Annotated in this window: 65 protein-coding genes (1 of these 65 running past the window's edge); 50 read left to right on the top strand and 15 right to left on the bottom strand. The window is 34.3% G+C overall.

The genetic code is table 11. The features are described 5' to 3' along the window. The 3 genes from RTW14_RS02755 to RTW14_RS02765 form a co-directional block, all read left to right on the top strand. Positions 1-536: spore coat associated protein CotJA (locus tag RTW14_RS02755; RefSeq protein ID WP_312648073.1), on the top strand; the 536-nt coding region annotated here is incomplete at its 5' end. Beyond that, the gene (locus RTW14_RS02760) at positions 533-781 is read left to right on the top strand and encodes a spore coat protein CotJB (protein WP_312648075.1); all 249 of its coding nucleotides are present in this window, start codon (positions 533-535) and stop codon (positions 779-781) included. The genes RTW14_RS02755 and RTW14_RS02760, both read left to right, overlap by 4 nt. 2 nt (positions 782-783) lie before the next feature. Next, complete coding sequence (locus RTW14_RS02765; RefSeq protein WP_331654379.1) at positions 784-1,047, top strand: manganese catalase family protein; 264 nt, start codon at positions 784-786, stop codon at positions 1,045-1,047. Between the two features lie 109 nt (positions 1,048-1,156). Here RTW14_RS02765 and RTW14_RS02770 read toward each other — a convergent pair whose 3' ends face one another. Together RTW14_RS02770 and RTW14_RS02775 are read right to left on the bottom strand one after the other, a co-directional pair. Further along, positions 1,157-1,336 (bottom strand): hypothetical protein, encoded by a 180-nt coding sequence (locus RTW14_RS02770; RefSeq protein ID WP_312648077.1) that lies wholly within the window; start codon positions 1,334-1,336, stop codon positions 1,157-1,159. Between the two features lie 627 nt (positions 1,337-1,963). Then, positions 1,964-2,488: a hypothetical protein gene (locus RTW14_RS02775; protein ID WP_312648079.1), complete on the bottom strand. Its 525-nt coding sequence runs from the start codon at positions 2,486-2,488 to the stop codon at positions 1,964-1,966. Positions 2,489-2,665: 177 nt separating this feature from the next. Here RTW14_RS02775 and RTW14_RS02780 point away from each other — a divergent pair, with 177 nt between their 5' ends. The 15 genes from RTW14_RS02780 to RTW14_RS02850 all read left to right on the top strand — a co-directional run bounded on the left by RTW14_RS02780 (position 2,666) and on the right by RTW14_RS02850 (position 16,577). Next, entirely contained in the window at positions 2,666-3,643 is a 978-nt protein-coding gene (locus RTW14_RS02780) for a YecA family protein (protein WP_312648080.1), read from the top strand. 192 nt (positions 3,644-3,835) lie between these two features. Beyond that, complete coding sequence (locus RTW14_RS02785) at positions 3,836-4,648, top strand: hypothetical protein (RefSeq protein WP_312648081.1); 813 nt, start codon at positions 3,836-3,838, stop codon at positions 4,646-4,648. 88 nt (positions 4,649-4,736) lie between these two features. Then, entirely contained in the window at positions 4,737-5,549 is an 813-nt protein-coding gene (locus RTW14_RS02790; protein ID WP_312648083.1) for an abortive infection system antitoxin AbiGi family protein, read from the top strand. A 3-nt stretch (positions 5,550-5,552) separates the two neighbouring features. Continuing rightward, entirely contained in the window at positions 5,553-6,779 is a 1,227-nt protein-coding gene (locus tag RTW14_RS02795; RefSeq protein ID WP_312648084.1) for an abortive infection system toxin AbiGii family protein, read from the top strand. Positions 6,780-6,932: 153 nt separating this feature from the next. Further along, positions 6,933-8,042 carry an HNH endonuclease gene (locus tag RTW14_RS02800; RefSeq protein WP_312648086.1) on the top strand — a complete coding sequence of 370 codons (1,110 nt, stop codon included), beginning with the start codon at positions 6,933-6,935 and terminating at the stop codon, positions 8,040-8,042. Positions 8,043-8,200: 158 nt separating this feature from the next. Next, positions 8,201-8,374 (top strand): hypothetical protein, encoded by a 174-nt coding sequence (locus RTW14_RS02805; protein WP_312648089.1) that lies wholly within the window; start codon positions 8,201-8,203, stop codon positions 8,372-8,374. Then, the gene (locus RTW14_RS02810) at positions 8,358-9,986 is read left to right on the top strand and encodes a recombinase family protein (protein ID WP_312648091.1); all 1,629 of its coding nucleotides are present in this window, start codon (positions 8,358-8,360) and stop codon (positions 9,984-9,986) included. Before RTW14_RS02805 ends, RTW14_RS02810 begins: the two co-directional genes overlap by 17 nt. Before the next feature lie 12 nt (positions 9,987-9,998). Beyond that, on the top strand, positions 9,999-10,472 hold the full coding sequence (locus tag RTW14_RS02815; RefSeq protein ID WP_331654380.1) for a manganese catalase family protein: 474 nt from the start codon (positions 9,999-10,001) through the stop codon (positions 10,470-10,472). Between the two features lie 278 nt (positions 10,473-10,750). Next, the gene (locus tag RTW14_RS02820) at positions 10,751-11,566 is read left to right on the top strand and encodes a putative ABC transporter permease (protein ID WP_312648093.1); all 816 of its coding nucleotides are present in this window, start codon (positions 10,751-10,753) and stop codon (positions 11,564-11,566) included. A 15-nt stretch (positions 11,567-11,581) separates the two neighbouring features. Next, a complete protein-coding gene (locus RTW14_RS02825; RefSeq protein WP_312648094.1) occupies positions 11,582-12,337 on the top strand; it encodes an exodeoxyribonuclease III in 756 nt (251 codons plus the stop codon). A 194-nt stretch (positions 12,338-12,531) separates the two neighbouring features. Next, positions 12,532-13,680, top strand: coding sequence for a 1-propanol dehydrogenase PduQ (locus RTW14_RS02830; RefSeq protein ID WP_312648096.1), 1,149 nt, complete (start codon positions 12,532-12,534; stop codon positions 13,678-13,680). Between the two features lie 144 nt (positions 13,681-13,824). Continuing rightward, a complete protein-coding gene (locus tag RTW14_RS02835; protein ID WP_312648097.1) occupies positions 13,825-14,739 on the top strand; it encodes an ATP-grasp domain-containing protein in 915 nt (304 codons plus the stop codon). Between the two features lie 126 nt (positions 14,740-14,865). After that, positions 14,866-15,204: a helix-turn-helix domain-containing protein gene (locus RTW14_RS02840; RefSeq protein WP_312648099.1), complete on the top strand. Its 339-nt coding sequence runs from the start codon at positions 14,866-14,868 to the stop codon at positions 15,202-15,204. 31 nt (positions 15,205-15,235) lie between these two features. Then, positions 15,236-15,796, top strand: a complete 561-nt coding sequence (locus RTW14_RS02845) for an RNA polymerase sigma factor (RefSeq protein ID WP_312648101.1) — start codon at positions 15,236-15,238, stop codon at positions 15,794-15,796. Further along, entirely contained in the window at positions 15,780-16,577 is a 798-nt protein-coding gene (locus RTW14_RS02850) for a DUF4367 domain-containing protein (protein WP_312648102.1), read from the top strand. The genes RTW14_RS02845 and RTW14_RS02850 overlap by 17 nt, the downstream gene beginning before the upstream one ends. Positions 16,578-16,652: 75 nt before the next feature. On the opposite strand, the gene RTW14_RS02855 is transcribed toward RTW14_RS02850, so the two are convergent. After that, positions 16,653-17,090, bottom strand: a complete 438-nt coding sequence (locus RTW14_RS02855; RefSeq protein WP_312648104.1) for a hypothetical protein — start codon at positions 17,088-17,090, stop codon at positions 16,653-16,655. A gap of 310 nt (positions 17,091-17,400) precedes the next feature. Between RTW14_RS02855 and RTW14_RS02860 the strand changes: the two genes are divergently transcribed. The 6 genes from RTW14_RS02860 (at position 17,401) to RTW14_RS02885 (ending at position 22,179) form a co-directional block, all read left to right on the top strand. Then, positions 17,401-18,474, top strand: a complete 1,074-nt coding sequence (locus RTW14_RS02860) for a phospholipase D family protein (protein ID WP_312648106.1) — start codon at positions 17,401-17,403, stop codon at positions 18,472-18,474. A gap of 119 nt (positions 18,475-18,593) precedes the next feature. Further along, positions 18,594-18,998, top strand: coding sequence for a hypothetical protein (locus RTW14_RS02865; protein ID WP_312648108.1), 405 nt, complete (start codon positions 18,594-18,596; stop codon positions 18,996-18,998). Positions 18,999-19,250: 252 nt separating this feature from the next. After that, the gene (locus RTW14_RS02870) at positions 19,251-19,703 is read left to right on the top strand and encodes a DUF2975 domain-containing protein (protein ID WP_312648111.1); all 453 of its coding nucleotides are present in this window, start codon (positions 19,251-19,253) and stop codon (positions 19,701-19,703) included. A 10-nt stretch (positions 19,704-19,713) separates the two neighbouring features. Beyond that, the gene (locus RTW14_RS02875) at positions 19,714-19,920 is read left to right on the top strand and encodes a helix-turn-helix domain-containing protein (RefSeq protein ID WP_312648113.1); all 207 of its coding nucleotides are present in this window, start codon (positions 19,714-19,716) and stop codon (positions 19,918-19,920) included. A gap of 47 nt (positions 19,921-19,967) precedes the next feature. Further along, entirely contained in the window at positions 19,968-21,599 is a 1,632-nt protein-coding gene (locus RTW14_RS02880) for a DUF4153 domain-containing protein (RefSeq protein WP_312648115.1), read from the top strand. Next, on the top strand, positions 21,589-22,179 hold the full coding sequence (locus RTW14_RS02885; RefSeq protein ID WP_312648117.1) for a GDSL-type esterase/lipase family protein: 591 nt from the start codon (positions 21,589-21,591) through the stop codon (positions 22,177-22,179). Before RTW14_RS02880 ends, RTW14_RS02885 begins: the two co-directional genes overlap by 11 nt. A gap of 128 nt (positions 22,180-22,307) precedes the next feature. Here the strand turns inward: RTW14_RS02885 and RTW14_RS02890 are convergent, their stop codons facing one another. Continuing rightward, complete coding sequence (locus RTW14_RS02890; protein WP_312648118.1) at positions 22,308-23,432, bottom strand: hypothetical protein; 1,125 nt, start codon at positions 23,430-23,432, stop codon at positions 22,308-22,310. Between the two features lie 351 nt (positions 23,433-23,783). Here RTW14_RS02890 and RTW14_RS02895 point away from each other — a divergent pair, with 351 nt between their 5' ends. The 3 genes from RTW14_RS02895 (at position 23,784) to RTW14_RS02905 (ending at position 26,075) form a co-directional block, all read left to right on the top strand. Further along, entirely contained in the window at positions 23,784-24,203 is a 420-nt protein-coding gene (locus RTW14_RS02895) for an acyl-CoA thioesterase (protein ID WP_312648119.1), read from the top strand. 143 nt (positions 24,204-24,346) lie between these two features. Continuing rightward, the gene (gene rlmD, locus RTW14_RS02900) at positions 24,347-25,825 is read left to right on the top strand and encodes a 23S rRNA (uracil(1939)-C(5))-methyltransferase RlmD (protein WP_312648121.1); all 1,479 of its coding nucleotides are present in this window, start codon (positions 24,347-24,349) and stop codon (positions 25,823-25,825) included. 109 nt (positions 25,826-25,934) lie between these two features. Further along, entirely contained in the window at positions 25,935-26,075 is a 141-nt protein-coding gene (locus RTW14_RS02905; protein ID WP_312648123.1) for a hypothetical protein, read from the top strand. A 679-nt stretch (positions 26,076-26,754) separates the two neighbouring features. Here RTW14_RS02905 and RTW14_RS02910 read toward each other — a convergent pair. Continuing rightward, positions 26,755-28,050: a sensor histidine kinase gene (locus RTW14_RS02910; protein ID WP_312648125.1), complete on the bottom strand. Its 1,296-nt coding sequence runs from the start codon at positions 28,048-28,050 to the stop codon at positions 26,755-26,757. Further along, positions 28,043-28,729: a response regulator transcription factor gene (locus RTW14_RS02915; protein ID WP_312648127.1), complete on the bottom strand. Its 687-nt coding sequence runs from the start codon at positions 28,727-28,729 to the stop codon at positions 28,043-28,045. Before RTW14_RS02915 ends, RTW14_RS02910 begins: the two co-directional genes overlap by 8 nt. A 157-nt stretch (positions 28,730-28,886) precedes the next feature. Between RTW14_RS02915 and RTW14_RS02920 the strand changes: the two genes are divergently transcribed. The 16 genes from RTW14_RS02920 to RTW14_RS03000 all read left to right on the top strand — a co-directional run bounded on the left by RTW14_RS02920 (position 28,887) and on the right by RTW14_RS03000 (position 42,901). Further along, positions 28,887-29,423, top strand: coding sequence for a hypothetical protein (locus tag RTW14_RS02920; protein WP_312648128.1), 537 nt, complete (start codon positions 28,887-28,889; stop codon positions 29,421-29,423). A gap of 11 nt (positions 29,424-29,434) precedes the next feature. Next, positions 29,435-30,655 (top strand): ABC transporter permease, encoded by a 1,221-nt coding sequence (locus RTW14_RS02925; protein WP_312648129.1) that lies wholly within the window; start codon positions 29,435-29,437, stop codon positions 30,653-30,655. Positions 30,656-30,659: 4 nt separating this feature from the next. Continuing rightward, positions 30,660-32,108: an ABC transporter permease gene (locus tag RTW14_RS02930; RefSeq protein WP_312648130.1), complete on the top strand. Its 1,449-nt coding sequence runs from the start codon at positions 30,660-30,662 to the stop codon at positions 32,106-32,108. 12 nt (positions 32,109-32,120) lie between these two features. After that, positions 32,121-32,768 (top strand): ABC transporter ATP-binding protein, encoded by a 648-nt coding sequence (locus RTW14_RS02935; RefSeq protein WP_312648132.1) that lies wholly within the window; start codon positions 32,121-32,123, stop codon positions 32,766-32,768. Positions 32,769-33,195: 427 nt separating this feature from the next. Beyond that, positions 33,196-33,600 (top strand): hypothetical protein, encoded by a 405-nt coding sequence (locus RTW14_RS02945; protein WP_312648134.1) that lies wholly within the window; start codon positions 33,196-33,198, stop codon positions 33,598-33,600. Positions 33,601-34,114: 514 nt separating this feature from the next. Continuing rightward, positions 34,115-34,255, top strand: a complete 141-nt coding sequence (locus tag RTW14_RS02950; protein ID WP_312648123.1) for a hypothetical protein — start codon at positions 34,115-34,117, stop codon at positions 34,253-34,255. A gap of 257 nt (positions 34,256-34,512) precedes the next feature. Next, positions 34,513-34,878 carry a DUF3796 domain-containing protein gene (locus RTW14_RS02955; RefSeq protein ID WP_312648136.1) on the top strand — a complete coding sequence of 122 codons (366 nt, stop codon included), beginning with the start codon at positions 34,513-34,515 and terminating at the stop codon, positions 34,876-34,878. 4 nt (positions 34,879-34,882) lie between these two features. Continuing rightward, complete coding sequence (locus RTW14_RS02960) at positions 34,883-35,089, top strand: helix-turn-helix transcriptional regulator (RefSeq protein ID WP_312648138.1); 207 nt, start codon at positions 34,883-34,885, stop codon at positions 35,087-35,089. A gap of 94 nt (positions 35,090-35,183) precedes the next feature. Next, on the top strand, positions 35,184-35,906 hold the full coding sequence (locus RTW14_RS02965) for a DUF5131 family protein (RefSeq protein WP_312648140.1): 723 nt from the start codon (positions 35,184-35,186) through the stop codon (positions 35,904-35,906). A 302-nt stretch (positions 35,907-36,208) separates the two neighbouring features. Then, positions 36,209-36,799 carry a helix-turn-helix domain-containing protein gene (locus RTW14_RS02970; protein ID WP_312648141.1) on the top strand — a complete coding sequence of 197 codons (591 nt, stop codon included), beginning with the start codon at positions 36,209-36,211 and terminating at the stop codon, positions 36,797-36,799. A 74-nt stretch (positions 36,800-36,873) separates the two neighbouring features. Then, positions 36,874-37,836 (top strand): helix-turn-helix transcriptional regulator, encoded by a 963-nt coding sequence (locus RTW14_RS02975; RefSeq protein WP_312648142.1) that lies wholly within the window; start codon positions 36,874-36,876, stop codon positions 37,834-37,836. An 80-nt stretch (positions 37,837-37,916) separates the two neighbouring features. Continuing rightward, positions 37,917-38,570: a type 1 glutamine amidotransferase family protein gene (locus RTW14_RS02980; RefSeq protein WP_331654381.1), complete on the top strand. Its 654-nt coding sequence runs from the start codon at positions 37,917-37,919 to the stop codon at positions 38,568-38,570. Between the two features lie 699 nt (positions 38,571-39,269). Next, positions 39,270-39,785, top strand: a complete 516-nt coding sequence (locus tag RTW14_RS02985) for a helix-turn-helix domain-containing protein (RefSeq protein ID WP_312648144.1) — start codon at positions 39,270-39,272, stop codon at positions 39,783-39,785. A 1-nt stretch (position 39,786) separates the two neighbouring features. Then, entirely contained in the window at positions 39,787-40,557 is a 771-nt protein-coding gene (locus RTW14_RS02990; RefSeq protein WP_312648146.1) for an alpha/beta fold hydrolase, read from the top strand. Between the two features lie 592 nt (positions 40,558-41,149). After that, entirely contained in the window at positions 41,150-41,866 is a 717-nt protein-coding gene (locus tag RTW14_RS02995) for an NHL domain-containing protein (protein ID WP_312648148.1), read from the top strand. A gap of 552 nt (positions 41,867-42,418) precedes the next feature. Continuing rightward, complete coding sequence (locus RTW14_RS03000; protein ID WP_312648150.1) at positions 42,419-42,901, top strand: pyridoxamine 5'-phosphate oxidase family protein; 483 nt, start codon at positions 42,419-42,421, stop codon at positions 42,899-42,901. A 220-nt stretch (positions 42,902-43,121) separates the two neighbouring features. Here RTW14_RS03000 and RTW14_RS03005 read toward each other — a convergent pair whose 3' ends face one another. From RTW14_RS03005 to RTW14_RS03040, 8 genes are all read right to left on the bottom strand, one after another. After that, positions 43,122-44,360, bottom strand: coding sequence for a hypothetical protein (locus tag RTW14_RS03005; protein ID WP_312648152.1), 1,239 nt, complete (start codon positions 44,358-44,360; stop codon positions 43,122-43,124). A gap of 98 nt (positions 44,361-44,458) precedes the next feature. Continuing rightward, positions 44,459-45,823: a sensor histidine kinase gene (locus RTW14_RS03010; RefSeq protein WP_312648154.1), complete on the bottom strand. Its 1,365-nt coding sequence runs from the start codon at positions 45,821-45,823 to the stop codon at positions 44,459-44,461. Further along, positions 45,814-46,473 carry a response regulator transcription factor gene (locus RTW14_RS03015; protein WP_312648156.1) on the bottom strand — a complete coding sequence of 220 codons (660 nt, stop codon included), beginning with the start codon at positions 46,471-46,473 and terminating at the stop codon, positions 45,814-45,816. Before RTW14_RS03015 ends, RTW14_RS03010 begins: the two co-directional genes overlap by 10 nt. Positions 46,474-46,488: 15 nt before the next feature. Next, a complete protein-coding gene (locus RTW14_RS03020) occupies positions 46,489-47,241 on the bottom strand; it encodes a lantibiotic immunity ABC transporter MutG family permease subunit (protein ID WP_312648158.1) in 753 nt (250 codons plus the stop codon). Continuing rightward, positions 47,242-47,967 (bottom strand): lantibiotic immunity ABC transporter MutE/EpiE family permease subunit, encoded by a 726-nt coding sequence (locus RTW14_RS03025; protein ID WP_312648160.1) that lies wholly within the window; start codon positions 47,965-47,967, stop codon positions 47,242-47,244. Further along, positions 47,960-48,664 (bottom strand): lantibiotic protection ABC transporter ATP-binding protein, encoded by a 705-nt coding sequence (locus RTW14_RS03030; RefSeq protein WP_312648162.1) that lies wholly within the window; start codon positions 48,662-48,664, stop codon positions 47,960-47,962. Before RTW14_RS03030 ends, RTW14_RS03025 begins: the two co-directional genes overlap by 8 nt. 122 nt (positions 48,665-48,786) lie before the next feature. After that, positions 48,787-49,620, bottom strand: coding sequence for an undecaprenyl-diphosphate phosphatase (locus RTW14_RS03035; RefSeq protein WP_312648164.1), 834 nt, complete (start codon positions 49,618-49,620; stop codon positions 48,787-48,789). A 166-nt stretch (positions 49,621-49,786) separates the two neighbouring features. Further along, the gene (locus RTW14_RS03040) at positions 49,787-50,401 is read right to left on the bottom strand and encodes a helix-turn-helix domain-containing protein (protein WP_312648166.1); all 615 of its coding nucleotides are present in this window, start codon (positions 50,399-50,401) and stop codon (positions 49,787-49,789) included. Between the two features lie 250 nt (positions 50,402-50,651). Here RTW14_RS03040 and RTW14_RS03045 point away from each other — a divergent pair, with 250 nt between their 5' ends. After that, on the top strand, positions 50,652-51,299 hold the full coding sequence (locus tag RTW14_RS03045) for a hypothetical protein (RefSeq protein WP_312648168.1): 648 nt from the start codon (positions 50,652-50,654) through the stop codon (positions 51,297-51,299). A gap of 124 nt (positions 51,300-51,423) precedes the next feature. After that, the gene (locus RTW14_RS03050; protein ID WP_312648169.1) at positions 51,424-52,173 is read left to right on the top strand and encodes an N-acetyltransferase; all 750 of its coding nucleotides are present in this window, start codon (positions 51,424-51,426) and stop codon (positions 52,171-52,173) included. Positions 52,174-52,360: 187 nt separating this feature from the next. Here the strand turns inward: RTW14_RS03050 and RTW14_RS03055 are convergent, their stop codons facing one another. Then, positions 52,361-53,731, bottom strand: a complete 1,371-nt coding sequence (locus RTW14_RS03055) for an aminotransferase-like domain-containing protein (protein WP_312648171.1) — start codon at positions 53,729-53,731, stop codon at positions 52,361-52,363. A 194-nt stretch (positions 53,732-53,925) separates the two neighbouring features. On the opposite strand from RTW14_RS03055, the gene RTW14_RS03060 reads away from it, so the two are divergent. The 5 genes from RTW14_RS03060 to RTW14_RS03080 all read left to right on the top strand — a co-directional run. Further along, positions 53,926-54,870: a DMT family transporter gene (locus tag RTW14_RS03060; RefSeq protein WP_312648173.1), complete on the top strand. Its 945-nt coding sequence runs from the start codon at positions 53,926-53,928 to the stop codon at positions 54,868-54,870. Positions 54,871-54,983: 113 nt separating this feature from the next. Beyond that, the gene (dmpI, locus tag RTW14_RS03065) at positions 54,984-55,172 is read left to right on the top strand and encodes a 4-oxalocrotonate tautomerase DmpI (protein ID WP_252473687.1); all 189 of its coding nucleotides are present in this window, start codon (positions 54,984-54,986) and stop codon (positions 55,170-55,172) included. A 188-nt stretch (positions 55,173-55,360) separates the two neighbouring features. Next, positions 55,361-55,720, top strand: coding sequence for a helix-turn-helix transcriptional regulator (locus RTW14_RS03070; RefSeq protein ID WP_312648179.1), 360 nt, complete (start codon positions 55,361-55,363; stop codon positions 55,718-55,720). A 35-nt stretch (positions 55,721-55,755) separates the two neighbouring features. Next, on the top strand, positions 55,756-56,631 hold the full coding sequence (locus RTW14_RS03075) for a methionyl aminopeptidase (RefSeq protein ID WP_312648181.1): 876 nt from the start codon (positions 55,756-55,758) through the stop codon (positions 56,629-56,631). 284 nt (positions 56,632-56,915) lie between these two features. Next, positions 56,916-57,671, top strand: partial view of a hypothetical protein gene (locus RTW14_RS03080; RefSeq protein WP_312648183.1) — the 5' portion only. It continues 387 nt past the right edge of the window; 756 of the gene's 1,143 nt are visible here — the first part of the coding sequence; the start codon lies at positions 56,916-56,918; its stop codon lies off the right edge, out of view.

Raw genomic sequence — 57,671 nt, forward strand, 5'->3', positions numbered from 1 at the left:
GCATGATGCCAGATAACGGCTGCATGATGCCAGATAACGGCTGCATGATGCCAGACAACGGCTGTATGATGCCAGATAACGGCTGCATGATGCCAGATAACGGCTGCATGATGCCAGACAACGGCTGTATGATGCCAGACAACGGCTGTATGATGCCAGATAACGGTGGAATGATGCCAAGAAACGGTGGAATGATGCCAAGAAACGGTGGAATGATGCCAAGAAACGGTGGGACCATGCCACAGAATGGTGGGACCATGCCACAGAATGGCGGAACCATGCCACAGAACGGTGGGACCATGCCACAGAATGGCGGAACCATGCCACAAAATGGTGGAACCATGCCACAGAATGGCGGAACCATGCCACAGAACCGTGGAGAAATGCCAATGGATTGTGCCAGTACTTGTCCTTTAGCAATGGCTTATGTACCTTGGCAGGTATGGGATATGACTTATGAAATGGAAGAGGGATTTGCGGTTGGCACCATATTTCCTGAATTAGATTTACCTTTCTTAGGAGGTAATGCAAAATGAGCAGAAACGAACTGATGAGACGTGTACAAATGTTAAGTTTCGTATTGGTAGATGCAGGCCTTTACTTAGATACTCATCCTACAGATAAAGCTGCACTAAATTTCTTTAATAAGTATAATGCTTTATATATGAGTGCAAGAGCAGAATATGAAAAAAGCTATGGACCATTAAGTATGACTGGTACTAATGATACAAATAGCTGGTCATGGATCGATGAACCATGGCCTTGGCAGAAGGAGGTTTAAGTATGTGGACTTATGACAAGAAATTACAGTTCCCAGTAAATATTAAGAATCCTAATCCTGCCATGGCAAAGTTTATTATAACCCAATATGGTGGACCAGATGGTGAATTGGGTGCAACTTTAAGATACTTATCGCAACGTTATACAATGCCTTATAAACAGTGTATAGGTATATTAAATGATATCGGTATATCGTTTAATAATATGCTCACTATCCCAAAATGCTTGATATATATGAATTTAATGGTATTATGTGTTATTAACTGATAGACAGAAGATACTAAATTGCTCATCTTGATTAAATTAGCGAGGGGTTTATGAAGAATAGTAAGTCATCCTCGATTTGTTCCATGAGCGAATGGATTGATTTTCGGGCTTACCAGTCTATCGGAACATACTTAAATAGGTTAATGTACTCATCCTCTTCTAATTGGTCTATAACTTGTTGAGCCCGTGCATCGACATATTCGTTATTTTGAATTTCTTTAATATTTGACAGGATGATAGCAGCTAAAAATCCTAAAATCGAAATATAGATGATTATTCTGTTTTTCATAATTCTTTATCTCCTTGTTGCTGATGCGGACATAATCTGCCTTTCTTGTACTTATTATTCACTCTTTTCAAACTTTTTATTAATAATCCCAAATTAGGTTGACCTAATTTTTCGGCAAGAAAATAAAATTAGCCTATATCTTGATTTACATAGTAATTTAAGATATAGGCTTTATTTTATAGTGAAATAGATTACTTATATTTAATTCTTTGAGGCTCCTTTTATTATTAATTGAAATGGAAAAGTAAAGGGTTTATAGTAATAGTAATAAATGTAAGTAATCTTATAATAAGAGAAGAAACTGTAGCTTCTGACATATTAATGGTCTGTTCAAATTGCCATAGAATGATACATAGCAAATTTCCATGTTTAACAGGGCAAGAACTTAAAGATTTTATTTCACATTCACCCTATAAATAAACTGTTATCTAGGAACAGGAAAAAATATTGTGATAAATAATGCAAAAGTAGCAATAAGAGAGATTACAATTTATATAGTGTTAGTAGTTGACCAAGACCACTTTAGGCAGAAGCGATGGAGCAGATACAGACTACATAAAAAGAATTTATAAAAAATTGGCTAAAAAAAGACGAGAAAAAAATAGAAATTTAGTTTAAATTGTTAGATTATAAATCATCTAATTCCAATATTTGAACATTAGGGTACTTTTGCTTTATGTTAGCTACATGTATAGGTTTTTGATTCTTAGAATAATAAATAACATACTTATTTTCGGATATGGTATCTAGAGACACTTTTTTTGTATCCATTTCTAACTTTGAATTACTGTCTGGTGAAGTTACAGCAAAACATTCACAAATAATCCTTTCATCCTCAGAAATAACATCATATCCAGCCTGTGTGCCAAAATTGATATAGAATCTTTTTAGAGGGTATTTTGAAAGTAAAATTTCAGCAGCTTTAAGGCATACGAGATAAGTAAAAGTTTGATTAATCTGTTCTATAATATTAATTGATTCCTCAAAAAGAGGGTCATATCCACATTGCTCAAATTTGATTTTTTTTAAAAATTCTAAGGCATCCCCATCATGAAATAGCTCATTTATTTTTAGATTTGTATTTTTTATTATTTTGTCCCTGCAACTAGAAATTTGTTCTTTATTTTCAAATAATTTTTTTTTACTCAACATTATCATATCCCCATTAAACATTATTTCATTTCAAGTATTAGCTTCTACCAATATAAATTATATAACAAGATTGAGTTAAATGGAAAAAATTTGTATAATAGCTTGTAGAATTAGAATTTCAAAAAGTGGGCTGAATTAAAGAATAGTATTCAATAGTGCTTTGTAAAGGAGTTTCGTATGCCTAAAAAGATACAAAGAAATGCAATTTGTCCATTATGCGACTCAGGACTTAAATATAAAAATTGTTGTGGTAAAAATGAGCCTATTAAAGGAAACAGCATGAGATTTATAAGTAGTGATAAAACTAATCCTTCAGATTTTGAAAAAAAAGTACGTGAGAAATTAGGATACTATCCTGACGACTATATTAAACCAATAAAGTCTCTAGGTGAAGTAATTTATGTTCTAATAGATGAATCAAATATTGGAGACTGTTATTCAGTTGGTGGAATTGTTGTATTAGAGTCAGAAATAGAAAAGAATAAAGATGTATATGGGGAACTTCAGAACCTTGTTGAGAAGTATCAAATAGATACAATCCATTTTACTGAAATTTTTGGACATAAAAAAATCTTAGGAGATAAGAGAAGAGAATTTCTAAAGGAATATGCAGATATCGTTAATAAGATTAATTTAGTTCCCTTTACAGTATGTAAGAGGAAAGACGAGATTGAAAATTTATTAAATTTAAAATCAATCTCAACGGAACAATGTTATATGGCTTTAACTTGGTTAATGATGTTTAATATTTTGATTTACCTAATAACTCAGTATGGGCCTGAATTGATAATTGAAATGTGGAGAGAAAATGACAATGTTACTGTTGATAAAAGAATTTTACATCAACAAAATATTGCAGGGATAATAGAGAAGTTTCCGTTTGCTAACATTTCTATCTATAAAGATTATATTGTGTTTTCAAAAAGAGAACTATTATTCAGTTCTTTAACTGATTTCATAGCATACTTAGCAGTTGGTTTATATCCCAAAATTAATTCAAATTATCAGCTAAAACAGTTAGCTAACAATTATTATGATTTGATTATAGGTTTTAATGATATATTTAAAGATACAATCGGTATGCGAAGTAAAGAATTTGATGAATTAATTTCAATCGTTAAAAAACAAGAATACCACCGATTATTGAAAAAATAAGAGTGAGATTAGGAAAAAAAGAATATATAAATAATGGGCATCCTTTAAGGGTGCCTATTTTATTGTTTCTTTCTTTTCCTTTTAAAAACAAATTCATTAATTCATTGAGTAAATTGGTAAAATTTTGTATAATTGTATTATAATTAGTCTAAAGCATTTAATTCTTTATAAACATGATTAGGGAGTGAGGGTTTGTTTAAAGTTAAAAGTATAATAGTTATAATGGTATCAGTTGCTGTTGTTATTTTAGCAACATTCATTCCATTCGTAATTAATGAGTCTTATAAGAAAAACTCCGGTTATATAACATTGTGGGGTGCAGACGATGTACTCTCATTTTATGGCTCAATTCTAGCATTTATTGGTACAATCCTATTGGGCCTATTGGCTTATTCCCAAAATAAAAAAGCTGAGGAGTTAAACATTAGGTTAACAAAGCTTGAAGAAGAAAAATTCAAACTAGAATTTCAACCATTTATTATGGTATGTAATTGGGGTCTCGAAGAAAGGGAAATACTGGATATCATAATTGGGCCAGATAAGCTCTATTTCGATATAGGTGGTACACAATTTGATGATACATGCTTGTGCTTATCAATTCAATTTACGAATACAAGCAACACATTTTTGATGGCAAGTTATTCAAATGCGTCAATTTACGATAATGGTAAAAAAATAGATTCTTGGGGAAATGGTACTACAAATATAAATAATCCCAAACTTTATTTAGAAAGTGGGGGAATTGGTGAAATGGTTTTCTATGCTTTAGAAGATAAATTTACAATATTGACTGGTAAAAGAATTTGCTTGGAACTGACCCTTGAAAATAGATATGCTCAAAGGTATAAAGAAACAATAGAAATAATAATTACCTCACTAAATAAAAACAAAAATGGTAGTTGTTATATTAGCTTAGTAGCACAAAATTACACAATTAATAGATATATAAGATGTGAGGACGGAAATATAGTACTTGAGAATGAGGTTACAGGGACTCAAATTTAAACCAATAAAGCTAATAAAGGAAATAGCAACGGTATAGAATTTAATAGAAGCTTGAAGTATATTATAAAAAGAAAAAAGGATTATTATAATGCAACATATAAATTTAAATAAGTCAAAAAACAATTTTAGCTACGTTTTGCCAAAGCAAAGTGCTAATGCTTTGTTTAACTTTATGAAAAACCTTGAATTCTTGAAGTTAATTCTCAGAAATAGTGCTATGGTACCAAGATACGTAGAAGAAAATGTAAGTTACTTAGGATTAGATATAGGCAAGATATCAATACCAATGACTTGCTTTTGTGATATTAATTTAAACAAAATACTATACCATACAAAAGAGTATGGAAAATATGGAATCGGGTTTTATAAAGAATGGTGTTTAGGTCAAGGAATACAACCAATACATTATATTAATGAAAAATCAATGCTGATAAGAGATTTTAGATTAGCATTCAATTCTGCATTAAATATTGATGGACAAACAAGTAAAGAAATTGAGTCTCTACAAAGTTATTTATTTTCACATCTATTATTTATAAAACCAATACAAGAAAATACACAAACAAACATTGAAAAAAAGCCTATGAATTTTCACGATGAAAGAGAATGGCGGTATATTCCAAATCTTAATGAATTAAATACTGAATTAATGCCAATTCTGTTAAGAGAGTATAATAACAAATCTACAAGAGATTTACATAATACAGCTTTACTTGATTTAAAAGATGCATGGTTAACATTCAAACCTGAAAATGTTAAATATATAATAATTGAAAATAAATCTGAAAAAGCAGAATTTATTAAGTTTCTATTAGGAAAAGAATTAAACTATAAGAGAGAAATCAAACTAGATTTAATTTCGAAACTTATTGTCTTAGATGAATTAAGTGAGGATTGGTGAACCATGTATATTAATTTTAATGAAATATTAAAACCTCAAGAGCCAATAAAAATTCCAAAAGAGATTATAGCTCAACTAAATAAACAATTACCAGATGGGTTAAAGTATGTACAAGTAACAGAGGATGCTTGTGGGGTTGTTTCTGAAGATAATGTATTAAATTTTAACGTAAATTTAAACTTATCAGACCTTCCAACTCAATACTCAAGATTTGTTAAGACTAACGAAGATTTATGGGAATATCTTTATCGAACCCAGACCCCTTTAAAATGTGACACGAATGAGGATGGTACAATTACAGTAAACAATCACAAAATACCTACCTCCGATTTAGTTAAATTCCCTCTTTCGGGTAATAGTTGTGGTGATTATTCTGAGTTCAAAATTGTACCCCAACCTTTTCCGGAGATTGGAAAAGTAGTATTTACTTCTGGAGGAATTTCGGTACCTCTAAATTTAAAAAGGATTCCTTATGAAAGTATGGATATGATATCTATTTGTTCAGAAGATAATAGTTGGCTTAGCATTAATATCTTATTCTCAGAAAAAACAGGTTTAGCAACAGTTAATTTCACTTTTAAGTTTGAAATAATAAATTGTGTCGAAGAATTAATATTAGCACTTAAATTTAGTAATAAAATTTTTTCTGGAGACATTTCAATAAATGGTTATATATTAAATGGAAAAATAAGCAGTAATAAGGAAGATAATATTGTAACCGAGGATACAATAAAATTTTGGGAACAAGTTTTAAAATTAGAAAAAATTTTGAAAGTTAAATTTGATTGTTCATTACCAATAACACAAGTAGAAGCTCAAAACTTCGAAGTACTATTTCATTGCTTAGTTGAAAAGAAACCTTACAAGGAATGGCTTGAGGCAGATAATAATACTGGACTAACATTTTCAGAGTATCCATCAATTGAATTAGAAAAGAATAAACAAATTTTACTTTCATTTTTAGAATCAAAATCATGGGACATCTTATCCCAAAAATTTACTACTTACAATTGCTGCATGTTATTTAATTCAGAAATTGATTCGATAGAAGCAATTGACGATGCAAACACTGATAATAAATTTTTTCTTAAGCTAAAACCAGCAGAGAAAAAGAAGATGTATCGTTCTATGAGGTTGTTTAAAACAGAGAAATTAGCAGAAAAGTTTCACTTAAAGGCAATGAATAATAATAAATTAATTGACATTATGAAGGATGCAGAAGAGGTATGAAGGGAGACCACATATTAGTAAGGGCAATATAAACAAATATCAAAGATTTTTAAATAGAGCAGCAAAGGAAGCATATGCAAATCATGAATGTAAAGGATATTTAATATTTTTTAAAATATAAAAAGATAACAAATGGAAACAGAGGGTATTAATATGAAGTTTTGTTATGTATGTGAAAAAGAAATAACCCAAGAGAATCAGTCTGTTGAACATATAATTCCTAATGCTATAGGCGGCAAGCTGAAATCAAAAGCCCTATTATGTAAAAAGTGTAATTCGGAATTAGGCGATTCTATTGATTCTGAGTTATCTAAGCAGCTAAATCATATCTGTAATATGCTTAATATTAAAAGAGAAAGAGGAATGCCTCAAGCTATTACAGGTATAAATACAAAAACTGGAGAACAGGTTATGTTAGAGCCTGGTGGTAAACCCTCTAGAGTAAAGCCTATTATAAATGAGGAAGTAAGTGGTAAGGGTAAACATATTCATGTAACAGCCAGAAACAAGAAAGAAGCAAAAAGTATTTTAAAGGGATTAAGACGAAAGTACCCCCAAATTAATGTAGATGAAATTATAAAAAATACAGAGGTAAAAAGAGAATATATAGAGGATAGGGTTCAATTAAATATTACAATAGGTGGACAAGAATGTTTCCGTTCCATTTGTAAAACGGCAGTAAATTTTTATATGTTTACTGGGGGTAAGCAAGAGTATATACAAGATTTAATTCCTTATATTAAAGGTGATACTGATACTAATAGAGTATATTTCTTTTATAATGATGAGGAAGTAATATCTAAAGGGTTTGAACAAATAGTGCACGGGTTAGTTCTTAGAGGCGATACCCAAGAGAAGGTGCTTTATATGTATATAGAATATTTCAATGCATTTAAATTTTTAATACTTATAAATGACAGCTATGATGGGGATGAAGTTAATGAGGCTTATGTATTTGATGTTTTAAATCAAACAGAGATAAAGCCTATTATTTCATTAAATATAAAAAAGCAACAGATAATTAAGACTGTTACTGAAAAATCATATCCAGGCAAAATGTTATCTAGGGAATTAAATCAAATTATGACAATTATTATGAATAAGCAAAGGAAAGAAGTACTTGATGCTATCATTTTGAGAGCCTTTGATAATTCTCTAATGAAATATCCAGATGGTGTCATAATTACAGAAGAAATGGCAGATGAGACGGTAAGTGCATTAATGAAAGAACTTACCCCATGGATAATTCATAACTTAAAATGAAATTGTATAGCAAAAGATAGTCATACGAACAATAGGTAGAGGGAAGAAAGTAGTTAAGCTACTATCTTCCCTCTACTTATTTTGCCCAAAATGATTAAGGAACTATTTTGTAATAGGACAAAATTTATACTAATACACTGTAAAAAGGGTGTGTGAGTATGTGTAAAGATATAGTTCTCACAAAAGAGGAGCAGGGAAAACTTTATAAATTGCTAAAAATAGGTATTATAAAGCAAATGCTTAAAGATGAGATATTAACACAATTTGAATGTGAATCACTAATCAAAGCAATTGAAGCAAAAGGAGAAAAGGGCTATGGGGAATCTGGTTAAAGTAGCTGTATATGCAAGAGTTTCAACAGAAAATCAAGATGATAGTTTAGAGAACCAACTGAAATATTTTGATTCGTACATCAAAAACCAAGATAATATGGTGTTAGTGAAGATTTATAAAGACGATGGTATTTCAGGAACGAATGTATTTAAAAGAGATAATTTTAGGGCAATGATAAATGATGCTTCAAAAAAAGAATTTGAGATGTTACTAACGAAATCAGTAACTAGATTTGCAAGAAATACCTTGGACAGCATCTATTACACTAGACAATTAAAGAATGAATATAATATTGATGTGGTTTTCATTTTAGAAAATATAGATACAAGGCGTAACGATTATGAATTCATGTTGACGATAACTTCAAGTATGGCACAAGAGGAAAGTCGAAAAACAAGTGAAAGTGTTAAGTTTGGTCAAAAAGAAGCTATGAAAAGAGGAATAGTATTTGGCAGAAGAGAAATGCTTGGATATCGAATTGTTGATAAAAAGAACATGGTCATAGTTGAAGAGGAAGCCGAAGTGGTTAGAAGCATATTCATAAAATTTCTGATAGAAGGTAAAGGGACTCATGTTATAGCAAAGGAATTGATTGCTGAGGGTAAAGGACCTTTTAATATTGACAATAGGAGTAAAAGTAATTATTGGTCAAGTACTGCTATCTATAAGATTTTAAGAAATGAAAAATATGTGGGGGATTTAAAACAACAAAAAACTTGGACAAAATCATATTTGGACCATAAAAAAAGGATAAATAAAGGCGAGTTGGAATTTGTATATATGAATGGGCATCATCCAGCAATAATAAGCAGAGATATTTGGGAGAAAACACAAATTGAATTGGAACGGAGAAAACCTAATAGAAAAGAAAATTCAAGGTATAGTAATAGATATTGGAGTTCAGGGAAAATAGTTTGCGGTAATTGTGGAAAGAATTATACGATAAGAGAAAAGAAACTAAAAGATGGTGGCATATATAGAGCTTGGAGATGCATTAAAGCAGCAAATCAAGGTTCAAAAAGAATTGGTATAAATGGAACAGAAGTAGGCTGCAATAGCGAATCAGTTAATGAAAAAGTTCTAAAGTGTGCAGTCAATGAGATACTTTGTAAAATTAGATTGAATAAAGAAATAATAAAAGAGGAGCTGATTCAGGAAATTAGCAGAATTAGAACATTAAAAGATACAAGTTCAGAAAAGCAAAGTATTATGAGAAAAATCAGTAAGTTGGAAAAAAAGAAAGATAAACTTTTAGATTTAAGATTGAATAATGAATTAACTATAATTGAATTTAAAGAATTAAAAGAACGAATCAACAGTGAAATAGAGTTTTTGAAAATAAAGTATAAAGATTTAGAAGCTTTTGATAAACTACAAATTAAAGAGCTTGACTCTATTAATAAGTATGTTAAAAAGATAGATGAGTTACTAGAATTTAATGATATAGCATCTTCTGAAGAAATATTCCGAGAAATTATAGAAAAAATAGTCGTATATGATGGCAAAGTTTTATATATCAGTTTATATTGTATCCCTAGAGTATTCAAAATAAAATATCAAACGTTTGGAAAATCTGATGGGTATAAAGTTAAAATCGAAATCTTAGATTAGAATATTATCCAAGTGAGCAAAATCATATCTTCGGTAGGTACTGAAGAAATTGGGCACTTTGAAATGATTGCCACTATTGTACATCAACTTACAAGAGGTTTAACAATTGAACAGATTAAAGCAGCAGGATTTCAGGATTACTTTGTAGATCATACTACAGGTTTATATACTGTTTCTGCAGCTGGGGTTCCTTTTGATGCCACATGCTTTGCCTCAAAAGGCGATGCCATTACAGATTTAATGGAAGATATGGCAGCAGAACAGAAGGCGCGCACAACTTATGATAATATACTAAGATTAGCAGATGACCCAGATGTAATTGAACCAATTAAGTTCTTAAGGGAACGTGAAGTTGTTCACTTCCAGAGATTCGGTGAAGCTTTAAGGGTGGTTCAGGATAACTTAGACAGCAGAAATTTCTATGCTATAAATCCCGAATTTGATAGACCTAATAATGCAACTCCATATAGAACAAGGTCAAAATAGCCATAGTAATCTCTGTTTGCAAATATAATTGATAAAAAATAAGCAGAAAACCGTAGGTATATATTTATCTACGGTTTTTCCATGGAGTTTGAAAGACCCATAATATAATTTTAAAGAGCTTCTCAGTGATAAATTTAAGTTTTAGGTGTTTGACAATTACTTTTATGGTGTATATAATTTAAATAAGCAGAAAAACCGCAGATATATATCTGCGGTTTTGTGTATATTTAACTATAGAACTTAAATTAAAATTATCAACAAGAACGGAGGACCTGCTTATGTATGAATATTTATGCTATTTTGTAATTTATGGCTTTTTAGGCTGGTGTACAGAAGTAGCATATGCCGCAGTAAATTCAGGTAGATTTGTGAATAGAGGTTTTTTAAATGGGCCAGTTTGTCCTATTTATGGTTTTGGAATAATAATTGTTATAGTCTGTTTAACCCCTCTTATGCAGAATAAAGTAATGTTGTTTTTGGGAGCAGTGTTATTAACTTCTGCGCTAGAGTGTGCTACGGGATTTGCATTAGAAAAAATATTTCACGGTAAATGGTGGGATTACTCCAAAATGCCATTTAATCTAAATGGATACATATGCATTAAATTTTCTATTTTATGGGGGCTTGCTTGTATTATTATTATGGATGTAATACATCCAGTTATTAGCGCGATTGTAGCGGATATTCCTTTAGTGTTAGGAAAAACATTACTGACGCTGCTGTTGATAGTCATGTTAATAGACGTAATTGAAACTGTTATTACTGTAAATAACTTAAATAAGCAATTGGCACATTTGAATGAAATAAGTGAAAAACTTAGAATGGTGTCCAATGAGCTGGGCGAGAACATTTATGAAAGTGTAACAGTTATAAAAGAAAAGTCAGAAGTGGTTAAAGGAAAGTCAGAGGAACTTAAAGAAGAATTAGAGAAGAAGGCAGAGCTCTTTAAAAATGAACTGAAGAAAGCCTATGAGGAGGAAATTGAAAGACGCTTCTTTGGACAAAGGAGACTAATAAAGGCTTTTCCAGATTTTAAGTCTCTTAAAAATGGAGAACATTTAGCCAAGATAAAGGAAAGGATACGACAATTGTAGGAAAGGATATTTTTTATGAAATTTATTACATGGAATGTAAATGGACTCAGAGCTTGTATGGAAAAAGGATTTATAGAATTTGTAAAAAGGGAAAATCCTGATTTTGTATGTTTACAGGAAACAAAAATGCAGCAGGGACAAGCGGAAGTACCCCTTGATGGATATCTTCAATTTTGGAATAGTGCAGAGAAAAAAGGCTATTCTGGAACCGCCATATTTGCCAAGAAGCAACCCCTGAACGTAAATTATCACATAAATGCAGAGGGGCATGAATCAGAGGGACGAGCCATTACATTGGAATATGAGGATTTCTACTTAATGACAGAGTATACTCCAAATGCACAGGATAAACTGGCAAGGATTGATTATAGGCTGGAGTGGGAAAAGGCAAGGCGTGAGTACATTAAAGAACTAGATCGTCAAAAGCCTGTAATTATGTGTGGAGATTTAAATGTAGCACATCAGGAGATTGATTTAAAAAATCCAAAAACAAATCGTGAAAATGCTGGGTTTTCTGATGAGGAACGAAGTGCGTTTACCCAACTGTTAGAATTGGGGTTGACAGACACATATAGATATCTAAATCCAGAAACAACGGGTGCATATACGTGGTGGTCATACAGGTTTAATGCCAGAGCTAATAATGCCGGATGGAGAATAGATTATTTTCTTGTGTCAGATCGAATCAAAGAGAAAATACAAGATGTAAAACTTAGGAATGACGTCTTTGGAAGTGACCATTGCCCAGTCATATTAGATATGGGATTTTAGACTTATTTTTCAAAATTATATGATAAATTCAACATAGGTTTTAACTATGACCGCATTTGTTAATAATATATCAAAGATTACCCGAAAACCTTGCATTCATTTAAATTTGTGCTATAATGGAGAATAATAATTAAAGAGGATAGTCAAACTAACGATTATAAGAGGAAAAAGATCAGATAGGGAGAAAAGAACAGATGAAGGAATTTAGTATTAGCACAAATGTATTTTTTGGGGAAGGCTCTTTAGACAGACTGAACCAGATAATAGATAAAAAGGTAATGATTGTATGCGACAGTTTTATGGTAAAGTCAGGAATGGTTGATAAAATAAAGGCTAGACTACAAAACTGTCAGGTTACAATTTTTAGTGATGTTGTGCCTGATCCACCAGTAGAAATTATTGCTGCTGGTATGATGGCATTGAAAAATTGTGGAGCAGAAGTTATGATTGCCCTTGGAGGAGGCTCGTCAATAGATGCAGCTAAAGCAATCAGAGATTTTGCAAGAAGACTTCCAGATGTTTGTGTTGAAGTTGAAGAATGCTATGCTATTCCGACTACTAGTGGTACAGGTTCTGAAGTTACACAGTTTTCGGTTATAACAAATGCTCAGGAAGGATTGAAATATCCTATGGCGAATAAATCGCTTATTCCTATGGTTGCAATTCTTGATCCAGAGTTAGTTACTTCTGTACCTGATTTTATTACAGCAGATACGGGGATGGATGTATTGACTCATGCCATAGAAGCGTATGTTTCTACAGATGCTACGGATTTCTCAGATGCACTTGCAGAAAAGGCTATTACATTGGTATTTAGATTTTTACCTGAAGCTTTTAAAGATGGAAATAACTTACTTGCAAGAGAAAAAATGCATAATGCATCGTGTTTAGCAGGCATGGCATTTAATTCAGCAGGACTAGGCATTACACATAGTTTAGCGCATGCTATAGGGGGGAAACTTCATATTTCTCATGGTAGAAGTAATGCAATGATTCTTCCGTGTATAGTAGAATATAATGCTAACTTAGAAGGCAACGGTTACAACAAGGAATTTAGTATTGCTGCAAGAAAATATCAAAGACTGGCTAAACTGTTAGATTTACCAGCAACTACAGTATATGTAGGTGTTAACAATTTTATTAGACGAATTGTTGAATTACAAAAACAGTTAAAGATACCAGCAAACCTTAAAGAACAGGGTGCAGATTTGGATTTAGTTAAATCTACACGAGATGACATGTTAGCTGCTGCTATGAATGACATTTGTACAACAACAAATCCACGAAAAACATCAACTGAGGATTTATCTAAGCTTCTAGATAAACTTATGGGCGCAAAATAATTACTTAATTGTTGGAATTATAGCAAATAAAGAAATGTTTTAAAAAATTAGAGCATTTCTTTTTGTGTTTTTTGTAGCACTTTTACTTTTTTTGCATCTAGCTTATAGAGGAAATTTTAATGCAAATAAAGGAGAGTAAAAAAGATGATGAAAACGGTTCTAGTAATAACAAGTTCACAGGATAGCCTTGTTGATTATGTTATTGCTATTTATTCAAAAAAATGTTTCTTCTTCAGGCTGGATTTAGATAGAATGAGTGATTATAATTTTCAATTAAATGAATATGGCTGGAGCATAGACAATTATAGGGAGTTCGTCACAGATAGAACAATAGATGCTATATATTATAGAAAACCAGTTTTCCCTAATTTTAGAAAGTATGATGGTCATTTTCAGGATTTGATGAAAAAGGATATAGAAATGCTGATTGGTGGAATCGTAAATGCTTTTGAGGGAAAATGTTTAAGCAGGCCTCATATACTAGAATGTGCAGAGAACAGGGTATATCAAATGTATTTAGCCAAGAAAATTGGATTTAATATGCCAGAAAGTTTAATTACCAATAGCCCTAGATGTATGGATAAATTTTGTGCAGGCAAAAAATGCATTGTAAAACCTTTGTCCATTGGCAAAGGAAGTTTTTTCAGTCATGAAAGGACAAGCAGAGCAAATGTAAACAACTATCATCCTAGACCTCTAGATGGTTTAGAAATAAGGCCTGCTTACTTTCAACAAGCCATGGTGAAAGATTATGAGGTAATAGTTAATTTTATTTGTGATAAATCTTATGTAGTACGAATTGATATAGTGAGTAAAAAAAATATAGGGAAAGAAGAAAAGCACATAAAATATTCTCATATGGTTTTACCAAAGGAGATAAAGGAGAAGTGCCTGAGTTATATGAAAGCTATGGATCTTCAATTTGGGGCTTTTGATTTTATTGTGCAGAATGGGGAATACTATTTTCTAGAAGTTAATCCAAATGCCCAATGGCTGGGCTTAGAAAATGAATTAGGCTGGGATTTGAGTGCTAAAATTATTGAGTACCTATGTTTATAAATTAAACTGTACAAATAAAAAAAACAACCAATATATTAAACTGTGTAAATACAATATACATGTAATCCATTACGAGTATTTGAAATAACAGATATAATAAACCCATCAAATCCTGGGGGAGTAATGATGGAAAAAAGCAAAATTGATTATAAAGCATTAGGAAATAGAATAAGAAAATGGAGAAAAGAAAAAAATATTACACAAGAAGAAATGGCTGGGGCTATAGAGAAAACAGTACAGCATATTTCCAATATTGAAAGAGCACATACCAAAGTGAGCCTTGGAACCCTAACGGATATTGCTAACTTTTTAGATGTCTCATTGAATGATCTGATGTGTGATAGTTTGCGTAACTCAGGAAATGCATACCAATTAGAATATAACTTAATGATTAAAGATTGTGATGAAAATCAATATCGTAGGTTAAATAAAACGATAAAGGCATTGATGGACACCTGGGAATAAGGGAGTCACATATGAGAAAGCAGCAATAATAATGAATCAGTGTGTACGGGACAAGAATTTTTTTCTTGAAAATATCGCAGTTCATGAGGTAGATGTATATAGTTATTTAGTATCTATCACTGATGAACCTCAAGTTTCCGAGGATTTATTACAAAATACTATGGAGAAAGCATGGGGGAACATAGGTCAGCTTAGAGAGCAGTCAAAGGCACGAAGTTGGCTTTTTTCTATTGCAAAAAATGAAGTAAACCAGTATTATAGGTATCATGAGAACATATACAGTTATATTGAAGACATGGATGGAGATAATGTTTTTCAATTGAATTATACAAGAGAACGTGCAGATGTTTTGGAAAGTTTGGTTAGAAATTTTGACATGAGTGCAATGAGGGAAGCCTTAAAACGCCTGGATGGAAAATATAGAAGGTTAATTGTAATGCACTATTTCCAAGGGATGAATCAAAAGGAAATCGCAGAAATATTAAATCAAAATCACAGTACAGTTCGTGTAAATTTAGTTAGAGCCCTGAAGAAGGTCAGAAAAATTCGTGAACAGATTGAAAGGGGAGAACTTGATGTCAACATTAAGTAAAAATAATGATTGGACTGAATTAGATGAACAGTTTAAAAATTTAATGCAAAGAATGATGGAAGAGTCTTCTGATTTTTATGACGAACCACAAAAGCAGGTGGACTATTCTTTTTTAGATAATAAAACTCCGTTTGACAATGAACAATATCGTGGGGTAAAAGCAAATAGGAATAATGGGATTGCTAGGAAGAGTTTTCATACTTTTGCATCAAGAATTGCGGTCATTGTTTTTGGTATACTGATTGCAGGAAGCGGAATTGCTATATGGATAAATTCACAACCAGCTAATGCATTAAAATTCCAGATGGAAAAGAATTTTTATGAAGTAAAGGATGGAGTGTTTAGCACAGACGAACAAGAGGAGAACGCAGCGGCTGTTGATGAAACTTGTATAACCCGTAAATATAAAAGCATGGAGGATATAGATAAAGCAAAAGAGTTTATGCCAGAATTACCAGTGCCGGGGTATATACCGGAGAATTATGTCTTACAAAAATTAACGATTGAGAAAAACTCTAGAGATATAATGAATGCCTTGTATAATTTTAAAAGTGGAGATAAAAACTTATATATTAATGTGTTAGAAGGTATTGATGAAACTGGATATGAGACTATGGCAGATGTGAAAATTGTAAATGATGGGGATAAAAAAATATATGTATGGAAAGAAGCGGAAACTGACAGTTATGGATGCAGTTTTATAGCTAATAAAACGGTGATATATATATCAGGAGATATCTTTGAGGACGAAATGCTTGCAGTTGCAAAAAAAATAAGATAGCGGGACTAAAATATGGTTGCTTAATAATGTGGGTTAAATTTACAACCACAGAAAAGCAACCATATTTTTAAATGGCTATCTAGATAAATAGCAATAACTTGTAACTGTTGATTCTACACCATGAACTTCATCAGTTAATTCTATTTTAACTCTATAATCTTTGGAAGAGGAAATAGAAAATGTTGCTGTATGTAAAATAGCAGTTTGATCATATACTGTTTTAGTTTTGGCAGATACACCAGAAACCTTAGAATAATTGTTGGAACCAAGTGCTGCAGATTGCAAAGTAATTTTGGAAGTTATATAAGGAGTTGTTCCAGAACTAGTGGCTTGAACTGTCGCAGTGGCCTTTGTTGAAGAATCTGCAGTAAATGTTTTACCAAGTCCAATAATCGTACGTAGTGCTGGAGAGCTATTATCATTAACCCCAGCAAAGGCAACTGCATTCATTGAAAATACCAAAGCTAGTACAAGAACGACAGCTGTTAAGATTTTGATTGATTGTTTTTTCATTTTTAATTCCTCCTAAAATACATGTAGTTTGCAATTACACTTAATTTTGCAAACCATAGAAATACCTTTTCACTAATAAGATGCAAAAATGTAGAAAGTGCTACATTTTTTTTTATTTTTTGGCAAAAATCTATTTGACAATTTTCGACAATTTAGTTAAATAACCATTTCTAGTTACGTTATTTGGGGGCACTTGAGAAGCTCTTTATTGTGTGATTTTTAATTGATTGTTGTTAGAGTGAATATACAGTAAAAAAACAGAATAAAATGTTAACTAAGGTGGAGGACGTGTAAATGAAGGGGGAACAAGATGTTTGATATACAAGATCCAAGATATGAAAATGGTCGGCTATTAAATGAAGCTTTGTTAGAGGCATGCGAGAATGCGCTTTATGGCTCAGGTACATATGCCTTTGTCTCGGCAGATGGTATAAAACTGCTTATGAAAAATGAAACTTTTGAACAGTTTATAACACAAGGTAGCTATGAACTGATAATTGGCATGGATGAAATCACAAATACAAGAACACTAGCAGCAATCAAGATGTTTTGCGATCAGTATCCTAATTTAACCGTGAAGGCATTCATACACAATACGAAGGGTTCCACGTACCACCCAAAATATAGTTGGTTTAGATATAAAAATGGGGGGATGCTTGTATTAGGATCAGGGAATTTAACAGCAAAGGGGTTAAGGAGAAATACAGAGGCTTTTGTAACGCAGCGCGTCAATGAAGACGAAATCATTTCAATCGAAAAAAAGTGGGCAGACTGGGTGAATAGTTCTAGGGAATGCATTAAACCATTACAAGATCCAGAAGTTATTCTAAGAGCAGAGGAAAATATGAATCAGATTATTAAAAATACTAAAATAACTGACTGGAATGAAGAAAATGGGGCGTGGAAGTTTGCCTTAAACAGTGATGTGTTGATCACTGAAATAGCGGCAGGACGAGGATACAAGAAAAACAAGCATTATCAATTAGAATTTGATATACATACTGGAAATACATTTTTTGGTACGGAATTCTATCCAAAAAGAAATATTATCTTGAGGAAAGTAACGTCACAGGGATTTGTTGGGGATATAGAAACAAGGACTATCAATATAACTCCAAATAAAAAATATCAGATTGAACTTATACCACATGAAAATGAAGAAAAAATGGCCAAGGGGTTTCCTTTTGCTATTTTTGTAAAATTATCATTACGTACTTTTTTATATACAGTAATCGTTCCTGATGACAGAGGTTATAGGCAGGTAAAAAAAGAAATGGAAAGTAAGTGTAGCTTTTTAAATAATTTAATTATGTATCAGTCCAACGTAGAAGCATTAAGAGATCGGATTAGCTCGCTGGCAATTTTAGAGTACCTTAATAAATAAACCTTTATCTCACGTTGGGGACGTATTATAATAAAAAGGGACAATAGATTGCAAGGCTATTATCCTAATAAATGTCATAAATATTTTGTTGCAAAAACTATTATAAGAGGAGACTACAAATGAGAAAATCAAGTATCACTGCAATCCTTGATGCAGATATTCAAAAAGTATGGAACATAGTGACAAATAATGAAAATCATCAGTGGCGAAGTGACTTGTCTGAAATAAAAATAATAGATGATAATCATTTTGTAGAATATACAAAAGATGGATTTACTACGGAGTTTACTATTAAAGTCAAAGAACAATACAGAAAATATGAGTTTGATATGGAAAATCAAAATATGACTGGGCATTGGGTAGGCCTATTTTCAGAGACAGAAGAAGGAACTACTAAAATTGATTTTGTAGAAGAATTGTATATAAAAAATCCTCTAATGGAAATGCTATCCTATTTTGTTATGAGCATTAAAAATATACAAGAAAGATATATAGAAGATCTCAGAAATGAATTAAAAAAGTAACCAAAATTGGATAGTTATTTTATTTATAAGAATTCTGTACTATGGCATCTACTAAAAAGTAGGTGCTTATTTTATTTAATAGAAAATATGATTTAGATTTTCCTATTAAGGAGAATGCCTCTGATATAAAAAATGAAAAACAGTAATAATTTATCGATAAACGATAAAAATATATTGACAAACAAATAAAGCGTGAATATAATAATGTTAAAATAAAGCTTTATTTAGAAAGAAAAGGGAGACTATAGAAATATGTGGAATTCAAATAAATCACTACAATTGTCTTGTATTTGTACTAGATTAGTCATGGTTTCGGTAGTAGCATGCGCCATAGCACTACCGTATTTAATTGATATTTATCTATCGATTGGTCCTTATTATATTAGCGAGATAAATACAAAACCGTTTATGATTATTTTATATGTCTGCTGTATCCCGGCACTTACTGCATTATTCAGCTTAGATAGACTTTTAGTGAATATAAAAAAAGAAGAAATTTTTATTAAAAAGAACGTAGCTCATTTAAGATCCATTTCATGGTGTTGTTTTGGAGTAGCATTACTTGTGGCAATGGCAGGTTATTATTACTTCCTTTTCTATTTTGTTGCAATAGTTGCAGCTTTTATTGGATTAATTCTCCGTGTAGTTAAAAATGTCATTGATCAGGCTGTTAGTATTAAAGCTGAAAATGACTTTACTATATAGGGGGTGCAGCATGGCAATAATCGTAAATTTAGATGTGATAATGGCTAAACGAAAGATGTCAGCAGGAGAACTTTCAGAGAAAATTGGAATCACACCAGCAAACCTTTCCATATTAAAAAATAACAAAGCTAAAGCCATACGATTTTCAACACTTGAGGAAATTTGTAAGGCATTAGGATGCCAGCCAGGGGATTTATTGGAATTTGTTGAGGATTAATAACTTTGCATAACAAAGCATTGGATTAGAGAGTAGGGAGACTAAAAATGAAATACAATTTTTCAGAATCAGGGGAATTAAATTTGAACGGAAATGAAAGAGGCTATCATATTAAACAAATTGAACCCATGAGTTTTGTATCAGCAGATTTCTGGCTAGCAGCAGCACTGTTAGTTTGTGGATTTTTATATTGGAATTTCGTGCAGATATCAGATATGGGCATAGGTGTTACTGCATTTTCAGTGATTTTGTGTAACACTACCTTAATCTATTTTAAAGTTAGGGGAATTGCACAGACCAAGAAAAGCTTTATCTGGCTTGCTTTAACCATAGTTTCTTCTGTACAATTTATGCTGTTTGACGGTTACACGGTTAAATGTTTAAACTTGTTGTTTACATCAGCTTGCTTTATTTATTGGGTGACAGTCAGCACAAAGCGATGTCTGGATATCAAACTGTCCATTTATACACTATGGGATTTGATTAATCAGACCTTTATTGTTGCTTTTGCAAACATTGCATGTGGGTATTTCGGATTAAAACAGGGAATTTCAAGAAACAAGCATAGTAGAAATGCAATGTATGTTCTTGCTGGTGCTGTAATATTTTTACCATTAATGGTATTTGTGGTTGGTCAGCTTTCCCTAGCAGATGCGGCCTTTGAAGAACTTTTGGACAGAATTATGCAGTCGGTTTCATTGGATAGCATTTTAACCTATGCTATGCAGTTTGTTATTGGGATTCCTGTAGCGTGTTACCTTTTTGGACTTATTTACGGGAATACTGTAAGAAGAAACACGGATAGCATGAACAAAGAAAAAATTCTTAAATTTTCTGAAGATATTAGTTTTGCACCAAAATTAACGGTTTACACAGTAATGATAATATTTAATCTGATCTATATCATGTTTTTCGTATCGCAGGCCGCATATTTACTTTCAGCGTTTGAGAATGTACTGCCCGATACTTTTACCTACGCAGAATATGCAAGACGGGGATTCTTTGAACTGTGCAAAGTGGCTGCAGTGAATGTGATACTTATAGCATTGGCAAATATTTTTATTACGAAGAAAGACAATGGAAAAGAACCGGGTAAACAACCTAAAATGCTTAGATTACAGACTGCACTCATGTCGATTATGACTATGGGATTGATTATTACAGCCCTAAGAAAAATGTATATGTACATTCAGTCGTATGGATTAACTCAGCTTAGGGTTTACACTTCATGGTTTATGGTAATGCTATTAATAGCCTTCACTATTATATTATTAAGGCAGGTAAAGATCTTTAACGCTTCTAAAATAATGATTATTGGTGGAATCATTGGGTTTATGATACTGTCCTATGGAAATGTTGATGGAAATATTGCAAAATATAACATAGAGAATTATGAAAACGGCAGTTTGCAAAGACTGGACTACAAGGTGCTGTTTACGTTATCAGATGGTGCAGTACCACATTTATATGATTTGTATAATAAAACGGAGGATGTAAAAACTCGCAATCTGTTATATAATTATATTGCTTTCGGCAATGTGCAAGGGCAAGAAGAGGAACAGCTACAAAAGACCTTTAGGGATTTTAACCTCCAATCCAGCAGAGCAGAGAGTATAAGTGGTCTATTACAAAGCAAGGGACCTGATACAGATGATAAAGGAGAAGTGGATGTCAGATAAGTTAAAAATCGTATTCATTGGGAATAGTATTATAAATGGTTTCCCTTATGATAGAAATCAGGAATTTGTAAGTCTTTATAGAAATGCATCAGGAAATGAAGTAATAAATAAGGGCGTTAATGGTGATACCGTCCAAGGTGTAATGAGAAGATTTGCACAGGATGCTTTGGCATATAAGCCTGATATTGTTGTAATGATGATAGGTACCAACGAGTTTATATATAAGGAGTCCCTTCCCGAACAATGCATGAAGAATATAATAAATTTAGTGGAACTAGCTCAGAGCCATGGAATAGAACCCGTGCTGCTTACTCCGTTGCCAGTTGACCCTCAAATGGCTAAAAGCAGGTGGATGGTTTGTGACGATGTGGATTATGAAGTAGTTCAGGAACAGATTATGGAACTAAAGAAATTGATAAATAACTATGGACAGGAAAGTCATGTTAAAGTAATAGACACGAATTATGCATTTTCCGAATATGTAGCTTTGGTGGGAGAACAGACTGCTTATTATGATGGCATTCATCCAACCAGAGAGGGCCATAGATTTTTAGCAGAAATAGTGGGTAAATGCTTATAAATTAAGGTTTAGTGCTCTCAAAATCGAAGAAAAAAATATTTACGGTAGCATTTTTCGTGAAAGCTACCGTATTTTTTTGAAAGTGCAAATTCACTGTAGCATGCGGTTTAAAGTTGCTACAGTAATGTTTAAATAGATACGTCGATTTGCTGTACTGTTTCTGCTAATCCTGTACTTTCTTTTAAGTACAGTCCAGTGCGTCGGATTTGACCGTTTATTTGCCCCGTTTCTGTAGATTTTAGGATAAAATCTGTCTGGTTACTGCCAAGATAAATAGCACCGATATCTGCAGCTTTGAAGTCTATCAGCTTGTCTGTACCTTCCTCCGTTTTAATCCAAACTTTTAGCTTGTTATATATTTCGTCATTTTCATCAATCCAACCATTTTTATCATAATCATAAGCAGCAAGTTCTGAAAAGCCATTACCAGTTTTAGCTCCAAACAGTTCGTTTCCATTATTTATTTTTCCATCCTGATTTTTGTCTAAAGCTAGATAACCACTTCCTTTATTTAAAAAAGAAATACTGTTTTCTTTCCCGTCTGAGTCTATATCAAAGCAAAATTTTTGATCGCTCAAGCTTGTTGAATTGCTGTTTAGATTAATGACCAGTGGATCGGTCATTACAACCTGCTCCGACCACTTTAAATTTGTATACTCCATAAAATTTCTGGACATTTCTAAATCAATACCAAAGCTTAGTTGGCGACCATCCTGGGTTTTCGCAACTCCTACGGATGAAAAAGTTGTACTTTCTTCTTCAGATAAAAAGTGGGTTGCATTAACATTTCTTACCCAGGTGCCAGCAACAGGTGGAGTTTGAACGCCACCAAAACTTATGGACAAACTTTGAATTGTCATTTGTGACTGTTCGGTCAGACCGCTGTACCTATAATTACTCTCATGCTTATGTTTTAAAAGCATTCCTAACATTAGTTTTAATAAGGACAGTTGATTATCTTCCAATTCACTTGGTGAAATAGAAGGGTCTTGGGCACCGCCCGTTTTAACAGAAAGAGTTTGATTTACTACAGGAGATCCAGCCTTGATCTGTGTTTCATCGGCTAAAAGTTTTTTTGCTCCACTTACAAATTTTGTAAGATCATCTTCAGGGTTTATTTTATCCTGATTATTCTGCTTATTCTCTGGTTTCGCTTGTACCCATTTTGTATCTTCAGATTTAATTTTAGTAAATTCTATAGATTCATAGTTTCGAGCTGAGTTCATAGCGATTACGCTAGATTCAATTTTCATTTTCGTTCCTCCTTACCTATTAAAATACACACACATATTTACTATGTCGGTAGGAGTAGGAAAAATATAACAGATTGCAGGTAAGTTTTCTTAAAATCTTATTCTAGAGTCTGAAAATGAAACAGAGGAGTAGGATTACAAGAGGACTATGTTACTAACTTAACGAATAAGTGCATAATAAATGTTACGTAAACAAATCAAACGGAATGGGATTATTTCAACGCTTTTAAAGTGAGTCAAATGCACAACTTAAAATAATGGGGGATAATTTTAATGGAATGCACAAAATATATTTGAATCGCAGAAGTAACTCTTATATGGTATAATGGTAAGGCAAATGGAGGCGTAGAAATGAAAAAATATGAAACTGAGATAAGAGTTATTTATGCGGATACAGATGCTATGGGCATAGTTTATCATACAAATTATATAAAGTGGTTTGAAGCAGGAAGAAATGAATTTCTAAGACAGATAGGATACCCATACTCCAGATTAGAGAAGGAAGGCATTTGGCTCCCTGTTGCAGCGGTGACTTGCGAGTATAAATCACCAGGGAAGTATGATGATATACTTTTAATTAAATCCTGGGTAAAACAATTAGGGGCTGCTACTGTATTAATGTCGTATGAGATATTACGAAAAGAAACGGGGGAATTACTAGTGACAGGCACAACAAAGCATGGAATAACTTCACCAGAGTTAAAACCAATCAGATTAAAAAAAGTAAACCCCGCGCTGTATGAAAGACTAGCTGAAGATCTAGAAGGTTAAAATTGAAAAGCTATAAAAAAGAAGTTTTGTCGAAAAGTATCGTTAAATGTGGATTAACGATTAATAAGTAAAATCAATGGTTGTACAGACCTAATATAAACTGTAAAATAGGAATACTTAATAAAGAATTGTGAGGAATATAGATGGAAAAAGGACAAAAATGTCAATTGCAAATTGACGATATGAGCGATGAAGGACAGGGCATTGGGCGTGTAGAAGGCATGGCTGTATTTGTAAAAGGGGCTATACCTGGAGATACAGTTATTGCTGACATTACTAAAGTAAAAAAGAATTATGCTTTTGCAGTGGCGGAGGAAATAGTGGAGCCGTCAACTTATAGAATAGAAAGTGAATGCCAACATGCAGGTCAGTGTGGAGGATGTACTTATGAAGGAATGAGCTATGAGGGACAACTTAAAGTCAAAGAAAAACAGGTGTGTGAAAAGCTTACAAGATTAGGAGGCTTAGAAAATCCAAAGCTGAATCCTATTGTGGGAATGGACAATCCTTATGCATATAGAAATAAAGCCCAGATGCCAATAAGCACTGGTGGGATTATTACGCGAAAAGGTGGAGTTGTTGAAAATTTAGGCCCATGTACCATTGGTTTCTATAAAGCAAAGAGCCATGATGTAGTGAACTGTCAGGAATGTTTATTACAGACACCTCCAGCAGCAGCCATTGCTCAGGCATTGCGTAAATTTATGAAAGAGGATAACATTACAGGATATGACCCTAAGTGGGAAAAGGGCTTGATGAGACACCTAGTTGTAAAGACAGCCATGGGCACAGGTGAGGTAATGGCTATCCTTGTAATAAACGGAAAGGGTATTCCCAATAGTGCCAAGTTAGTTGAGATGATGGATGAGGCTATTAATGCGCTTCCCGCCAGAGAGGATGGCGTGGAATACAGTTTGGAAAGTATATTCGTGAATGTAAACAAGCATAAAACTTCAGAAATTATGGGAAAAGAATGTCTGAACATCGCTGGTAAACCTACAATTCTGGAACGTGTTGGTGATATGCAGTTTGAGGTTTCACCTTTAGCATTTTATCAGGTTAATCCAGTACAGATGAAGGTGCTCTATGATAAAGTGCTTGAATATGCGGACCTTAATGGAGATGAACATGTTTTGGATTTATATTGCGGTGTAGGAACTATTGGTTTATATTGTGCAAATGACATGCAAAAGAAGACTGACGGACAGGGTAAAGGCAGAGTGATTGGTATTGAATCTGTTAAGGGCGCGGTGCTAGATGCAAATAGAAATGCTGTAATAAATGGTTTGGTAAATGCACAATTCTTATGCGGAAGGGCTGAGGAAGAACTTCCAAGAGTACTCGAAGGGTATACAGATAGGGAGGGATTTGAAGTACAGGCATTCAACCCAAATGTAATCATTTTGGATCCACCAAGATCAGGATGTGCATCAGAGCTTCTAGAAGCTGTTGCAGCCGCAGTTCCAGAAAAAATCGTGTATGTGTCCTGTGATCCAGCTACACTGGCAAGAGATGTGAAAATATTGGGTGAATTGGGATATCAGTTTGTGGAAGGAACACCTGTGGACATGTTCCCGTGGACCAAGCACGTTGAGACGGTAACACTGATTACTAAGAAGTAAAACAAATGAAGTGAGCAAGATGTACGTCTCATGCAAAGAAACCCCAGTGGTGAAGTGCAGGCAGATTTTTATTAATATAGATACTAAATAAAGAAGGATGGAAAATAAAATGGGTGATAAAAGTATTAAAAAGGAAACAAAGAAACCGAAGAAATCAGATAAAAAGCCTTCAGCTACCTTAGCTTCCTCAGTGATAAGACCGGTTGTGACTCAACCTGAATTAATTAAAAAGGAGAAAAAGCATAAGTAGAGTTTCAAGACGAGATGTTGCGGTTTTGGAGTGAAAAATGGGCAAAAATCAGGCTAAAAAATGCCCGATTTTTGCCCTGATTTTTAAGGGAAAATATAGATGACATGCTTTTTTATAATAATAAAGGTAATTTTAATCTGCAATTGTGCAATGGAATGTTCGATTCTGTTTCATTGAAGCCTCTTTGTACTATCATTTCTGATAGTACATATCAAAAATGTGCATACTTGCAAAAATATCTCACTGTAATATAATAAGCACTAATCAGACTTGTCAGCATTACATCTGACAGAAAATAACATGACTGGGACATATGGATAGGGTCTTAGAAAACTTCAAGGTTCGAACTATCTACGATCCTCCTATGTTGACATGTTATTAAACACTGTGATTCACGCGAATAGACGGTAGAGTTCACAGCAGACCATTGACCTGATGGCAGAGAAACCTGATCTACGTATAACAGAGTGGCCAAGGTCGGGAATTGTTAAGTGTAAGGCTCTATCCATATGCCCCAGGCATTGGAACAATAAAAAATAAAAATGGGTAATTGCTTAAAATTTACACTTGACAAGAGGTCACTTCATAACAGGAGATATAATATCTACTTACAAGTGATTATGTTTCAGAAAAAAGAAGCTGCCAATAATGGTAGCACTGATTATTGGCGCTTCTTAATTTACTTTAATGGAATTGTTAGATAAAAAGTGCTTCCACCGCTATCGGTATCTTGAAAAGCGATTTTTCCATTCAGCATTTTTGATAATTCAACAGCTATGCTTAATCCCAACCCAAAGTTAGATTTATCTGTGCGTGATTTGTCGGCACAATAAAATCGGTCAAATATGAAAGGTCTGTCCTGTTCAGATATACCGTGACCGTGGTCAATAACATAAAGTGTGATGCTTTTCGTGGTTAAAGAAGTTTGAATTTGGATACTTGGACTATGATCGGAATGATGAATAGCGTTATCCATAAAAATATTCAAAATTTGCGTCATTCGTTCTGGATCAGAGTATAGTATAGGATAGGTGATGTTGCTAATATCTAAATCTAATGAGATGTTTTGTTTTACGCAAATTGGCTCATAGGTTTCATACAAAGAAATTAGTAAAGTATCAACATTTATTTCTTTTTTACTGATCGACCAAGTTTTGGCGTCAGAGGAAGCAAGAAACAGCATTTCATTTATAAGTTTTGACATACGCATACATTCTGTATCCATCGTAGTTACAGACTTTTGGAGTTCCATATCATAAAGGTATAATTTGCCTATTTTTTCAACATTGGCTAAAATTACAGCCAGAGGAGATTTCAGTTCGTGTGATGCAGAAGCAACAAATATTTTTTGGCTTTTCAAAACACTTTCTGTTGGTGCTAATGCTTTTTTCAACACCAAACGGCAAAGAAATATCACACATACGAGTGAAATTAACCAAACTGAAATGTAGAGAGGGACTTGTCTGCGTAGAAGTTCGGTTCCCGTTCTGGACTGGTATAGCATAACTAAATTGTATGCGTTGTTGTCTTTAGAGATAACAGTTGCAGGAACACCTAAGTAAATATCGTGATTTTGTCCCTTGATTTCGAAAGTTCCCTTCTGCTCAGTTATTGTCTGATTTGTTAAATTAACAGTACTCACTCTATTTGTTAGCTTGTTTAAGGAGCTTAGAAGAAAGTCAGTTGATGTTGGGAAGGGTAATGAACTTTGGTAGATAGTTTCGCCAGAGTTATTTTTTATTGCACAAAAAATGGAATATTCTTGTTCATAATCTTGTACCACTTCTTCAAAGTTATTTGAATTATTTTCGAGCTGATAGATAAGCAAGGTTGACATTCTTTGAAAGAATGCGCTGTCGTTTGTTTTTTCAATATTTATATGGTTGCTCAAAACGACACAAATAATAACTGAAATTATCAGTATAATTCCGAAAGTAAAAATGAAGTATAGTTTTAGGTATAGTTTATCAAGCATTCCTGTTCTCCAATTTATATCCTGCGCCATAGACAGTTTTTATTAAACAGCAACTATCCAGTTCTCTTATTCTTTTCCTAAGAAAAGATATGTAGTTATCTACATTACCCATTTCAACCTCCGAAGATGTACCCCAAATTTTCAAGACAAGGCATTCTCTGTTAAAAAGCATTTCGGGGTTTTGCATAAATACACTTAACAATTCAGCTTCTCTCGCGGTTAAAACCAAAGATTTTTTTGAAGTGGATAGAGTGCGATTTTCCTTGTCTAAAAGAAGGTCTGCGTATTCAAGTGTATCAAGGCTTTTGATTTCAGCAGGGCGTCTTGTTAATGCGCGTATTCTTGCAAGCAATTCCTCCATATGAAATGGCTTAACCAGATAATCATCAGCACCGCCGTCTAAGCCATCTATTCGATCATTCAATGCTGACATTCCTGTTGTGATAATCACAGGAATACTAATGCCTTTTTTTCGCATGGCCTGAATGATTGTCAATCCATCAATGATTGGCAGCATGCGGTCAACAATCGCTAAATCATAGGAGTAATCCATATTTAATGCGTAATACATACCTGTCTCCCCGTCATTGCAGCAGTCAACAAGGTATCCCCTGTTATCTAATTCTTTTTTTATCACACTGCAAAGATCTATATCATCTTCTAATAAAAGCAGCTTCATTACATCACATCCTTTATCCATATTTAAATTAGTATAACAAAAAATCCTCTAAAAATCTTGTAAAAATATTTGATGGTGGTATTGTATCATACAGGATTTTTAGAGAGCCTGCACTTTATAATAGTCTCATAATCAAATGAAAGGTGGAACACAAAGTATGAAAAAAAACAAATTTTTTATGGGATTGGCAGTAGCTTTATGCGTATTATCTTTTGCAGGTTGTGGAACAAGTGACAAAATATCGGATGATACAAATAATGCTTACAATATTAGCAATACTACCAATGCAAATGACTCAAATGCCCCTGTAGATGAAAGTAACGATAGCTTAGCAGATAATCAACCTGAAGGCGATGATGGAGATTCGCTGATAGACCTTTCTGCCATACAGGGCAGTGTGGTTGAATTTTCGGACGGTGCTTGCACCATTACGCCGGTAGAGACCTCTGATGACGGTGAAACGGCTGTGGCTGCTGCTCCTGGCAGTGAGAACACAGACAATAATGTTACGGTTCATTATCAGGATGACTGCATTTTCCAGATTGCTCAGATTAGCCAAGCAACAGGAAAAGCATCAATTTCAGATGCAGATATTTCTGACATAAAGAAAGAAACAAGTTTGATTCTTTATGGTGAGCGGAGTGATACCTATAACCTAAATGCCGACAGAGTAATTATTGCTCGGTATGAATAGGGGGCGAAAGCGTGGCGTTTTATGAACTTGCAATCAGATATTTAATGAGGAAGAAATCAAAAACGGTACTGTTGTTTTTGGTATTGGTTTTTATTGGGAGTATGCTTCTCAACATATCAATGATTTTGCGGGCAACAGAAAAATCAGAGGCATTGATACAGGAAAAAACAAAGGCAAAAATTATTATAGAGGTTACAAATGAAAAAGATAAAATTTCGGCAGATGAAATAAGGCAAGTTTCACTTTTGGAAGGAGTAGCTTTCATAAATCGTCAATCTAACAATTTTGCGTTTCCTGTTAGCAGTACTCCTGTTACCAACAGTGACTCTAAAGAAGAAGAAAACCTAAAAATTACAATATTTTCCTACGACGACTTGGAAAATGACAGTGCGTTTTTTGAACAGAGATATCGTCTGATTGAGGGGAGTTATATAAATAAGCATACGAAAAATGGTATTGTGATCAATTCGCTATTAGCAGAGCTAAATGGCTTAAGAGTAGGAGATACCATGGAATTGGAAACAGAGGATGGCATTTCTGTTTCGGCAAAAATTATAGGGCTTTTTATTTCTGGAAGCGAAAGAAAGCAGGAAGATACGACATTTTCTGTAAATCGTATCGAAAATCATATTTTTGTTGATAACACAACTTACTCCAAAATGTTCGAAAATAATGGTTATGTAAGAATATCGGTTTATGCAAAAAAACCAGAGGAACTTGATGATTTAGAAACAAAGTTAAGATCAATTTTTTCTGACAAAGTAGACATGACAACATCTGATACCTTGTTTCAACAGACAAAAGCACCTTTGGAGCAGATAATCAGAGTTGCTAATCTAATGTTGATATTAACTTTTGTTACAGGAACAATCGTGGTTACAATTTTATTATGTATGTGGATGCGTACACGAAAAAAAGAAGCAGCGATATATATTAGTATCGGGAAATCAAAGATAAGCATTTTGCTTCAGGTACTTTTAGAAGCATTTGGTGTTTTTGTTATTTCGGTTGCAGGTGCGTGTGGGATAGGAACAATTATGGCGAAATTCCTTAAAGGTGCACTCGTTAATACTCAAACTACAGATATGATAATGGATGTATCTCTGAAGCTATCTGATATTAGTTTACTTTTGGGGATAGGAAGTAATATTGTGTTGATAGCAGTTATTGTTTCTATTGTTCCAATACTGAAAGCAAATCCAAGAGAAACATTATCAAGAATGGAGGGATAAGACAATGAATGTTTTTCAAAGAGCAAGGCGTTCTGTTACACGAAAGCCTGTAAAAAGTATATTGCTGTTTCTGGTGGTATTTGTGATAAGTTTATTTTTGCTGTCTGGAATGGCAAGTAAGACGGCTAGTATCAATACACAAGATAAAACTAGACAAGCAATCGGAGCAGGTCTTTCGCTTGAAGCAAATGAAACAAACCGTCATAAACGAATAGAGAAAATATCAAAACAAATTGGTGAGGACAAGGAAGGAACGCTTGACGGTTTTTATCAAAAAAAGATTGATACCATTAATGGTGTGCAATGGCAGGTAGGGACAGATAATTCCTTTGAAACCTTAAAAATAGATGATATTGAAAAAATCGCTGTGGTTTCCGGAATATGTGACTATAATATCAGAACTGCTACAACTCCGGTAAATCCAGTGAATTTTTCCAGAATTGAAGATGAAGATATAGATCAAAGCACCGATATGCAAGGAGTTTGTTTAGTTGGTAATCGGGATATGCAAATGGACGCAAATGTTCTTTCTGGAAATGTGTCAGTGAAAGACGGGCGAATGGTAGGAAAAAATGATGTGGATGTCTGTGTGGTTTCTGAAGAATTAGTAGAACGCAATGGATTGCAGGTAGGAGATAAATTGCAATTTAATGATTATCACAACAGAGAAAATTCTACTGTATATGAAGCGGAAATCATTGGTATATACACAGTACAGCAGTATATGACTCCGTATATGTCAGGGGATACGTTTCGCTCTGAAAATGTAATATTTACAAACTTAAGATTTCCAGAAAAAGCAGAAGGAAGTGAAAATGAACCGTTATATGAAAAAGCCTATTTCAAGATTGAGGATGTTGATACGTATGATACGGTCAAGGAAAAGGTAAAAGAGGTAGATATTGATTGGGAAAGATATGACCTGATTGATAATAACGGGAATTATGATGCGATGTCGGCGAATTTTAACGACTTGGAACGCATTAGTGAAATTATGATAATGGTTATTGCTTTGGCAAGCTTTATTATTCTTTTCCTAGTATTTGTTTTTTGGCTAAAAAGCCGTGTTCAGGAAGTAGGGATATTTTTGGCAATAGGGATACCAAAGCTTCAAATAATAGAGCAAGTGCTATTAGAAGCTTTGATGATAGCTGTAGTTGCCGTGTCAATATCCTTTTTGATTGCTCCAACTGTGTCAAAATTGACTGCAAATTATCTGGTTGAACAGCAAGTGGCGCAGGAGAAAGAAGAAAAAGAACTAGATGCAGACAAGGTCGGGATTGATTTTCAGGAAACGGAGCAAGAGGTAACAGATATAACTGTTCATATGACGACACAGATGATGATGCTTGATGGAATCTGTATTTTGGTTTTGATAAGCCTTTCTGTTGTAATGGCTGGTACGTCAATTTTGAGAAGAAACCCGAAATACATACTAAGTGAAATGAGCTAAGGAGGAAAAAGAATGATATTAGAAGTGAAAAATATTGATTATGCGTATAAAACTAAAAAATCAAAAAAGGTATTAAATCAGGTATCAACGCAATTTGAAGAAGGAAAATTCTATACGATTGTAGGGGCAAGCGGAGCAGGAAAAACTACGTTACTGTCGCTGCTTGCAGGTCTTGATACACCAATGTGTGGAAGTATCCTTTATAACGGAGAGGATATACAAAAGCGGGGCTTGAATTATCATAGGAAACATAACGTGTCCATCGTATTTCAAAACTATAATCTCATTGATTATCTGACCACAGAAGAAAATGTAAAGCTTGGTGGGAGTAAAAGCCCGCAGAAGTTACTGTCCGAGGTAAATATTCCACATGAAGCGTGGACAAGAAATATACTGCAACTGTCGGGAGGACAACAGCAACGAGTTGCCATTGCAAGAGCTTTGGCCAGTGATGCGAAAGTACTTCTTGCCGATGAGCCAACAGGTAATCTTGATGAAAATACAGCAGACGAAATTATTGAACTGTTATGGCATACAGCTCATAAACTTGCAAAATGTGTGATTGTTGTAACCCATAGCAAGAAAATTGCAGATATAGCAGATGAGGTTATTCAGATAAAGGATGGCTTCATTGAGAGAAATAGTCAAATCCATAATTAGGTGTGTTGGATTTTGTAGGGAATTACCCACCGAATAAAAAGGCTGCGGAAGCGGCTGCACCTCCTATGCCTGTCAGCCATTCGATGTGCGGAAAGCATTCTTTATCATTTGGGAAGCATCGCGGAGGCTTGCAAATACAGTGGTGCAAAATAAAGATTTTGAGGCGTATTCACGACATCATTATTGTCTGCTCAAGGCATACGGAGTGTGGTTGTTTGTTGGAGAAGAAATAAGATGAATTGCAGTCTTACTATTACTAATCAATATGTTATAATAGTCATAAAGAAAATTGATGAGAATCATATAACTTTAGTTTTTTTAGATTTTCATGTCATGTAGTTTTGTAAGCGGAAGAAAAACAGGGCCACAGAAAATTTTGATTGAGCGGTAAACTTGTAAGTTTTATATTTTGGGGAGGTGGGTATCGATGAATAACGATTTGGGTTCTTTGAAATTTGATTTTTGCTTTTCATTGATCCTTGCTTTTATGGAGTGTGCAGTCGTTACTGCGCTGATTTGGGCTACCTTTAATGGATTTGGCGGAGTGACTATGGAGTATACAAAAAATGGAGAGGTCGCCATTACTGTGATGCTAACGGTACTCCCGTTGTTGCTGTTAATAGTTCTATCTTTTCGCTTAGTCAGACTGCACAAATGTAAATCGGATGCAAAAGGGTACGTTTTCGCAATTCTGTGTTATTTTTCGGGGATTTTAATTGGAATTATTGCCTTTCAATTTCCTTTAATATTCCCAAACTTAAAAAAGTCAATGACTTCATTGTTGATAGACGTTATAAGAGGTTTTGGCTGGGTTGAATATCCTATCGGATAAATATTCTATTTAAGAAAGTCAGAGATGATGAGCATTCACTCCTGTAGGCGAATTATAACAAAGCTGCAGGAAATTCATATAATCTAAACAGACCGATAAATAGAAATTTACAAAGAGAAAAGATAAGTAGGATCGGAGATATTGATTTCTGTTAAAAACTGCTAAGACTAAAATCCTAAGTACGCTGAGAATTTTATTGTTAGCAGCTTTTATCTTTACTAAATTAGACATCGAAAAATGAGAGTTGCAATGGTTATAATCAGTACTACTATTTTATAAAAACAAGGTTTGAGTGGTGGAATTATTGAAAATACACCCTGACGCCAAGGGGGTACCAGAGTCGTTGGTCATCAGATTACAGCCACAAGGCACGTTGAGACGGTAACACTGATCACAAAGAAGTAAAACAAATGAAGTGAGCAAGATGTACGTCTTATGCAAAGAAACCCCAGTGGTGAAGTGCAGGCAGATTTTTATTAATATAGATACTAAATAAAGAAGGATGGAAAATAAAATGGGTGATAAAAGTATTAAAAAGGAAACAAAGAAACCGAAGAAATCAGATAAAAAGCCTTCAGCTACCTTAGCTTCCTCAGTGATAAGACCGGTTGTGACTCAACCTGAATTAATTAAAAAGGAGAAAAAGCATAAGTAGAGTTTCAAGACGAGATGTTGCGGTTTTGGAGTGAAAAATGGGCAAAAATTAGGCTAAAAAATGCCCGATTTTTGCCCTGGTTTTTAGGGAAAAATATAGATGATATAGCGGCATTTCGAAAGGAAAATCAAACTATAATTATAAGATTAGAGCAGGAAAAAAAGTAAATGAAGGCAGATCCTTATTGACATATATTTATGATAGTGATATATTTGTATCTATAAGTGACAAATATATCACTATATGGAGGTTAACATATGTTTAGTAAAAAAAGTAGGTTTCTAGGTATGCTAGGATTTTTGGGATTTGTGGGGTTTCAGGCTTTCCGATATTTTGGTAGTGGAAATGTTAATGATTTAACTTACATCGGTTTCTTTGGATTCTTTGCATTTTTCTTTATTGCAAAAATAAGCGGCAACAGAACAGATGAAAGATATGTTGAAGATGTTAAAATAGCTAAAGCGTTTATGGGTAATCTTGCTTTTATCGAAATAACCATGTTGATGATATTAGGAGTTAAAGAGTCTCCAATTCGTGAGTATTTATTTATTCTTGTATCCGCGTGTTTTGCTTCCTTAATAATTTCATATGCAGTAAAACTTTATATACTGGAAGAGAGATAATAAGATGGCTGATTTTATTTGCAATATAAAGAAATACAGACAATTAAAAGAATTGACACAAGAACAATTGGCTGAAAAAGTTGGCGTTAGGCGAGAAACAATTATGCGGTTAGAAGCAGGAAAATATAATCCATCTCTAAAACTTGCTGTTGATATTTCAAGGGTTTTAGAGACACCTATTGAGGATTGCTTTAATTTTAACGGTTGCTGAGGCAATTAATAACTTGTACGCATTTGGCGGAAAAGGCGCATAAAAGATTGATTATATATAGATACAACAAAACTCACTAAATAAGGAGGACGCTATGAACTGGGAACCATGGACAGGCTGTTACAAAATTAGTGATGGTTGCACATATTGTTATTTTTATGGACCCCATGCAAAACGATATGGTCAAAACGTCATAGAAAAAACAGACAAATTTGATTGGCCTATAAGGATGAATGCAAAAGGCGAATACAACATTAAAGGTAACAAAATTCTTGCAACTTGTTTTGCAACTGACTTTTTTCTTCCTGAAGCAGACGAATGGCGTAAAGAAATATGGGCTATCATCAAGAAAAGAACAGATATAGAATTTTTGATTTTGACAAAGCGGATTGACCGCTTCCTTGTATCGCTTCCGTCAGATTGGGATACTGGATATGACAATGTGAATATTGGATGTACTGTCGAAAATCAAATATTAGCCGATTATAGGCTTCCATTATTTTTATCCTATCCGATAAAGCGGCGTTTTATTGCCTGCGCACCGCTATTAGAAGCGATAGATTTAACATCATATCTTCATGGAGTAGACCATGTTACAGTTGGTGGTGAAACGGGGCGAGAGGCTCGTGAATGTGATTATGATTGGGTACTTAATATCCGTGAACAATGCGTAAAAGCAAATGTAACATTTTGGTTCAAAAATACAGGCTCACTTTTTCTACGTGACGGAGTAGTGGAAAAAGTAAATCCATTTAAGCAAACCAGTATGGCAAAAGAGCTTGGTATAAATATTTCAGACGGAAAAAGGTTGTTTTGACAGGAACGGAATAGTATAAAACATTATTACCTATTTTGTTTAATTAATGTTCTGAACCAGTCCAATGAGTATTGGGCGCAGTGTACCTCATAATAAAGAACGGATGTATATTGTTGGGTTTAAAGGGTGAAAAGCTATCAAGATAAAGTGCCAAAACCAAAGTGAAATGGCGGATGCTACGTAGCGTTTCATTTATGACATAGAGCGTTTCTTGTGTGAAAATGAATGCTTAGGTATAGTAAAAGCACATCGAACAATTCGGTGAACAATTAGTTTTCATAGGAACAAGGAGGAACAAATTTATGACAATAGGAGAAAAAATTAAGGAAGCAAGAAAGAGTGCGGGACTTACACAGGAACAGATAGCTGAGAAACTGATGGTATCACGCCAAGCAATTACAAAGTGGGAATCAGATAAAGGAATTCCGGATGTTGATAATTTGAAGGCAATTTCAAGTTTACTAAATGTTAGTATAGATTATCTTCTTGATAATGGACAGAATATGTACACCCCAGTCATTAGAGAAGCAATTGATTTATCAAAGTATGAAAAGAATGCGAAAACACAGATTGTTATGGAAAAATATCCAGAGGCTGAGGTATGGTCGTTAATTGCCAAACCAAAGCTTACAAAGGGTGAAATAGTAATTGATAATGTATTGGGATTTATATTTGACGCACCATTTGGGATGCCGGAATTGGCTAATGAACTTAAAAATGTAAATAAATCTTTCTTTTTGGTAAATAAAGATAGTAAACAGTATTTTGTTATGGTAACAAATGAGTTTATTGAAAGTCGTGAAATGATAAAGCCTGTGACAGAGAAGAAGTTTGAAATAGGTAAGATGAAATTTACAAAGTGTAGCTATCCGGTGAAGGATAAGAATAGATAATTATATACACCAGTTTGTCTGTGAATCTTTGATATTTAAAATATTGAGCTTCATAAAAGAAGGGGGTTCACGTTATGGCTAAAAACGATAATATGCTGGCAATTCTGTGGATGCTGAATTCAGGCGTAAAAATGACTGCAAAACAAATATCCCAAAAATTAGAAATAAATATAAGGACAGTTTATCGGCATATTGATGCACTATGTGCCAGTGGAGTGCCTATAATATCCGCCCCAGGTCATAATGGCGGGTATAGCCTGCTGAATAATTTTATCAGATCACCTCTGCTATTTGATATGGAAGAAAAAAAGGCACTCCTTCATGCTGCTGTTTTTGCAAAAGAAGCTGGATACCCTTTGAGTGAGGCATTAGGCAATGCGACATCAAAGTTGAAAATGTATTCGAATAAGGAACAGGAAAGTATACTTAACCATCATTTAGCCGGAGTTGAAGTTATAAACCGCATGGTAAAACCTTCCATTAAGCCGATATTGGCGGAATTGGAGCAGGCTGTAGAAAAGGAATTCTCTGTAGAAATTGATTATCTCACAAACCGTGAAGAGCAACCAAAGAATAGGATAATAGACCCCTATGGAATGGTTTACTGGAACAACAAATGGTATACTGTTGCATTTTGCCACCTAAGGAATGAAATACGAAGCTTTCGGGTAGATCGGATTTTACTAATCAAGTGTACTCAAATAATATTTAAGCGTCCCGAAGCTTTTTCGACCCGTGAATTTTTTATGAAGAACCTGTTACCTGATTTAGTGGGTAAGGAGGGGTTAATCTCTTTAATTATCGAAGGCAGGTCAGAGGCGTTGGATGAACTATGCATGCATTGGTTTTTAGGGCATCATCTGAAAGAGCGAACATCTAATCAAGCCGTCTTTTTATTTGAGGAAAAATCAATTCATATTTATGTCCCTTATTTTCTCCTACCCTATGGTAAATCCATTCAAATAATCGAACCACAGAGTTTGAAAGAAAGACTTGTTGCTATTGCATCGGAGTTAATGGAATATTATCAACTTTAATAGCTTCACTGACAGCAGATGTCAGTGAAGTTATTTTATAATGAGGATAGTCACTGATTACCGATGGTCGGTATTTCTTGATGAATAAAATAGGGAGAAATTGCAAAATGAATAATACAGTATATCTTTATGTGTTTGACACAATGTCAGACTGGGAAATAGGTTACTTAACTGCCGAGCTGAACTCGGGAAGATATTATAAAAAGGGACTTGAACCATCAAGAATAGTAACTGTTGGAATTGAAAAGACGCCTGTAACAACAATGGGTGGATTGAAAATACTGCCTGACATCAAACTGGATGAGTGCAGTATTGAAAGCACAGATGCATTGATTTTACCTGGTGGAGATACATGGACAGAAACAATGCACCAACCCATCTTAAAAATCGTTGAGAGGTGTTTAAAGGAAGGTATATTGGTTGCAGCGATTTGTGGTGCTACAATGGGACTTGCTCAGACAGGATTGTTGAATTCACATTGGCATACAAGCAATGATCTGGAATACCTTAAAATGATCTGTCCCACTTACACGGGCGAAAAGTATTACAAAATGGAGCCTGCTGTAACTGATGGAAAATTGATCACCGCATCTGGAATAGCTCCGTTGGAATTTTCTGTACACGTCTTGAAATCTCTGGGTGTGTTTTCTTCACAAACATTAGATGCTTGGTATAGTCTTAATAAGACTCATGAATCCAAATATTTCTATGAGTTGATGAATTCAATCCAATAAAGAATCGGTTGCAAGTTTTGTTTCAGGTGATCGATATGGAAGTATATTGGATCCTTTTGGAGTAAGGTGGTCTATTATGACTAGGATTGAGGATTTGTCAGAAGAAGAAAGTAGTCGTTGGGTTGCTGAATGGGCCAAAAGCTTTAGTGGAGAATAAATGTAATAAATGTTTTAATAAAAAGTGTTAAAAGTGATAATTTGCTGAAATGATGTAATAGAAATGCTAGTGCCAAATAGTTGACGGAAATAGAAACTTCAAAATTTTGAGGTTGAAAAAGCAATCTTTTGAAAATATACCCTGCCGCCAAGGGGCTACCAGCTTCATGCGGCATCATTATCACCGCTACAAGGCACGTTGAAACTGTGATTCTGATGACACGTTGTGGTAGAAGCGAAAAATAAGGCACTTAACCACAAGATGTCGTGATTATTTGGGGAGTAATGAGCTGAAATCGAGCCGAAAAAGTGCCTTTCTTAGCCCTGCTTTTGAGGGCATTTTATAGATGACATAGGTGGAAACGAATTTTAAGAGTGTAAGGAAACAGAAAAATTCGCTTGTGTTTTTGAATTAAAATTTATATTTCCTATATGAGCCATCTGAAAATGATTTTGTCAGTCAGGTGGCTTATTTTAATATTTACATTCTAAATAATGAGACTATAATATATAATGATAATGGTACCATAAAGGAGAATTAACATGGATATTGCAAAACTACTATTAAACCCTGCAAGGCTTCGCATTGTTCAATACATTTTATCGCATGGTCAGGCTTCCGCAAGTGATGTCTGCACAGCTATGCAGGATATTCCTAAGGCAACAGTATACCGCCACACCAAGCTTTTGGAGGATCATGGAATATTAACGCTTGTTAGAGAAAACCGTGTACGAGGCGCTATGGAAAAAGTCTACATGGTAAATAAAAAAGCCATAACTCCAGATGCTCATTCCGCATCTCATTTGGCAATAGGATATTTTATTGAACTTATGCAAGAAGTACAGACCTATTTAGCGCAAGAGGATGCAGACGTGGCAAGAGATATGATTTTCTTCAACACCTGTATTCTCAATACTACCGACAGCGAATACAGGGAAATGCTTGAGAAAATATCGATCATTCTCAAGGAATACATGAATCTGTCGTCAAGCACAGAACGGAAGGCAAGAAAACTGTCTATGATTTCTACATTTAATCAAAAAGATGAGGAGAACTAAAATGAAGTTTCATGAATTTGGAGATAAAAAAAATCCACATATTATGCTGATACATGGTGGAGGTAACGCATGGTGGAATTATCTTCGCCAAGCAAGAGCATTGTCTGAACGGTATTATGTAATTCTTCCAACAATGGATGGACATGGAGAAGAATATGCGATTCCTTATGTATCTACGGAAGCTACAGTAGATAAACTTATGGATTACATTAACGAGAATTGTGATGGAAGACTTTTTGCACTTTGCGGCGTTTCTCTCGGTGGTCAGATTGTAATCGAGCTTTTATCCAGAAAACCGGATTTGGTAGAAAAAGCAATTATCGACGGCAGCGTATGTTATCCAACACCCAATATGGCTAAATTCTGTACTTTCACCTTTAAACTAACCTTTAAATTTATATTCAGTGAAAAAGCTTGTAAAAGGCAGCTTGCACTAATGCCCAAAATGCTTCCTGAAAAAATGCTTTACCCAAAAGAGATGCGAGATTATTATATTCAGGAGATGCCATTACTACCGAAGGAAACCATGGTTTCCGTATATCGTACATACATGTATTATCATCTTAAAGCAAGTTTGAGAGATACCAAAGCACAAGTGATGTATTGGTATGGTGAAAAGGAGATGAAATGTGTAAAAAAATCAGCACAACTTTTTCAATCCTACGTTCCTAATTGTGTAATATATAAAGCACAAGGCTATAACCACGGTTATCTTGCTCTCTATCTTCCGGATGAATGGCTGGAGATTGCTTGTAAATTTTTTGATAATTAAGCATTTAAATTTGAATACATAGATTGCCTCCAAGGTCCCACTAGGTTCAAGCAGCATCTTTTTTGACCGTTCAAGGCATGTTGAGTGTGTGGTTTTGATGACGAATTGTGGTCAAGATAGAACTTGCTGCTCGCTGTAAAACACTACAAGTGACCAAATACCCAGAAATAGAAATAATCCTTGAAAAATTTGGAGCCATATTCAAAAAACGTATCTAAAGCGATTAGGTTGAAATTGACTTTTTACATTGGGGTAGTATGCCTAATGAGAAAAACAAGTTTAACGATTTGAAGAAGGCCATGTTGCAACGTAATGTTCTAAATCACTTATTCAGCTAAAACTACGGTTTCAGGCTAATGTTCTGAATCGGCTTTGTGATGAGTTTGACGATTCCTTTATTACCGAAGACGACGCTGGAAATTATATTGTAGAGGTCGTGTCCGGGAAATTATAGCTGCAAAATTAAGACAAGCCTTAAAATTATATAATCCAATGATTTGAATATGACATACAGTTGTCTTATTATCTTGTTTATAATTAATGAGGAATGTGATGCGACATTTTTGATTATGAAGTCATGGGAGGTAGAAACGTGATAACAAATGATACTAGGTGGACAAAAGGGACTATACATAGATTCGCGGGCACGGACATTGCTGGTTATTATGGTGATGGAGACAAGGCAGAAACATCACAACTTAATGGGCCTGCAGGCTTGGCAGTTGACAAGTACGATAATGTTTTCGTTGCTGAACTGCACAATAGTGTTATTAGAAAGATTGATGTACGAACCGGAATAATAACAACTGTAGCAGGAAATTGTTCAAAGGGCTATATAGGCGATGGCGGTCTGGCAACAAATGCAAAACTAAATGGACCTTTGGGCGTATTTGTTGATGGCGGTGGTAATATTTTTATTGCAGATTCATTTAATCATAGAATCAGAAAAGTTGAAGCAGATACTGGAATAATTACCACCATAGCGGGAAATGGCACAGAGGGATATGCCGGAGACGGTTTTAATGCCTGCAATTCACAACTCAACTTCCCCGCAGGAGTTGTTGCCGATTCCAAAGGTAATGTATATTTTAATGATTTTAAAAATGACAGAGTAAGAAAAATTGCCACAGACGGGATAATTTCAACTTATGCTGGTACAGGTATTCCTGGATATAGCGGAGATTCTGGGCCAGCAGACAGGGCACAGATAAATCAAGTTTATGGGTTGGCAATTGACAAAGATGATAATGTATATCTTATGGACAGCGCTAATTTTGCTGTCAGAAAAGTTGATGCTGAGTCCGAATAATTACTACAGTAGTCGGAAAAGGCAAACAAGAGCCGGCAATTGAATTTGGCGTTGATGTTCCCCATGCGGTAGATGTTGACTTAAACGGTAATATACTTATTGGTGATACTGGTTCTTACAAAATTCACTTGGCAAATGTAAAAACAAATTTCGCTTATACAATTGATGGCACCGGTGAAAAAGGTTATTCGGGAGACAATGGTCTTGCACGGAATGCAAGTTTTGCTGTTCATGGATTAAGGATGGATTCAAGGAATAATTTGTATTTCGTGGATTTCATTAGCAATGTTATTCGATTGATCAGGTTTTAACTTGTGTTTTTGACGTTAGGTTATAAGCAAGGGGGCTGTTCATTTGCTTTCGTTCGAGAATGTGGAACAAGCTCATCGGTAATATACAAAAGGACTGTAGATATGTTTGCGCATACGGTGCATATAGAATCCGTTGTGCTTTTGAAAGTTGATAAGTAAAGAGCTTTGAGGATTTTATGGATTTTTTATATGAAGATTACCGAATTTTTAAACTTATATTGAAAGTTAGAGGAGACACATTATGAGAGATATAGAAAAACTGAATTTCAACGAATTGGAAAAAGAAGCAATTGAGTTTATTACAAAAAACAAGTTTATGGCCTTGTCCACATGTTTAGAAAATCATGCTACAGTCAGAATGGTGAGCATTATTAGTGAAGATTTGGACATCTATTTTATGACCTTAAAAACTACGGTTAAGTTCCAACAGCTTAAGAATAATTCTAGTATTACTTTTTGTATCGGGAATATGCAAGCTGAAGGTACAGCAGAAATAAGTTGTCACCCGTTGGAAGACACAGACTTTTTGGAAAGCTATAAAAGGTGTCATGAAAACACCTTCAAAATCTATGGACATTTACAAGATAGTATAATAATAAAAATAAAGCCTAAGTTTTTGTCATTTTGGAAATACGATGACGGATTGGGAGCATATAAGGATTGTCTGGATATTGTCAAGCAGGAAGCATTCAGGGAATTTTATAACAGTAAATTCATGAGCTAATATCATTTTGGAAATACTATACCTAAAATCATATGGACTATACTCGGATTATGATGAGTGAAATAAAAAGTGGGCAAACCAAGCCGTAATAGCAAGGCTTTCCCAATTTTTCATAGTAACTAATATTAGCTTTAGTAACGCTGAAATGAGTCGTAATAAGCGAATGTTTGTTAAATTCTAACTTCGCATTAGGTACAAATGTGTTGATAATTAGAATCATTTAACAAATCATCATTTGCAATTGTCTTTTTACGAGATCGCGATCAATCGCACTTGTGTAGTAGCTACTGCATAGGTGCATAGTCCCGTTTACGGTAAGTACACCGATGGTTTGAACTGTGGCAGGTGATGCCGGCGGAATAAATACTGCGTGTTGCATGGCTTTGCACTCAATGTTTCCCAAATTTGTAATGCTTATACTGTCTCGCTTTGCATATCCAAACATCTTTCCACCAACAAACTTTGCCGCTTTGCTATCAAAGTTACCCATCGATGCAATTGCTGCTGCATCGATTAAGGTTGGGTCCATATTCAGATAACAGGCAAGAATCAACATAGATTTTCTGTTCTTGTCCAGATGAAGTTTTACTTGGCAGTGCACTTTTTTTGCTAGTTTAAAAACATCATCGCTCTTATCTTTGCAAATAATACCTATAGCAGAAGCGTAATTACCCATAGATCCATCTTGGTAACAGGGTAATTTACTGCGAATATCCGCAGCAATGATGATTTTTTTTGTATTTGCTACTCTATACAACTTTGCCATTAGTAAATCATTTATTGAGATTGAATGTTCCTTGCAGAGCTTTCGTATATGATTAACACCGGTTTTATCCAGAACAGCGATTTCGTTGGCAATTGGGTTTTCATAAGCAAAACACCTTACGAAATTTGCATATTCAGTGAAAGAAACTCGGTGGTTTTCATTTTTCCACTGATTGTTGGCACGACGAACCATCCATTTGCTTATGCCTTTTAAATCACTATCTGGTGGCAAATCATCTATTCGCTGAATCAACTTTTCCTCAACAAAGGTCGGGTTTAATCCGCTTGCATACGAATTGGCAAACTCACAAGTAAGTGATAGCAAAGAGCGACCGTCACCCAACAAATGATGTGCTACAAAAAGCATCTGAAAACTCTCCTCATCTGGATATAGAAATACCTTCAGCAGACCGTTTTCAAAAACATTCCAGTCATTTTTTCCAATTTCCCCGTAGTCGTTCCAAATCGTAGAGGGAGAGTCCATCTCACAAACCTCAATTTGTGATTGATCGCTTACTGCATAATATAATCTTGTTTTATCTGTGTCACAGGCAATTACGCTACGTAAAAAAGGGTGTGCAGCCGCCAATAAATCCAAACTACAACACACTTTTCCCATATTGTATTTTTCATTCATCTGAACAAGAATGGAGAAATGCATATTAGGACACATAAAATGTGCTCGCTCAGACATAATATATTGCTTTTCCATAATAGTCTTCCTCCTTTTAGAAGATATTTTTTTTGATAGTGTATATAATTAGATAGATTAGCTTTAATTTTTTCTTAAAATTAAATATCATTTTTTGTTATTTTGATAGATACTATTGCACCTTTTGCATCAATTTGATTTTTAATTTCAAGGGTTCCGTGGTGAATATCCGCAATAGCTTTTGCAATACTTAAACCTAAACCATAGTGCTGATTCGCTCGTGAGATGTCTTCTGTAAAAAATTCTTGTGTTGCTTTTTTTAAACTTTCCTCTGAAAAGCCCATTCCTAAGTCGGCTATATCGAATGTAATGTAAGATTCATTTTCTGAAACGGTAAAGTAAATTTGATAATTTGTATCAGAATAGCGAACAGCATTATCAACAATATTGATAATTGCTCGTTTTAACAGTTCACTGTCTGCATACATCGTATCACATTTAACATTATTGTTTAGCTTAAACTCTATATTCTTAGTTTTACAAAGTGCTACTGCCTCAGTAGAAACATCATAAAGGAAATCTTTTAGAGAAACCATGCTTTTATCAATGTGTATGGAATTGTTATTCACAACACTCATCAGCAATTCCAAATATTTTTCAATGGTATCAGAGCCCGATTGAATGAATGAAATAAGATCTTTATTCTCTTTGGAAGAGTCACTTTCTGCTAATAATTCAGCATTACCTTTAATCACTGTCAATGGTGTTTTAATATCATGAGCCAATGCAGAAAGTTGTGATTTTTTTTGTTGTTCCTTGTCCCACTGCTCTTTTAGTGAGATAGATAACGCAACTTTTAATTTATCAATCGTATCCAGCACAGAATTAAATTCTAAAATTTTAGTAGGCGTCGTATCAAAATTCAAGTCTTGATTTCCTATTTTTTCGGCGGCTATAATAATTGAATTTAAATTTCGTTTTAATTTCTTACTAAATTTTGAAGCTGTGATAACTGCAAAAAAAATGATAAATCCAAAAAGAACAAGCAACATGAAAAGTTCAGGATAAGGAATCATTTTATGAAGTTTTGGATTACTGAAATGTGCAAGCATATCATATTTAATAATAATTATATTGCCGTTATGTTGTGATATTTCCTTGTAAAAATCATAGTATGATTTATTGCCACTTAACAAATATGATTTTGTTTTTTTTATATCATTTTTGGTCATATCGCTATTAATAATCTCACCATTTACGTTTATAACAACATAGCTGCAATGAGTTGGCAATACATTTTTATCAAAATGCTCAATTAAAGTTCCTTCTAATTGATTTAATTTTACATCCGTATAATTAGCTTGTAAAACAAAACCAGATTGAAAAGAAATAGATACAATTATAATGAATACCATTATTAAAACTATAATGGCAACTGAAAGTCCGATTAAATGCTCTAAAAATAGTCTATATATGGAAATTGTGGTTTTCTTTCTTATTTCCATTTATATCCCACCCCCCAAACTGTTTCAATGGGACAATCAATGATTTCATTGAATTTACTTCGAATATTTTTTATGTGTACACGAATGGAGGAAATATCACTTTCAGAGTGAAAACCGAATATTTTCTCCAATATATTTTCAAGTGAAAAAATCTGTCCTTTATTTCTTGCCAATAGCTCACAAATCTCATATTCACTTTTAGTTAAAAATATCAGCCTATTTTTAATGGTTACAGTCTTTTCTGACAAATCAAAAACACAATCATTTAAAATTAAACTTTGATGTCTGTCCCTATGTTCTCTGCGTATATGTGCATTGACTCTTGCTCTAAGTTCTGATACGCTAAAAGGCTTTTTGATATAATCATCACCACCCACAGATAACCCATCGATGACATCTTGTTCCATTGTTTTGGCTGTTAAAAATAATATTGGACAATCGATCATACTCCTGTAATCTCTACAAAAAGTTATGCCATCAAGCCTTGGCATCATAATATCCAAAAGAATTAAATCTGTATGTTTAAAATCATTTACTGCAACTTCCGTCGCAGAATTCTTTGTTATAACAAAATGTCCATCTCTTGTGAGTGCGGTTTCGATTAGCTTACAAATTGCAATATCATCATCAATAACAAGAATATTAGCCATAATATCTCCTAACTGTTAATCTTCAGATTTTCTGCCCTCCCATTTGTTAGATAATATAATAAGTGCTATCAGAAAAACAGAAGTCAAAATTAAAATAAATATCATACTTTGTATAATACCATTAAACTTTAAAAAATCAATATTCATTAAATTCGATACAAGTAATGTTTCGGAAAATCTTGCAGTGATTCCCCAAGGAAGAAAAGTCCAAATGCCATCTCCCAAGCCTGTTAAAAATAGTGCAGATAGCAGGCTGCCTATAATTCCTAAACCCAAACTGTAGCCTTTGCCCGCAAGAAAACTGATTATGTAGTGTAGTAAATATAAAGGTATAACACTAATTGACAAGAGAACAGCAGTTTTAATATAAAACAAAAGTTTAAAAGTTGTGTACCCTAATACGCTAAAACCAATTCCAAAACCAACTAACGCAAGTAATGACGAACAGAAGCCAAATAAAATTAGCCAGATTAGTTTCGTGATATGCGGAATATATTTTGGAGTCGCAGTGGATAAAAGCATTTGAAAACCCCCTGATTTTTGTTCGGATTCAGCTAAAATTGAAGTCATTATTCCAATTAAAACAGGAAAAGAAACACATAATATTTGTATATATGCAGACAGTTTATCTGATTCATTCCAAGGAGAAAAGGAATAATACCATACAAACAGTATCATTCCAACCACAGGTACAATGAAATGAATCAGCAATAAGGGAGAATGACATAATTTATATAAATCTGATTTTAAATTGTTATAAAAACACATTTACTTTACCTCCCTATGATTAAACCACAATGTAGTGATAAGAGAGAAAATAAAAAACAATGCCACTGTTATCATAATACCGATAAAAATAACAGAGGTGTCACCTAAATGATTCCCTGCTTCAAGTGGTAAGCCATTTGGTAAAACTTTAATAATAGGACACATTAATCTTGCGGGAATTGCAAATGGAACATACCACAATCTTGTTGCAGCAAAAAAAATACCAAATCCCATATTGCAAAACAAACTTATCATAATTGAGAAAAAAGAACCCATTTTCTCACTGATAAACATAAATAAAGGTATTTGCCATGCAAAAGTTAAAAATAAAACAAAACTTGCTATGAAGCTACTAAGAAATGGTATTGATACACCAAGTGTTGTTCCAACTGTTGATAGAACGATAAAAAAGATTAAATTTGTCATAAGTAACAAAATAGTGTTCATTACAAGCTGTGAACTCCACAGATTTTTTTTGTTAGTTGAAACAGCAAATAATCCATGACGATTATGTTTTTTCTCTGCGGACACAGTAAATGATACAATCATAGAAAGTGTACCCGGTAAGATCATTGTATACCACCAGTTAAATGCACCTTCCATAAAGAAACGCCCACCCATAAGAATAATTACAAGAGCCACTGCAATAAATGGACTTAACCAAAGTAATTTTAGATTAAAACGATGCTTTTGTTTTAGAAATTCAGATTTTAAATAATTAACCATTATAAGCACCTGACTTTCTTACCACTTCCATAAAAAGGCTTTCCAAATCCTCGTTTTTATGGATTGAATCTTCATACCAAAGCATTCCGTTAGCTATAATACCAATATCATCTGCTATTTGCTCCACCTCAGACAATATATGGCTTGATAAAATAACGGTTATGCCTTTTTGTGGAAATGACAAAATAAGTTCTCTTAAATCCTGTATGCCAATAGGGTCAAGTCCATTTGTTGGTTCATCAAGGATCAACAGTGTTGGGTTGTTTAAAAGGGCTATAGCAATACCCAGTCTCTGCTTCATACCCATTGAAAATTGCCCTGCTTTTTTCTTACCTGTATTTGTAAGTTCTACAATTTCAAGAACTTCTTTTATTCTGCTGTTTGGCAGATTATATAGTAATGCTCTAACTTTAAGATTTTCAAATGCTGTTAAATTTTCATAAATAGGTGGAGATTCAATTAAAGCACCAATATTTACTAAATCTTTTCTATTCCAGTGTTTACCGTTAAAATAAATTTCACCCGATGACGGATTTATCATACCTGTTATCATTTTAAGTAATGTAGATTTACCTGCACCATTAGGGCCAAGCAAACCATAAATACTGTTTTTTCTAACGGTAATTGAAATATTATCATTCGCTTTTTGTCTCTTGAATTTTTTGCATAAATCTTTTGTAGTTAATATGTTTTCCATATAAAAATCCCCTTTTCTTTCTGATAATGCAAGAATAAAAGATATTTATAAAGAAAGTATAAAGATTTTAAAAGTTTCATTTCAAAAACCCAAATAGCATGTCCAGATGAACCTGGTTATAATCACCGTACTGCAAATACGAGCAGCACAGCCATACCTAATACAATTCGATACCAACCAAATGATTTGAAATCATGCTTTTTAATATAACCCATTAGGAATTTTATCACTAACACAGATACCGCAAATGCTACTACCATACCTATTACTAAGATGAGCAATTCTGCGCTTGTAAAGGAAATCCCAAACTTGATTATTTTAATAACACTTAAACCGAACATAACAGGAACGGCAAGGAAAAACGTAAATTCCGCTGCCGCGACTCTTGATACGCCAATCAACAGCGCACCTATAATCGTGGCACCTGAACGAGAAGTACCGGGAATAATGGAAAGCACCTGAAATAATCCAATTAAAAAGGCTGCATGATAGGTGATATCTTCTAATTTAAGAGTAGTTGGCAACCGCTTTTTATTTCGTATTTCAATTACAATAAAAGCAATACCATAGAAAATAAGGGCTGCCGCAATTACTATTGGAGTATGCAAATGAGCTTCAATATAATCGTCAAACAAGATAGTTATGACTGCTCCCGGAATACAAGCAACAACGACCTTCAACCAAAGAGTAAACGTGTCTCTTTTGAAAATAGGTTGTATTTTATCCCTAAACTGGAACGGAAACATTTTCTTCCAAAACATGATGACAACAGCAAGGATTGCACCAAGTTGAATGATAACAAAAAACATTTCCTTAAATGCTCCGCTCATATTAAGCGTGATAAACTTGTCCACAAGAAGCATATGCCCAGTGCTGCTGATGGGCAGCCACTCGGTAATCCCCTCTACAATGCCAAGAAAAACAACTTTCAAAATCTCTATAAAATTAAGTGTCATTACTTTAAATCCTCCTTTTTAAAATGATATAAGGTCATAAACAAACGACTGCAATCTCATTATCATATGCGAATACAGCAAAAGCCAAGAAACCTACCGTCACAATCAAAAAAAACTCCGACACTTATGGTGTCAGAGCCTATTTTCAAGGGATTTATGGTAATTTTTATTTTGTTCTGCTTTGCTGTAGCAATAAAAATATCTTCACTGCAAAAAACAAGAATAGCAGTATTGTTGCATAAGGTTCTCTTGCCGCTGCATATAAACAGATTGCTATGGCGCCTGTTGCGATAGAAACTTTCGAGGTAATGCTATACAATGACTCTTTATCGAAGCAAATAAAAGCAAGTCTGGCAATTCCAAGTCCAATTATAAATAAAAAAATAGTCCAATGTATTCCAATATCTATATTTGGCATATGAGTATTTGATAGAAGATTTACATGGTAAACATGGCTGCCTTGAGGTTCTCCATAGATTGGTAATACAATAAATGCAATCGCTAATACATCTAGGATTCCGCTGATATAGCCATATATTTTTTTGATGTTGGAACGGTTTTCTGTTTGGGCAATACTTATTAGTTTCTCTCCCGACAGAAGTTCATCTATCGAAACAGAAAAGACTTTTGAAATACTTTTGAGGGATTCAATATTGGGGTAGCCTTTGCCACTTTCCCATTTTGAAATTGCAGTTCTTGATACATATATTTGCTCCGCAAGCTGTTCTTGCGTTAAATTTTTTTGTGCTCTAAGTTGTTGTAGCTTTTCATTAAATTCCATGATTGTCCTTCCGTATGTTTTTTACTTTGATACGTCCATCAACAGGCTTTTTTACAAAATAATTACACCAATTATATACAGAATGACGAATAATATCAAGTGTAGCTCTATGCAAATGTTGCCTAGGGGGAGTTTTACTTGACAAGTCCATAGACAGGTTTATAATTCAAGCGTGGAGTTTACACGGACTTGTAAATACCTCTATCATACTGAAGCTGAAAAACTAAAACAAAAAATTTAGGAGGCCGTCATGAAATGCAACCCCTTTCTCAAGAAGACCCTTTACATTATGCTCTTATCCATATTTCTGTTTGGGCTAAATGCCTGTGGACAAAACAGCACCAATACTCCAGCTGCAAATGATGATGCACTTGAAGCATATGACAATTTCTTAGCAGGAAGTATAAACGCACAAGACTTAAAACATGAGATAAGTGATGGAGTCGTTACAATTAAAGATATTTCTTTGGAGCCAGATTTAAAAACGTATTATGCTATATTTGATATGAACGGGGATGGAATACCGGAACTTCATCTGCGCCCTATCGTGGGTGGCAGTTACGCTGTTTTTACATATCTTGATGGTCAAGTAGTTTTATGGCATGATGGTCCTGATTATGAATCTCCGCTAAACAATGAAGCAATCTTATACGAACGGGATGGTGCAGCACCGACTCACATAAATTATTATTATTTAGTTTTGGACTCCGATGGAAATGAAATCTCAAAAGTGTATTTCTCAAAATATCACAGCGTCGATGAAAGGGGTCTGACTGAAAGTACTGATTATGATGTATTTAGGTTTGAAGATAAAGAAGTTTCTGAAGATGAATGGAATTCACTGACCAGTAAATATCTTAGCAATTCATCTGACTTAATCAGATGGAGTGAATTATAAGCAAATTCATGAACGGTTATTCTGACAATATGAAAAACTTTACCCTAGAAAGCCGTGGAACGCTTGTTCTTAATGTGCTGTTGTGCTAAAATATGTGTAGTAATTTCGTTGAAGGAGGGTACCCATGAATACTGATTTTGTAAATTTAACAACAGAAAACCTTGCGGGTGAGCATTTATGCTGCATTATCCGCAGTAAAAAGCCTCATCCAGGTGTTGAAGCAAAGCGGCAATGGCTTTCTGACCGGCTAAAGGAAGGTCATGTCTTTAGAAAGTTGAATGTAAAAGGTTGCGTTTTTATTGAATATGCGCCTTTGGAAAAAGCATGGGTTCCAATAGTTGGTGACAACTATTATTATGTGTATTGCGTATGGGTTTCTGGGGCTCCTAAAGGTAATGGATATGGAAGGGCACTGATGGAATATTGTTTAGCCGATGCAAAAGAAAAGGGGAAATCCGGGGTTTGCATGCTTGGAGCAAAAAAACAAAAATCCTGGCTTTCTGACCAATTATTTGCGAAGAAGTTTGGCTTTGAGGCTGTTGATACTACTGATAATGGATATGAATTGCTTGCACTTTCTTTTGATGGAACAACGCCAAAGTTCGCACAGAATGTTAAAAACCAACAAATTGAAAGCAAAGAGCTAACAATTTATTATGATATGCAATGCCCCTATGTCTATCAAAACATTGAGATGATAAAACAGTATTGTGAAATGAATGACGTTCCTGTATCTTTAATTCAAGTGGATACGCTACAAAAAGCAAAGGAATTGCCATGTGTTTTCAATAACTGGGGTGTGTTTTATAAAGGAAATTTTCAGACAGTGAATTTGTTAGATGTCGCCTATTTAAAGAGAATACTGAAAAAATGAAAATTGATATAATGAAAATCCAGAGGCATCCGAAGTAAAATTCCCATGGCTCTGTTTTCATATAACACCAAAAACAAGTAAATGAATTTCCCATAGGTAATAAAAAATTAATGGCTGTGTTTTTCGTAACTGAAAAACACAGCCGCTTTTTTGTTGCCCAGAATCAGGCAGAGAAAGGAAAGACTGATTAAAATGACATAAACGATGTTTTGGATATCTTAGTGGTTTTCAGCTCCTGAATTGCACGGTAAATAGCCGATATGCCAAGATGTATCTGTGGTTCATCGGTTTTTCCCAGACTGACTCGGAAAAGGTTAGAGCGTTTATAGCTGGGAATAAAACAGGCTTCTGCGTTCAATAGGTGGACGTTATCCAGCGCGAGACGTGGAACCAATCTGTCTGCAGCAAAATCGCTATTTGTTGTAAAAGAAGCGAAAAAACCAGTTTCCGGAATCCTCCAGGTAATGTCACAATCAGCGTTCTGTGCAGCCACAGTTCTTAAACATTTCATTCGATCTCGAAAGATTTTTTCAAGGTTCTTTCGATGATTAGCATACATACCACTGGTTATAAATATTTCAAGGGCCGCTTGCGACAGTGCTGAACTGGTAAGATCGGTCCATTTTTTGTACTCCACGAATGGATTAAGAAGTTCTTGGGGTAATATAGCCGTGGCAAGGCGTAATCCTGGTAAAAATGTTTTAGAATAGCTTTTGATATAAATAACTTTGTCGGTGCGGCTAAAAGCATACAAGGGATCAGCCTTGTGGTCATTATCCAAGTCGGCAAGATAGTCGTCTTCAACAATATAAACATCATATTTTTCAGCAAGTGCGACTATCTCTTTTTTATCTGAATTGGTGTAAGAGAACCCAGTTGGATTTTGAAAGCGGGGCATGGTATAAAAAAATTTAATGTTGCCGTTACAAAAAATTCGCTCCAAAGCATCTTTATCAAGGCCATTTTCCTTTCGCTCGATGCCCAGGACGGAATGGCCGCTTAATTCGAGGGATTTGATAATGCCATAATAGGTGGGTTGTTCAACGAGAATATTGGTTTTTCCATTGGGAAAAGACATGGAACTCAAAATGGAGATGGCTTGTTGAGAGCCAGTCGTAATGACGATTTTTTGCCAGTCTGTGAAAATCTGATAGTCTTGAAGCTGTTTTGCCATCGTTTTTCTTGGTCGTTCCATTCCTTGTGGATCGCAATAAGAAAATAGTTCTTCCTTATAAAGGCTAATCGCTTGGTTAATGCAATGCTGAAATTCTTTATATGGCAGTATATCACTGCCCGGGGCAACGGATGCAAAGTCGATGATTTCTTGGGACAAATCCAAGGGCTGAAGGTGATTCTCCACGAGATAATAGCCACTACCAGAAACAGGATAAATTATGTGGCTCCGCTCCAATTCGCCATATGCTTTTACAACCGTGCTTGTACTGCAATGGAAGGCTTGGGCTATGGCCCTGATGGGAGGCAGTCGGTTACCGGGCTTAATCTGATTGTTGGTGATTTGGGTCTGCAGATACTGTATGATCTCATAGTACTTAGTCAATAGTAATACCTCCTTTAATTGTACTACTACAATTTAGAGTTTATTTGATTGACTGCTAAATGTGTAGTATATATACTGACATTGTACTACTAATGACGGAGAGTGTGCAACCCCGTTCGTAAATAATGTTACCCTGGGCCCGGCTGCCAAAATCGTCAAATAGTCGTAAGAAGACTTATAGGAGGAATAACTTAATGAAAATTTTTTATCAACAATATAAAACGGGAGCACATCCTTTATTTAATAATACATTAGCTAATCTTGCTATGCTTGCCGTAGCTATCCTATGGGGAGTATCATTTAGTATTAATAAAATTGTGCTAAGTGAAGTTCCTCCAATCACATTGACGCTGATTCGGTTTTTAATTGCAACGGCGATACTGTTTCCTATTTTAAAAAAAGTCGATCCCTCATCTAAACTACAAAAATCAGATTTTCCCAAAATGGCATTGTCTGGTTTTCTGGGGATCACCCTATATTATTATTTGCAAAATGCTGGGGTTGCACTAACCACTGCATCAAATGCTTCGCTCATCGCTTCCGTGACTCCTATCCTTGCAATAACTATGGATGTCATAATATATAGAACCAAAATTTCAGTTGCTCAAGTACTAGGAATAGGCTGTGCTACAATAGGTGCCTATTTGGCTGTTACAGCAAACAGGCAGATAGATTTAAGTTCTGCAACTTTTAAAGGAAATCTAATCATGGTTGCTGCAATGTTCTCATGGGCACTATATACTTTGCTTAATAAATCACTACAAGGTAAATACTCTGGAGTATTTTTAATTACCTATCAAATGTTATTTGGAACATTATTTTTGACTTTAATGTCTTTCGCCGAGTATGATCAGTGGCGAGTATTCTCACTAAAAGCTTTTGGCTATATTATTTTCTTGGCGTTTTTTTCTTCTGCTCTTTGTTTTTTTCTCTATGGTTATGCTTTGAAAAAACTAGATGTTGTAATAACGACGCTTTATTTAAATCTTGTTCCAATAGTAGGGGTTTTCAGTGGATGGTGCATTTTAGGCGAAATAATTCTGCCAGTACAATTTTGGGGAGGGGTAATAATTATTTTAGGTATAGTAGTAATAAATTGGGATAAATTTACTATGCCCTCTAATCGAGTGGGACAATAGTTCTCCAGTGAGTGATAATACTTGATATAAAGTTTAAAGCACAAGCATACTTGGCAAGCCATGGTCAGAATTGTGTTTGGATAAAAATAAGAAAAAGAAAGGGGATGAGAAAAATGCCTGTAATTATGGTTGAGGGTATTCCACTTAGTGCAGATCAAAAGAGGGAACTGGTAGCTATTTTAACTAAGTCGGCAAGTAGTATTATGAATGTTTCAGAACAAGCTTTTCAAGTTTATATTAAAGAAAACAGCAGAGATAACATTGGCGTAGGTGGAATATTAGTATCTGAAAGAAACAAATAAGTTGGATAGTGGGGCATATTACAAAAACTATTTTAAACTGCCCTGCTGTCTGGCAGGGGCTTTTATATACTCATAGATTCTTGATGACTTACTGAATGGTGGGTGATATAATATTATAAAAATTGAAACTGTAATCAAGTTTTCAGATATGAAAGACGATATAATATATAGGCAGGGAGTGAACAGGATTGTCTGTTAAAACAATTGAAAATATGGTAAATTGGATTGAGGAAAATTTAGAAGAATGTCCAACATTAGAAGAAATGTCCGATTTCGTAGGGTATTCACCTTGTTATTGCTCTACTAAGTTCCATGAATATGTTGGTGTTTCATTCAAAGATTATATTCAGAAGCGTCAGCTAAGTATGGCAGCGATGGCGTTACAGAAAACGAAGTATCGAATTATTGATATTGCTATACAATATGGGTTTTCATCACATGAAGCATTTACAAGGGCTTTTGTGCGTGCTTATGGTTATACACCCTTTCAATACCGTAAATTGTTGCCGGAAATCTTAACATTTGATAAAGCTCAAATAGATATTTGAACACTCCTCAGTAAATATAAGGAGTGTTTTTTATAATGTTAAAAAAAATTGGACGAAATGATTTATGTTGGTGTGGGAGTGGGATCAAGTATAAAAAATGTCATGAGTCTTTTGACGAAAAGTTATCATGGTACAAAACCCAAGGTTGTATTATTCCGCCCAGAAAAATCATAAAAAATCCAGAACAAATTATCGGGCTTAGAGAAAGTGGAAAAATCAATATAGCAGTTTTAGATTACATATCTGAACAGCTACATATAGGAATGACAACAGAACAAATTGATCTTTTGATTTATGAAAAAACGAAGGCTTTGGGTGGAATTCCAGCAACACTAAATTATGAAGGTTTCCCTAAAAGCACATGTACATCAATCAATGATCAAGTATGCCATGGCATACCATCAAACGATGTTTCGCTGAAAGATGGAGATATTATAAACATTGATGTTTCTACAATATACAATGGATTTTTTTCGGATTCGTCAAGAATGTTTTGCATCGGAAATGTAAATCATGAAAAAAAGAAACTGGTGGATGTGGTTAAGGAATGCATTGAATTAGGATTAGCACAAATAAAGCCGTGGGGTTTTTTAGGTGATATGGGGCAAGCCGTGCATGAACATGCTAGGAGTAATGGATATACGGTTGTACAGGAAATAGGCGGACACGGTATTGGCTTGGAATTTCATGAGGAACCGTGGGTGAGCCATGTTTCTAAAAAAGGAACAGAAATGCTCTTAGTCCCAGGTATGGTATTTACAATTGAACCAATGGTGAACATGGGAACTGATGAAATTTTTGTAGATGATAATGATGGGTGGACAGTTTATACGGCAGATGGAATGCCGTCAGCCCAATGGGAAGTTATGGTTTTAGTTACTAATGATGGCTATGAGATATTAGCCTATTAACACCACCAAATCAGGAATATAAGAATATAAAATAGAGAACAACAGAATAAAGAAAATAGTCTTATGGGTGATTAAACGGTCACTCTTTTCTTTTACCCAAAAGTCAGAAATGATTCTGTAATGTATATCTTTAAGCCCTTATACTTCCAAAAACGATATTTTTGCAGATTTATATAATAGATGTAAATAGTTATACCAAATGTTGTGAAAAAACATATACTATTGTGATAGTGTTTTAAAAAGAGTTCTATCAATTATTTAAGAGCGGAGGCTTTATTTCATTTATGAAAGATATCAAATTAACTTACCAAGATGCCCTTACTGAAGATATTGATTTAAGTTCCTTGGCAGTCTCTGAGGAACCGACTGAAAAGAACTTTATAGTCAACTCGCAGGATGATTCATTCGTTGCAATTTCAAAGCCCAATCTTGCTTATTTATCTACAACTTCAAAAATCCGTTTTAGCGATATTCCTAACGGTGCCGTTGTTAACTCAATAACTGATGGTTTTCAGACTATAGAATTTAGTTCCGGAATGCGGAAGATTTCGTCAATGGGAATTAATAACTGGGGGGTTCCTCCGTTTACGGAAGATCCTACGCCAGAAACATTGATCTCTGGTTTTTCTGCAACTTCAATGACATGGGAGTTGTCACGACAATCAAAGGTTTTTGGTTTTGAATTGATGCCTAATTTATTTGGAACCTACACCTATCGGGTTGAATTCTTTACGGGGCCAGCTCTTGTGGGAAGTATCACTCGTACAATAACAGTGCCAGGTCCACCAATTGGTCCAGCAACACAAGGAGCCCGTTTATTCGCAGCAATTACAGATGGCCCTGGGTTTGATCGTATCGTAATTACGAGCCTAAGTGGTAATACTCTTGGGTTTCTTGTTGCCCAAGTGCGTTACCAAAGTTGCGTAACGTTATGTAACGTAATCACTAAGGATATAGTAACAAAAGGAACAAAAATTCCTGTAACATGCTGCAGCAACATTCCTGGATATGAAGTGATATGTGTTTCCAATGAGATAAAG

Origin of the sequence: Aminipila sp., assembly GCF_032051575.1 — a bacterium.
Lineage (GTDB): Bacteria > Bacillota > Clostridia > Peptostreptococcales > Anaerovoracaceae > Aminipila.

Excerpts from the sequence above, each read along its gene's own strand:
- RTW14_RS02760 (WP_312648075.1), top strand. The coding sequence starts at position 533 with ATGAGCAGAAACGAACTGATGAGACGTGTACAAATGTTAAGTTTCGTA.
- RTW14_RS02765 (WP_331654379.1), top strand. The coding sequence starts at position 784 with ATGTGGACTTATGACAAGAAATTACAGTTCCCAGTAAATATTAAGAAT.
- RTW14_RS02770 (WP_312648077.1), bottom strand. The coding sequence starts at position 1,336 with ATGAAAAACAGAATAATCATCTATATTTCGATTTTAGGATTTTTAGCT.
- RTW14_RS02775 (WP_312648079.1), bottom strand. The coding sequence starts at position 2,488 with ATGTTGAGTAAAAAAAAATTATTTGAAAATAAAGAACAAATTTCTAGT.
- RTW14_RS02780 (WP_312648080.1), top strand. The coding sequence starts at position 2,666 with ATGCCTAAAAAGATACAAAGAAATGCAATTTGTCCATTATGCGACTCA.
- RTW14_RS02790 (WP_312648083.1), top strand. The coding sequence starts at position 4,737 with ATGCAACATATAAATTTAAATAAGTCAAAAAACAATTTTAGCTACGTT.
- RTW14_RS02795 (WP_312648084.1), top strand. The coding sequence starts at position 5,553 with ATGTATATTAATTTTAATGAAATATTAAAACCTCAAGAGCCAATAAAA.
- RTW14_RS02800 (WP_312648086.1), top strand. The coding sequence starts at position 6,933 with ATGAAGTTTTGTTATGTATGTGAAAAAGAAATAACCCAAGAGAATCAG.
- RTW14_RS02805 (WP_312648089.1), top strand. The coding sequence starts at position 8,201 with ATGTGTAAAGATATAGTTCTCACAAAAGAGGAGCAGGGAAAACTTTAT.
- RTW14_RS02810 (WP_312648091.1), top strand. The coding sequence starts at position 8,358 with ATGGGGAATCTGGTTAAAGTAGCTGTATATGCAAGAGTTTCAACAGAA.
- RTW14_RS02820 (WP_312648093.1), top strand. The coding sequence starts at position 10,751 with ATGTATGAATATTTATGCTATTTTGTAATTTATGGCTTTTTAGGCTGG.
- RTW14_RS02825 (WP_312648094.1), top strand. The coding sequence starts at position 11,582 with ATGAAATTTATTACATGGAATGTAAATGGACTCAGAGCTTGTATGGAA.
- RTW14_RS02830 (WP_312648096.1), top strand. The coding sequence starts at position 12,532 with ATGAAGGAATTTAGTATTAGCACAAATGTATTTTTTGGGGAAGGCTCT.
- RTW14_RS02835 (WP_312648097.1), top strand. The coding sequence starts at position 13,825 with ATGATGAAAACGGTTCTAGTAATAACAAGTTCACAGGATAGCCTTGTT.
- RTW14_RS02840 (WP_312648099.1), top strand. The coding sequence starts at position 14,866 with ATGGAAAAAAGCAAAATTGATTATAAAGCATTAGGAAATAGAATAAGA.
- RTW14_RS02845 (WP_312648101.1), top strand. The coding sequence starts at position 15,236 with ATGAATCAGTGTGTACGGGACAAGAATTTTTTTCTTGAAAATATCGCA.
- RTW14_RS02850 (WP_312648102.1), top strand. The coding sequence starts at position 15,780 with ATGTCAACATTAAGTAAAAATAATGATTGGACTGAATTAGATGAACAG.
- RTW14_RS02855 (WP_312648104.1), bottom strand. The coding sequence starts at position 17,090 with ATGAAAAAACAATCAATCAAAATCTTAACAGCTGTCGTTCTTGTACTA.
- RTW14_RS02860 (WP_312648106.1), top strand. The coding sequence starts at position 17,401 with ATGTTTGATATACAAGATCCAAGATATGAAAATGGTCGGCTATTAAAT.
- RTW14_RS02865 (WP_312648108.1), top strand. The coding sequence starts at position 18,594 with ATGAGAAAATCAAGTATCACTGCAATCCTTGATGCAGATATTCAAAAA.
- RTW14_RS02870 (WP_312648111.1), top strand. The coding sequence starts at position 19,251 with ATGTGGAATTCAAATAAATCACTACAATTGTCTTGTATTTGTACTAGA.
- RTW14_RS02875 (WP_312648113.1), top strand. The coding sequence starts at position 19,714 with ATGGCAATAATCGTAAATTTAGATGTGATAATGGCTAAACGAAAGATG.
- RTW14_RS02880 (WP_312648115.1), top strand. The coding sequence starts at position 19,968 with ATGAAATACAATTTTTCAGAATCAGGGGAATTAAATTTGAACGGAAAT.
- RTW14_RS02885 (WP_312648117.1), top strand. The coding sequence starts at position 21,589 with ATGTCAGATAAGTTAAAAATCGTATTCATTGGGAATAGTATTATAAAT.
- RTW14_RS02890 (WP_312648118.1), bottom strand. The coding sequence starts at position 23,432 with ATGAAAATTGAATCTAGCGTAATCGCTATGAACTCAGCTCGAAACTAT.
- RTW14_RS02895 (WP_312648119.1), top strand. The coding sequence starts at position 23,784 with ATGAAAAAATATGAAACTGAGATAAGAGTTATTTATGCGGATACAGAT.
- rlmD (WP_312648121.1), top strand. The coding sequence starts at position 24,347 with ATGGAAAAAGGACAAAAATGTCAATTGCAAATTGACGATATGAGCGAT.
- RTW14_RS02905 (WP_312648123.1), top strand. The coding sequence starts at position 25,935 with ATGGGTGATAAAAGTATTAAAAAGGAAACAAAGAAACCGAAGAAATCA.
- RTW14_RS02910 (WP_312648125.1), bottom strand. The coding sequence starts at position 28,050 with ATGCTTGATAAACTATACCTAAAACTATACTTCATTTTTACTTTCGGA.
- RTW14_RS02915 (WP_312648127.1), bottom strand. The coding sequence starts at position 28,729 with ATGAAGCTGCTTTTATTAGAAGATGATATAGATCTTTGCAGTGTGATA.
- RTW14_RS02920 (WP_312648128.1), top strand. The coding sequence starts at position 28,887 with ATGAAAAAAAACAAATTTTTTATGGGATTGGCAGTAGCTTTATGCGTA.
- RTW14_RS02930 (WP_312648130.1), top strand. The coding sequence starts at position 30,660 with ATGAATGTTTTTCAAAGAGCAAGGCGTTCTGTTACACGAAAGCCTGTA.
- RTW14_RS02935 (WP_312648132.1), top strand. The coding sequence starts at position 32,121 with ATGATATTAGAAGTGAAAAATATTGATTATGCGTATAAAACTAAAAAA.
- RTW14_RS02945 (WP_312648134.1), top strand. The coding sequence starts at position 33,196 with ATGAATAACGATTTGGGTTCTTTGAAATTTGATTTTTGCTTTTCATTG.
- RTW14_RS02950 (WP_312648123.1), top strand. The coding sequence starts at position 34,115 with ATGGGTGATAAAAGTATTAAAAAGGAAACAAAGAAACCGAAGAAATCA.
- RTW14_RS02955 (WP_312648136.1), top strand. The coding sequence starts at position 34,513 with ATGTTTAGTAAAAAAAGTAGGTTTCTAGGTATGCTAGGATTTTTGGGA.
- RTW14_RS02960 (WP_312648138.1), top strand. The coding sequence starts at position 34,883 with ATGGCTGATTTTATTTGCAATATAAAGAAATACAGACAATTAAAAGAA.
- RTW14_RS02965 (WP_312648140.1), top strand. The coding sequence starts at position 35,184 with ATGAACTGGGAACCATGGACAGGCTGTTACAAAATTAGTGATGGTTGC.
- RTW14_RS02970 (WP_312648141.1), top strand. The coding sequence starts at position 36,209 with ATGACAATAGGAGAAAAAATTAAGGAAGCAAGAAAGAGTGCGGGACTT.
- RTW14_RS02975 (WP_312648142.1), top strand. The coding sequence starts at position 36,874 with ATGGCTAAAAACGATAATATGCTGGCAATTCTGTGGATGCTGAATTCA.
- RTW14_RS02980 (WP_331654381.1), top strand. The coding sequence starts at position 37,917 with ATGAATAAAATAGGGAGAAATTGCAAAATGAATAATACAGTATATCTT.
- RTW14_RS02985 (WP_312648144.1), top strand. The coding sequence starts at position 39,270 with ATGGATATTGCAAAACTACTATTAAACCCTGCAAGGCTTCGCATTGTT.
- RTW14_RS02990 (WP_312648146.1), top strand. The coding sequence starts at position 39,787 with ATGAAGTTTCATGAATTTGGAGATAAAAAAAATCCACATATTATGCTG.
- RTW14_RS03000 (WP_312648150.1), top strand. The coding sequence starts at position 42,419 with ATGAGAGATATAGAAAAACTGAATTTCAACGAATTGGAAAAAGAAGCA.
- RTW14_RS03005 (WP_312648152.1), bottom strand. The coding sequence starts at position 44,360 with ATGTCTGAGCGAGCACATTTTATGTGTCCTAATATGCATTTCTCCATT.
- RTW14_RS03010 (WP_312648154.1), bottom strand. The coding sequence starts at position 45,823 with ATGGAAATAAGAAAGAAAACCACAATTTCCATATATAGACTATTTTTA.
- RTW14_RS03015 (WP_312648156.1), bottom strand. The coding sequence starts at position 46,473 with ATGGCTAATATTCTTGTTATTGATGATGATATTGCAATTTGTAAGCTA.
- RTW14_RS03020 (WP_312648158.1), bottom strand. The coding sequence starts at position 47,241 with ATGTGTTTTTATAACAATTTAAAATCAGATTTATATAAATTATGTCAT.
- RTW14_RS03025 (WP_312648160.1), bottom strand. The coding sequence starts at position 47,967 with ATGGTTAATTATTTAAAATCTGAATTTCTAAAACAAAAGCATCGTTTT.
- RTW14_RS03030 (WP_312648162.1), bottom strand. The coding sequence starts at position 48,664 with ATGGAAAACATATTAACTACAAAAGATTTATGCAAAAAATTCAAGAGA.
- RTW14_RS03035 (WP_312648164.1), bottom strand. The coding sequence starts at position 49,620 with ATGACACTTAATTTTATAGAGATTTTGAAAGTTGTTTTTCTTGGCATT.
- RTW14_RS03040 (WP_312648166.1), bottom strand. The coding sequence starts at position 50,401 with ATGGAATTTAATGAAAAGCTACAACAACTTAGAGCACAAAAAAATTTA.
- RTW14_RS03045 (WP_312648168.1), top strand. The coding sequence starts at position 50,652 with ATGAAATGCAACCCCTTTCTCAAGAAGACCCTTTACATTATGCTCTTA.
- RTW14_RS03050 (WP_312648169.1), top strand. The coding sequence starts at position 51,424 with ATGAATACTGATTTTGTAAATTTAACAACAGAAAACCTTGCGGGTGAG.
- RTW14_RS03060 (WP_312648173.1), top strand. The coding sequence starts at position 53,926 with ATGAAAATTTTTTATCAACAATATAAAACGGGAGCACATCCTTTATTT.
- dmpI (WP_252473687.1), top strand. The coding sequence starts at position 54,984 with ATGCCTGTAATTATGGTTGAGGGTATTCCACTTAGTGCAGATCAAAAG.
- RTW14_RS03075 (WP_312648181.1), top strand. The coding sequence starts at position 55,756 with ATGTTAAAAAAAATTGGACGAAATGATTTATGTTGGTGTGGGAGTGGG.